Annotated in this window: 54 protein-coding genes and 1 other RNA gene (2 of these 55 running past the window's edge); 23 read left to right on the top strand and 32 right to left on the bottom strand. The window is 63.8% G+C overall.

The genetic code is table 11. The annotated features are described in order from the left end of the window. From ftsW to rsmI, 11 genes are all read right to left on the bottom strand, one after another. A protein-coding gene (ftsW, locus tag NJH59_RS07435) for a putative lipid II flippase FtsW (RefSeq protein WP_173925074.1) crosses the window boundary here: on the bottom strand, nt 1–281 show its beginning. 931 nt of this gene lie to the left of the window's left edge; only the first 281 of its 1,212 coding nucleotides appear in the window; the start codon lies at nt 279–281; its stop codon lies beyond the left edge, outside the window. Continuing rightward, nucleotides 281–1,627 carry a UDP-N-acetylmuramoyl-L-alanine--D-glutamate ligase gene (gene murD, locus NJH59_RS07430; RefSeq protein WP_253086591.1) on the bottom strand — a complete coding sequence of 449 codons (1,347 nt, stop codon included), beginning with the start codon at nt 1,625–1,627 and terminating at the stop codon, nt 281–283. Before murD ends, ftsW begins: the two co-directional genes overlap by 1 nt. A 6-nt stretch (nt 1,628–1,633) precedes the next feature. Beyond that, nucleotides 1,634–2,716 (bottom strand): phospho-N-acetylmuramoyl-pentapeptide-transferase, encoded by a 1,083-nt coding sequence (gene mraY / locus NJH59_RS07425; protein WP_043862064.1) that lies wholly within the window; start codon nt 2,714–2,716, stop codon nt 1,634–1,636. Further along, entirely contained in the window at nt 2,716–4,083 is a 1,368-nt protein-coding gene (gene murF, locus NJH59_RS07420) for a UDP-N-acetylmuramoyl-tripeptide--D-alanyl-D-alanine ligase (protein WP_058540877.1), read from the bottom strand. Before murF ends, mraY begins: the two co-directional genes overlap by 1 nt. Next, on the bottom strand, nt 4,076–5,542 hold the full coding sequence (locus tag NJH59_RS07415; protein ID WP_078479520.1) for a UDP-N-acetylmuramoyl-L-alanyl-D-glutamate--2,6-diaminopimelate ligase: 1,467 nt from the start codon (nt 5,540–5,542) through the stop codon (nt 4,076–4,078). Before NJH59_RS07415 ends, murF begins: the two co-directional genes overlap by 8 nt. Next, nucleotides 5,542–7,275: a penicillin-binding protein 2 gene (locus NJH59_RS07410; RefSeq protein WP_162484872.1), complete on the bottom strand. Its 1,734-nt coding sequence runs from the start codon at nt 7,273–7,275 to the stop codon at nt 5,542–5,544. The genes NJH59_RS07415 and NJH59_RS07410 overlap by 1 nt, the downstream gene beginning before the upstream one ends. Continuing rightward, entirely contained in the window at nt 7,275–7,568 is a 294-nt protein-coding gene (gene ftsL, locus NJH59_RS07405; protein ID WP_043862060.1) for a cell division protein FtsL, read from the bottom strand. The genes NJH59_RS07410 and ftsL overlap by 1 nt, the downstream gene beginning before the upstream one ends. Then, nucleotides 7,565–8,506: a 16S rRNA (cytosine(1402)-N(4))-methyltransferase RsmH gene (gene rsmH / locus NJH59_RS07400; protein WP_088515589.1), complete on the bottom strand. Its 942-nt coding sequence runs from the start codon at nt 8,504–8,506 to the stop codon at nt 7,565–7,567. The genes ftsL and rsmH overlap by 4 nt, the downstream gene beginning before the upstream one ends. Nucleotides 8,507–8,508: 2 nt before the next feature. Next, nucleotides 8,509–8,964, bottom strand: coding sequence for a division/cell wall cluster transcriptional repressor MraZ (gene mraZ / locus NJH59_RS07395; protein ID WP_043862058.1), 456 nt, complete (start codon nt 8,962–8,964; stop codon nt 8,509–8,511). 308 nt (nt 8,965–9,272) lie between these two features. Further along, nucleotides 9,273–9,632, bottom strand: an RNA gene (rnpB, locus tag NJH59_RS07390) — RNase P RNA component class A. Between the two features lie 67 nt (nt 9,633–9,699). Then, nucleotides 9,700–10,575, bottom strand: a complete 876-nt coding sequence (rsmI, locus tag NJH59_RS07385) for a 16S rRNA (cytidine(1402)-2'-O)-methyltransferase (protein ID WP_043862057.1) — start codon at nt 10,573–10,575, stop codon at nt 9,700–9,702. Nucleotides 10,576–10,763: 188 nt separating this feature from the next. Between rsmI and NJH59_RS07380 the strand changes: the two genes are divergently transcribed. The 5 genes from NJH59_RS07380 to NJH59_RS07360 all read left to right on the top strand — a co-directional run bounded on the left by NJH59_RS07380 (nt 10,764) and on the right by NJH59_RS07360 (nt 14,564). Beyond that, nucleotides 10,764–12,578, top strand: a complete 1,815-nt coding sequence (locus NJH59_RS07380; protein WP_058540875.1) for a penicillin-binding protein activator — start codon at nt 10,764–10,766, stop codon at nt 12,576–12,578. Continuing rightward, nucleotides 12,578–12,949: a YraN family protein gene (locus NJH59_RS07375; protein WP_043862055.1), complete on the top strand. Its 372-nt coding sequence runs from the start codon at nt 12,578–12,580 to the stop codon at nt 12,947–12,949. The genes NJH59_RS07380 and NJH59_RS07375 overlap by 1 nt, the downstream gene beginning before the upstream one ends. A 135-nt stretch (nt 12,950–13,084) precedes the next feature. Further along, complete coding sequence (locus NJH59_RS07370) at nt 13,085–13,678, top strand: phosphoheptose isomerase (RefSeq protein WP_043862054.1); 594 nt, start codon at nt 13,085–13,087, stop codon at nt 13,676–13,678. Further along, on the top strand, nt 13,675–14,253 hold the full coding sequence (locus NJH59_RS07365) for a BON domain-containing protein (protein ID WP_043862053.1): 579 nt from the start codon (nt 13,675–13,677) through the stop codon (nt 14,251–14,253). Before NJH59_RS07370 ends, NJH59_RS07365 begins: the two co-directional genes overlap by 4 nt. A 92-nt stretch (nt 14,254–14,345) precedes the next feature. Continuing rightward, complete coding sequence (locus NJH59_RS07360) at nt 14,346–14,564, top strand: YgdI/YgdR family lipoprotein (protein ID WP_043862052.1); 219 nt, start codon at nt 14,346–14,348, stop codon at nt 14,562–14,564. A gap of 45 nt (nt 14,565–14,609) precedes the next feature. Here the strand turns inward: NJH59_RS07360 and NJH59_RS07355 are convergent, their stop codons facing one another. The 7 genes from NJH59_RS07355 to rplM form a co-directional block, all read right to left on the bottom strand. Further along, nucleotides 14,610–15,038, bottom strand: coding sequence for a ClpXP protease specificity-enhancing factor (locus tag NJH59_RS07355; protein WP_043862051.1), 429 nt, complete (start codon nt 15,036–15,038; stop codon nt 14,610–14,612). Between the two features lie 17 nt (nt 15,039–15,055). Then, a complete protein-coding gene (locus tag NJH59_RS07350; protein WP_043862050.1) occupies nt 15,056–15,673 on the bottom strand; it encodes a glutathione S-transferase N-terminal domain-containing protein in 618 nt (205 codons plus the stop codon). Between the two features lie 118 nt (nt 15,674–15,791). Beyond that, a complete protein-coding gene (locus tag NJH59_RS07345) occupies nt 15,792–16,571 on the bottom strand; it encodes a cytochrome c1 (protein ID WP_043862049.1) in 780 nt (259 codons plus the stop codon). Then, a complete protein-coding gene (locus NJH59_RS07340) occupies nt 16,571–17,782 on the bottom strand; it encodes a cytochrome bc complex cytochrome b subunit (protein WP_043862048.1) in 1,212 nt (403 codons plus the stop codon). The genes NJH59_RS07345 and NJH59_RS07340 overlap by 1 nt, the downstream gene beginning before the upstream one ends. Further along, nucleotides 17,782–18,375, bottom strand: a complete 594-nt coding sequence (petA, locus tag NJH59_RS07335; RefSeq protein WP_043862047.1) for a ubiquinol-cytochrome c reductase iron-sulfur subunit — start codon at nt 18,373–18,375, stop codon at nt 17,782–17,784. The genes NJH59_RS07340 and petA overlap by 1 nt, the downstream gene beginning before the upstream one ends. A gap of 284 nt (nt 18,376–18,659) precedes the next feature. Continuing rightward, nucleotides 18,660–19,052: a 30S ribosomal protein S9 gene (gene rpsI / locus NJH59_RS07330; RefSeq protein WP_043862046.1), complete on the bottom strand. Its 393-nt coding sequence runs from the start codon at nt 19,050–19,052 to the stop codon at nt 18,660–18,662. Between the two features lie 14 nt (nt 19,053–19,066). Then, complete coding sequence (gene rplM / locus NJH59_RS07325; protein WP_043862045.1) at nt 19,067–19,495, bottom strand: 50S ribosomal protein L13; 429 nt, start codon at nt 19,493–19,495, stop codon at nt 19,067–19,069. Nucleotides 19,496–19,742: 247 nt separating this feature from the next. On the opposite strand from rplM, the gene NJH59_RS07320 reads away from it, so the two are divergent. Both NJH59_RS07320 and NJH59_RS07315 read left to right on the top strand, forming a co-directional pair. Further along, a complete protein-coding gene (locus NJH59_RS07320; protein WP_104571972.1) occupies nt 19,743–20,783 on the top strand; it encodes an NADP(H)-dependent aldo-keto reductase in 1,041 nt (346 codons plus the stop codon). A gap of 215 nt (nt 20,784–20,998) precedes the next feature. Continuing rightward, a complete protein-coding gene (locus NJH59_RS07315) occupies nt 20,999–21,895 on the top strand; it encodes a GlxA family transcriptional regulator (protein ID WP_167400212.1) in 897 nt (298 codons plus the stop codon). Nucleotides 21,896–21,982: 87 nt separating this feature from the next. On the opposite strand, the gene zapE is transcribed toward NJH59_RS07315, so the two are convergent. From zapE to NJH59_RS07300, 3 genes are all read right to left on the bottom strand, one after another. Next, nucleotides 21,983–23,077, bottom strand: coding sequence for a cell division protein ZapE (gene zapE / locus NJH59_RS07310; protein ID WP_043862043.1), 1,095 nt, complete (start codon nt 23,075–23,077; stop codon nt 21,983–21,985). A gap of 81 nt (nt 23,078–23,158) precedes the next feature. Next, nucleotides 23,159–24,508 carry a tryptophan--tRNA ligase gene (locus tag NJH59_RS07305; RefSeq protein WP_043862042.1) on the bottom strand — a complete coding sequence of 450 codons (1,350 nt, stop codon included), beginning with the start codon at nt 24,506–24,508 and terminating at the stop codon, nt 23,159–23,161. 24 nt (nt 24,509–24,532) lie between these two features. Beyond that, nucleotides 24,533–25,168: an alpha/beta fold hydrolase gene (locus NJH59_RS07300; RefSeq protein ID WP_043862041.1), complete on the bottom strand. Its 636-nt coding sequence runs from the start codon at nt 25,166–25,168 to the stop codon at nt 24,533–24,535. Nucleotides 25,169–25,305: 137 nt separating this feature from the next. On the opposite strand from NJH59_RS07300, the gene NJH59_RS07295 reads away from it, so the two are divergent. After that, entirely contained in the window at nt 25,306–25,737 is a 432-nt protein-coding gene (locus NJH59_RS07295; protein ID WP_043862040.1) for a DUF1043 family protein, read from the top strand. Between the two features lie 129 nt (nt 25,738–25,866). Here the strand turns inward: NJH59_RS07295 and mdeB are convergent, their stop codons facing one another. Beyond that, complete coding sequence (mdeB, locus tag NJH59_RS07290; protein ID WP_253086623.1) at nt 25,867–28,548, bottom strand: alpha-ketoglutarate dehydrogenase; 2,682 nt, start codon at nt 28,546–28,548, stop codon at nt 25,867–25,869. Between the two features lie 25 nt (nt 28,549–28,573). Further along, nucleotides 28,574–29,770, bottom strand: coding sequence for a methionine gamma-lyase (locus NJH59_RS07285; protein ID WP_253086590.1), 1,197 nt, complete (start codon nt 29,768–29,770; stop codon nt 28,574–28,576). Nucleotides 29,771–29,897: 127 nt separating this feature from the next. Between NJH59_RS07285 and NJH59_RS07280 the strand changes: the two genes are divergently transcribed. After that, entirely contained in the window at nt 29,898–30,377 is a 480-nt protein-coding gene (locus NJH59_RS07280; RefSeq protein ID WP_043861021.1) for an Lrp/AsnC family transcriptional regulator, read from the top strand. 155 nt (nt 30,378–30,532) lie between these two features. Here the strand turns inward: NJH59_RS07280 and cysN are convergent, their stop codons facing one another. From cysN to NJH59_RS07265, 3 genes are all read right to left on the bottom strand, one after another. Then, a complete protein-coding gene (cysN, locus tag NJH59_RS07275; RefSeq protein ID WP_253086589.1) occupies nt 30,533–32,434 on the bottom strand; it encodes a sulfate adenylyltransferase subunit CysN in 1,902 nt (633 codons plus the stop codon). 14 nt (nt 32,435–32,448) lie between these two features. Then, nucleotides 32,449–33,366 (bottom strand): sulfate adenylyltransferase subunit CysD, encoded by a 918-nt coding sequence (gene cysD, locus NJH59_RS07270; RefSeq protein WP_058540870.1) that lies wholly within the window; start codon nt 33,364–33,366, stop codon nt 32,449–32,451. Nucleotides 33,367–33,502: 136 nt separating this feature from the next. Further along, entirely contained in the window at nt 33,503–34,261 is a 759-nt protein-coding gene (locus tag NJH59_RS07265; RefSeq protein WP_043861018.1) for a Nif3-like dinuclear metal center hexameric protein, read from the bottom strand. 240 nt (nt 34,262–34,501) lie between these two features. Here NJH59_RS07265 and algW point away from each other — a divergent pair, with 240 nt between their 5' ends. From algW to NJH59_RS07240, 5 genes are all read left to right on the top strand, one after another. Then, the gene (gene algW, locus NJH59_RS07260) at nt 34,502–35,659 is read left to right on the top strand and encodes a Do family serine endopeptidase AlgW (RefSeq protein WP_043861017.1); all 1,158 of its coding nucleotides are present in this window, start codon (nt 34,502–34,504) and stop codon (nt 35,657–35,659) included. Between the two features lie 149 nt (nt 35,660–35,808). Continuing rightward, on the top strand, nt 35,809–36,468 hold the full coding sequence (locus NJH59_RS07255) for an alpha/beta fold hydrolase (RefSeq protein WP_043861016.1): 660 nt from the start codon (nt 35,809–35,811) through the stop codon (nt 36,466–36,468). Between the two features lie 102 nt (nt 36,469–36,570). Next, nucleotides 36,571–38,037, top strand: coding sequence for an ATP-dependent RNA helicase RhlB (gene rhlB, locus NJH59_RS07250; protein ID WP_078479565.1), 1,467 nt, complete (start codon nt 36,571–36,573; stop codon nt 38,035–38,037). 196 nt (nt 38,038–38,233) lie between these two features. Next, nucleotides 38,234–39,178: an ornithine cyclodeaminase family protein gene (locus NJH59_RS07245; RefSeq protein ID WP_043861015.1), complete on the top strand. Its 945-nt coding sequence runs from the start codon at nt 38,234–38,236 to the stop codon at nt 39,176–39,178. Between the two features lie 73 nt (nt 39,179–39,251). Continuing rightward, nucleotides 39,252–39,878 (top strand): PAS domain-containing protein, encoded by a 627-nt coding sequence (locus tag NJH59_RS07240; RefSeq protein ID WP_253086588.1) that lies wholly within the window; start codon nt 39,252–39,254, stop codon nt 39,876–39,878. Between the two features lie 28 nt (nt 39,879–39,906). Here NJH59_RS07240 and NJH59_RS07235 read toward each other — a convergent pair whose 3' ends face one another. From NJH59_RS07235 to NJH59_RS07210, 6 genes are all read right to left on the bottom strand, one after another. Continuing rightward, nucleotides 39,907–40,686 (bottom strand): ABC transporter substrate-binding protein, encoded by a 780-nt coding sequence (locus NJH59_RS07235; protein ID WP_054914847.1) that lies wholly within the window; start codon nt 40,684–40,686, stop codon nt 39,907–39,909. Between the two features lie 177 nt (nt 40,687–40,863). Continuing rightward, nucleotides 40,864–41,310: a molybdopterin synthase catalytic subunit MoaE gene (gene moaE / locus NJH59_RS07230; protein WP_043861012.1), complete on the bottom strand. Its 447-nt coding sequence runs from the start codon at nt 41,308–41,310 to the stop codon at nt 40,864–40,866. A 1-nt stretch (nt 41,311) separates the two neighbouring features. Next, nucleotides 41,312–41,557: a MoaD/ThiS family protein gene (locus tag NJH59_RS07225; protein WP_253086587.1), complete on the bottom strand. Its 246-nt coding sequence runs from the start codon at nt 41,555–41,557 to the stop codon at nt 41,312–41,314. After that, nucleotides 41,554–42,027 (bottom strand): cyclic pyranopterin monophosphate synthase MoaC, encoded by a 474-nt coding sequence (gene moaC / locus NJH59_RS07220; protein ID WP_043861010.1) that lies wholly within the window; start codon nt 42,025–42,027, stop codon nt 41,554–41,556. Before moaC ends, NJH59_RS07225 begins: the two co-directional genes overlap by 4 nt. 97 nt (nt 42,028–42,124) lie before the next feature. Continuing rightward, complete coding sequence (locus tag NJH59_RS07215; protein WP_043861009.1) at nt 42,125–43,519, bottom strand: PhoH family protein; 1,395 nt, start codon at nt 43,517–43,519, stop codon at nt 42,125–42,127. Nucleotides 43,520–43,855: 336 nt separating this feature from the next. After that, nucleotides 43,856–44,974: a polysaccharide deacetylase family protein gene (locus tag NJH59_RS07210; protein WP_253086586.1), complete on the bottom strand. Its 1,119-nt coding sequence runs from the start codon at nt 44,972–44,974 to the stop codon at nt 43,856–43,858. 132 nt (nt 44,975–45,106) lie between these two features. Here NJH59_RS07210 and yaaA point away from each other — a divergent pair, with 132 nt between their 5' ends. The 9 genes from yaaA to NJH59_RS07165 all read left to right on the top strand — a co-directional run. Beyond that, a complete protein-coding gene (yaaA, locus tag NJH59_RS07205; protein ID WP_100633490.1) occupies nt 45,107–45,886 on the top strand; it encodes a peroxide stress protein YaaA in 780 nt (259 codons plus the stop codon). A 796-nt stretch (nt 45,887–46,682) separates the two neighbouring features. Next, complete coding sequence (locus tag NJH59_RS07200) at nt 46,683–47,999, top strand: nucleotide sugar dehydrogenase (RefSeq protein WP_104571967.1); 1,317 nt, start codon at nt 46,683–46,685, stop codon at nt 47,997–47,999. A 71-nt stretch (nt 48,000–48,070) separates the two neighbouring features. Further along, the gene (gene alg8 / locus NJH59_RS07195; protein ID WP_043861006.1) at nt 48,071–49,552 is read left to right on the top strand and encodes a mannuronan synthase; all 1,482 of its coding nucleotides are present in this window, start codon (nt 48,071–48,073) and stop codon (nt 49,550–49,552) included. A gap of 36 nt (nt 49,553–49,588) precedes the next feature. After that, a complete protein-coding gene (locus NJH59_RS07190) occupies nt 49,589–50,755 on the top strand; it encodes an alginate biosynthesis protein Alg44 (RefSeq protein WP_043861005.1) in 1,167 nt (388 codons plus the stop codon). Nucleotides 50,756–50,858: 103 nt separating this feature from the next. After that, complete coding sequence (gene algK / locus NJH59_RS07185; RefSeq protein WP_253086585.1) at nt 50,859–52,247, top strand: alginate biosynthesis TPR repeat lipoprotein AlgK; 1,389 nt, start codon at nt 50,859–50,861, stop codon at nt 52,245–52,247. Next, nucleotides 52,244–53,728, top strand: coding sequence for an alginate export family protein (locus tag NJH59_RS07180; RefSeq protein ID WP_058540863.1), 1,485 nt, complete (start codon nt 52,244–52,246; stop codon nt 53,726–53,728). Before algK ends, NJH59_RS07180 begins: the two co-directional genes overlap by 4 nt. 18 nt (nt 53,729–53,746) lie before the next feature. After that, on the top strand, nt 53,747–55,306 hold the full coding sequence (algG, locus tag NJH59_RS07175) for a mannuronan 5-epimerase AlgG (protein ID WP_043861002.1): 1,560 nt from the start codon (nt 53,747–53,749) through the stop codon (nt 55,304–55,306). An 11-nt stretch (nt 55,307–55,317) separates the two neighbouring features. After that, nucleotides 55,318–56,760 carry an alginate O-acetyltransferase gene (locus tag NJH59_RS07170; protein WP_213606258.1) on the top strand — a complete coding sequence of 481 codons (1,443 nt, stop codon included), beginning with the start codon at nt 55,318–55,320 and terminating at the stop codon, nt 56,758–56,760. Between the two features lie 7 nt (nt 56,761–56,767). Then, nucleotides 56,768–57,173, top strand: the 5' portion of a protein-coding gene (locus NJH59_RS07165) for a mannuronate-specific alginate lyase (protein ID WP_058541092.1). 701 nt of this gene lie beyond the right edge of the window; the window shows 406 of its 1,107 coding nt (coding positions 1–406); it begins with the start codon at nt 56,768–56,770; its stop codon lies off the right edge, out of view.

The following is a 57,173-nucleotide window of genomic DNA, read 5'->3' as shown; positions in this document are numbered from 1 at the left end:
GCACCGACCAGCATCATGAAGCCCATGCGCTGCCAGGTGGCGATCGGCACCATCATGGTGACGACGCAGGCGACCAGGCCGATGGCCACGTACACCAGGTGACGGATCATGTGGTAAAGCGGGTTGCCCGACTGCAACGCGGCCACTTCCGAGGAGGCCGAGGTGATCATCACCAGGCCAAGGCCCAGCAGCGCCAGGCAGCCAGCGAGCATGGCGAAATCGAGGTCGATGCCGCGACCGGTGACCAGGGGGGACGGATAAGGCTTGATGATGCCGAAGATCATGCCAGCCCCTCCACGGCCTGGGCGAACAGGCGCCCACGCTCTTCGAAGTTCTTGAACATGTCCAGGCTTGCGCAGGCAGGCGACAGCAGCACGGCGTCGCCTGGCTGGGCGAGCGCGGCGCCCTGCTGCACGGCTTCGTCGAGGCTGCCGACGCGAATCAGCGGCACGCTGTCGCCCAACGCCTGGGCCATGCGCTCGGCATCACGGCCCAGCAGCACCACGGCGCGGCAGTGCGCCGCCACCGGGGCACGCAGCGCCGAGAAATCCGCGCCCTTGCCGTCGCCGCCGGCCACCAGCACCAGCTTGCCGTCGATATCCGCACCCAGGCCTTCGATGGCCGCCAGCGCGGCACCGACGTTGGTGGCCTTGGAGTCGTCGTACCAGCTCACGCCGTCACGCTCGCGCAGCCACTGGCAACGGTGGGCCAGGCCGGCAAAGGTGCGCAGGCTGGCCAGCATGGCGTCGAACGGCAGGCCTGCAGCATGCCCCAGGGCCAGCGCCGCGAGGGCGTTGGACTGGTTGTGCGCACCACGGATCCTCAGCTCGCGCACCGGCATCAGGGTCTGGAACTCGAACGCCAGGTACTTCTCGCCGTTCTCTTCGCGCAGCCCGAAGCCCTTGAAGTCGGGCACATTCAGGCCGAACGTCCAGCACGGCACGTTTTCCATCGGCAGCGGACGGCTCAGGGCATCCTGGCGGTTGACCACCACCTGCCGTGCGCCACGGAAGATCCGGTGCTTGGCCAGGTGATAGGCCGGCAGTCCGCTGTAGCGGTCCATGTGGTCTTCGCTGACGTTGAGCACGGTGGCCACTTCGGCATTCAGCTGATCGGTGGTCTCCAGCTGGAAGCTCGACAGCTCCATCACGTACAGCTCGATGGCGTCGTCCAGCAGGTCCAGTGCCGGTGTACCGAGGTTGCCGCCCACTGCCACACGTTTGCCTGCCGCAACGGCCATCTCCCCGACCAGGGTGGTGACGGTGCTCTTGGCATTGGAACCGCTGATGGCAATGATCGGCGCCTTGGCATTGCGCGCGAACAACTCGATGTCGCCCGACAGCTTCACGCCGCGCGCGGCCGCCTGCTGCAGGGCCGGGGTCGCCAGGGCCAGGCCGGGGCTGACGTACAGCTCGTCGGCACGGCACAGGAACTCCACATCCAGTTCGCCACAACGCACTTCCACCTGCGGGTAGTCGCGGCGCAAGGTCGCCAGCTCCGGCGGGTTCTCGCGGGTATCGGCCACCGCAAACGCAATGCCCCGGTTCGCCAGGAAGCGAACCAGGGACATGCCGCTCTTGCCGAGGCCGACAACGATGCGGAAGTGGTCAGACGCGATCAGGGACACTCGTTTCTACCTCAGTTTCAGGGTGGCAAGGCCGAACAGCACGAGAATCACGGTGATGATCCAGAAGCGGACGATCACCCGAGGCTCGGGCCAACCCTTGAGTTCAAAGTGGTGGTGGATCGGTGCCATGCGAAACACGCGCTTGCCGGTCAGCTTGAAGGAGGCCACCTGGATCACCACCGACAGGGTCTCCATCACGAACACGCCGCCCATGATGAACAGCACGATCTCCTGACGCACGATCACGGCAATGGTGCCCAACGCGGCACCCAGTGCCAGGGCACCGACGTCACCCATGAACACCTGCGCCGGGTAGGTGTTGAACCACAGAAAGCCCAGGCCCGCGCCGATCAGCGCGCCGCAGAACACGATCAGCTCGCCGGCGCCCGGCACGTAGGGGATCAGCAGGTATTCGGCGAACTTCACGTTGCCCGACAGGTAGCAGAAGATACCCAGCGCACCACCGACCATCACCGTCGGCATGATCGCCAGGCCGTCCAGGCCGTCGGTCAGGTTGACCGCGTTGCTCGAACCCACGATGACGAAATAGGTCAGCACCACGAAGCCGATGCCCAGCGGGATGGTGACATCCTTGAGCATCGGCACGATCAGGGTGGTTTCCACGCTGGTGGGCGCGGTCATGTACAGGAAGATCGCCGCGCCCAGGCCGAACACCGATTGCCAGAAGTACTTCCAGCGGCTTGGCAGGCCACGCGAGTTCTTCTCGATCACCTTGCGGTAGTCGTCGACCCAGCCGATGGCGCCGAACAGCAGGGTGACGATCAGCACCACCCACACATAGCGGTTGGTCAGGTCGGCCCACAGCAGCGTGCTCACGCCGATGGCAGACAGAATCAGCGCACCGCCCATGGTCGGGGTGCCGGACTTGGAGAGGTGCGATTGAGGGCCGTCATTGCGCACGGCTTGACCGATCTGGCGAATCTGCAGGGTACGAATCATCCAGGGGCCCAACCACAGGGCCAGCGACAACGCGGTCAGTACACCCAGAATCCCGCGCAGGGTCAGGTACTGAAAGACCGCGAAGCCTTTGTAGAACTGTTGCAGATACTCAGCCAGCAGCAGCAGCATTAATGTTTCTCCCCGCTGGAACCGCACAAGGCCGCCACGACGTTTTCCATCGCAGCGCTGCGCGAACCCTTGATCAAAATGGTGGTGTTGTTGGCCTGCTCGACGCGAACGGCGTCGATCAAGTCAGCTTGAGTGGCGAAATGATGGGCCCCGGTGCCAAATGCCTTGACCGCTTCGGCCATCATCGGGCCCACGGCATAAAGTGCTGCAACCTTGCCCCTGGCGTATGCGCCGACCTGCCGATGCCCTTCCTCGGCCCACTGGCCCAATTCGCCGATATCCCCGAGCACCAGGACGGTACGCCCGGAAAAGCCGGCGAGTATATCAACGGCAGCGCACATGGAGGTGGGGTTTGCGTTGTAACTGTCGTCGATCACGCGCACACCGGTGGGCGCCATGTGCACCACGGTGCGGCCCTTGACCGGCTGCACCGCGTCAAGACCCTCGACGATGCCTTCCAGTGTCACGCCGAAAGCCTGTGCGGCAGCCGCGGCGGCCAGGGCGTTGCTGACATTGTGAGTGCCCAGCAGGTTGAGCTGGACGCGGGCGTTGCCCAGCGGGCTGCGCAATTCGAAACCGGGGCAGCCGCGTTCGTCGTGACGAATGTCGGTGGCATGAAAATCTGCGTCGGCATTGGCCAGGGCGAAAGTGATCACAGGGTGATGGCCGGCGCGCTGTTTCCAGATGCCGAACGCCTTGTCATCCAGGTTCAATACCGCCACGCCATCCTGGCCCAGGCCTTCGAGGATCTCGCCCTTGGCTTCGACGATTTTCTCCGGCCCGCCGAACTCACCCACATGAGCGGTACCGGCGTTGTTGATGATCACCACCTGCGGCCGGGTCAGGCCGACGGTGTAGGCGATTTCGCCGATGCGCGAGGCGCCCAGCTCGATGACCGCGGCCGTATGGTGCGGGGCCAGTTCCAGCAGGGTCAGCGGTGCGCCGAAGTCGTTGTTGAGGTTGCCACGGGTGGCCAGTACCGGCCCGCGGGTGCGCAGGATGCTGGCCAGCATCTCCTTGACCGTGGTCTTGCCACTGGAGCCGGTGATTGCGGCAACCGGCTTGTCGAAGGCGGCGCGATTGAGCGCCCCCAACTGGCCCAGGCCCAGGCGGGTATCGGCAACCACCAGTTGCGGCAGGCTGCTGCCCGGCACTTCGTGCTGCACCAGCGCCGCAACGGCGCCCTTGGCAGCCACTTCGTCCAGGTAATCGTGACCGTCGAAACGCGGCCCGGCCAGGGCGACGAACAACTGGCCAGGGGTGATCGCGCGGCTGTCGATGCTGACGCCATCGAAGGTTGCATCCTGGCCATGCAGGCGGCCCTGCAGCGGCGCTACCAACTGGCTGAGGGACATTGACTCAAGCATTCGGGGCCTCCCAGGCTGCCAGGGCTCTTTCGGCCTCGACCAGGTCGGAGAAGTCATGGCGCTCGCCGTTGATCTCCTGGTAATCCTCGTGCCCCTTGCCCGCCAGCACGATGACGTCGTCGGCAGCGGCGGTGGCGATCAGGTGCGCAATCGCCGGGCCACGGCCGGCGATGAACTCGACGCTTTCACCCCGGGCAAAGCCTGGGCGGATATCGTCGAAAATCTGCTGGGGCGCCTCGCTGCGCGGGTTGTCGTCGGTGACCAGCACGCGGTCGGCCAGGCGCTCGGCCACTTCGGCCATCAGCGGGCGCTTGCCGCGATCGCGGTCGCCGCCGCAGCCGAACAGGCACAGCAGCTTGCCTTGCGCATGGGGACGCAGGGCTTCGAGGACCTTTTCCAGGGCATCGGGGGTGTGGGCGTAATCGACCACCACCAACGGCTTGCTGCCACCGCCCAGGCGCTGCATGCGCCCTACGGGGCCTTCGAGCTGCGGCGTGACCTTGAGAATTTCGTCCAGCGGATGATCCATCGCCATCAGCGTGCCGACCGCGGCCAGCATGTTGCTGAGGTTGAAGCGCCCGAGCAGGCGGCTGCGCAGCATATGCTCGCCCTGTGCCGTTACCAGCACCGCACGCACGCCATCGTCGTCGAACTTCGCTTCGCGGCAGTACAGCGAGGCGGCAGCGTCGACGAGGCTATAGCTGATCAGACGCGAATCACCCTTCTGCGCCGCCAGCTCACGCCCGAAGGCATCGTCCAGATTGACCACCCGCGAGCGCAGGTCGGGCCAGGCGAACAGGCGCGCCTTGGCGGCCTGGTAGGCCTCCATGCTGCCGTGGTAGTCAAGGTGATCGCGTGACAGGTTGGTCATTACCACGATGTCGAAGGCCAGTGCCGCTACCCGGCCCTGTTCCAGCGCATGGGAGGACACTTCCATGGCCACGGCCTTGGCGCCAGCCTTCTTCAGGTCGCCCAGGGTCGACTGCACGGCAATCGGATCTGGCGTGGTCAGCCGGCCACTTTGCAGCTGGCCGTAGAAACCGGTACCCAGGGTGCCGATCAGGCCGCAGTGCTGGCCCAGCAGGTCGAGCGCCTGGGCCACCAGCTGGGTGACGCTGGTCTTGCCGTTGGTGCCGGTCACGCCGATCAGCTCGAGCTGGCGGCTCGGCTCGCCATAGAAGCGCCCCGCGATATCCGACAGCTGGGCAATCAGGCCCTTGACCGGAATCATCGGCACATCGGTGATCGGCAGCACGGTGGTGTTCTGCACTTCATAGGCCACGGCTGCCGCGCCGCGCTTGAGCGCATCGGCAATATGCTCGCGGCCGTCGACACGCGCACCCGGCACCGCCAGGAACAAGTCCCCGGCGCGGACCTTGCGGCTGTCCAGGGTCAGTTCGCGGATCAACGGGTCGTTGTTGCCGCTCAGGGCAAACAGCTTACTCAATGGCATCGACATCAACCGCGCCCTCCCTTGGCGGGCGCAGCACCGGCCTGCTGCTGTGGAGTAGGAGCCGGCAGGTTGTCTGGCGGCACGTTCATCAGTCGCAGGGTGCCGGACATGACCTTGCTGAATACCGGCGCCGATACCAGGCCGCCGAAGTAGCCACCCTTGCTCGGCTCGTCGATCACCACCACGATGGCATAGCGCGGATCGCTCATCGGGCCGAAGCCGGTGAACAGCGAGCGGTAGGCGTTCTCGGTGTAGCCCTTGGAACCGACGGTGGCCTTACGGGCCGTACCCGACTTGCCGCCCACGTGATAGGAAGGCACCTGCGCACGGAACACGCCACGTGGCGCTTCGATGACCTGCTGCAGCATGCCCTGGATGGTCTTGGCGGTATCCTCGGGCACCACCTGGGTGGCTTCCGGGGTCTTGTCCACCTTGAGAATGCTCAGCGGTACCATCTTGCCGTTGTTGGCCAGCGCGGCGTAGGCATGCACCAGCTGCAACGCGGTCACCGACAGGCCGTAGCCGTAGGACAGGGTTGCGGTCTCGGCCTTGCGCCACTCGCGGTGGTTGGGCAGGTTGCCGACACGCTCGCCCGGGAAGCCCAGGCCGGTGTACTGGCCCAGGCCCAGTTGCGACATCACGCGGTAGATGGACTCGCCACCGATATCGAAGGCGATCTTGCTCATGCCCACGTTACTGGAGTTGATCAGGATGCCAGTCAGGTCGAGGATCGGGCCTTCGCTCCTGGACACGTCACGAATGGTGTAGCGGCCCAGCTGCAGGGTGCCCGGATAGACCTCGACCTTGTCGGTCGGCTTCCAGCGCCCACTTTGCAGGGCGGCGCTCATGGAGAAAGGCTTGACCGTGGAGCCCGGCTCGAACACGTCGATGATGGCACGGTTGCGCATCGCCGCCGGGAACATGCTGCGGCGGTTGTTGGGGTTGTAGGTGGGCTGGTTGACCATGGCCAGCACTTCGCCGGTCTTCACATCCATGATCACCAGGCTACCGGCCTTGGCTTCCTGTTCGGCAATCGCGTTACGCAGTTCGCGGGTGGCCAGGTACTGCAGACGCAGGTCGATGGACAACGCCAAGGTCTTGCCGGCCTTGGCGTTCTTGGTGACCTGTACGTCCTTGATCAGCCGGCCGCGCCGGTCCTTGATCACCTGCCGCTTGCCGGGCACCCCGGCCAGCCACTCGTCGTAGGCGAGCTCCACCCCCTCGCGACCGTGATCGTCGAGGTCGGTGAACCCGACCATGTGCGCAGCGACATCGCCGGCGGGATAGAAGCGGCGGAACTCTTCGATGCCATACACGCCGGGCACCTTGAGGTCGAGCACCACCTGGCCCTGCTCCGGGGTAAGGCCGCGGACCAGGTAGATAAATTCCTTGTTGGCCTGCTGTTCGAGGCGCTCGGCCAGTTGCTGCGGGTTCTGCTTGAGCGCGGCGGCAAGCGCCGGCCAGCGGTCCTTGGCAGCCTGCATCTCCTTGGGGTTGGCCCACAGGGTGGTAACCGGCGTACTCACGGCCAGCGGCTCGCCGTTGCGGTCGGTGATCAGCCCGCGGTGCGCAGGAATCGGAATGTGACGCAGGCTGCGGGCATCGCCCTGCCCCTTGAGGAAGTCGCGGTCGACCACCTGCAGGTCGACGATACGCCAGGCAATGGCCCCCACCATGATCACCAGCAGGCCGACCACAACGCGGAACCGCCACGGGTAGAGTGCGCCTTCAAGTTTCATCATGGCGCCACCATCCGTACTTCGTCAGCGGCGGGAATGCGCATGTGCAGCTGTTCGCTGGCCAGATTCTCGATGCGGCTGTGGGCGGTCCAGGTGCTCTGTTCCAGAATCAACCGGCCCCACTCGGCCTGCGCCTTGTCGCGTTCGTTGAGCTCGCCGTACAGGGTATTGAGCAACTGGCGGTTCCAGTGCGCACTGTAGGACACCGCCACCGACGAAACGAGCACGCCAATGAACAGCAGCAGCATCAGGAAGCTGCCGCCTGGCAAAGGCTTGGCAAAAAGCCTGCTCAACGCAGCTTCTCCGCCACACGCATGACCGCGCTACGCGAGCGCGGGTTGGCCTTGAGCTCGGCCTCGGAGGCGAACTGCGCCTTGCCATGGACCTTGATCTTGGGCTCGAAGGGCTTGTGTTGTACCGGCAGGTTGCGTGGCAGGTTGTCGGCCTCTCCCTTGGCCAGCTTGCGCATGAACAGCTTGACGATGCGGTCTTCCAGCGAATGGAAGCTGATGACCACCAGACGGCCACCGATCTCGAGCGTGTCGAGGGCAGCCTCGAGCCCGGCTTCGAGGTCGCCCAGCTCGTTGTTGACGTGAATGCGCAGCCCCTGGAAAGCACGGGTGGCGGGGTTCTTGCCCTTTTCCCACGCGGGGTTGGCGACCTTGAGCACTTCGGCGAGGTCGGCGGTACGGGTAAAGGGTTGCTGCTCGCGACGGGCGACCACGGCGTTGGCCATGCGCTTGGCGAAACGCTCTTCGCCGTACTCCTTGAACACGCGGGCGATTTCTTCGGCCGGCGCGGTGGCGATGAATTCGGCGGCGCTGACGCCACGGCTCGGGTCCATGCGCATGTCCAGCGGGCCGTCGTTCATGAAACTGAAGCCGCGCTCGGGGTCATCGAGCTGCGGCGAGGACACGCCCAGGTCGAGCAGGATGCCATTGACCTTGCCGGACAGGCCCCGCTCGGCGACTTCGGCGCCCAGCTCGGCGAAACTGCGCTGCACAATGACAAAGCGGCCGTCTTCGGCCGCCAGCGCTTGCCCGGTGGCAATCGCTTGTGGGTCCTTGTCGAACCCCAGCAGCCGACCCTGCGGCCCCAGGTGCTGGAGAATCAGCCGGCTGTGCCCGCCACGCCCGAAGGTGCCATCCAGATAGCAGCCATCGGCGCGTACGGCGAGAGCCTCGACGGCTTCGTCAAGCAGTACGGTGATGTGTTTGAAGCCACTATCTATAGTCACAGGATCAGATCACGCAGTTCATCAGGCATCGCGCCCGGTTGTTGAATGGCCACCAGGTCAGCTGCAGCAACAGCGTTCCAGGCGTCCTCGTCCCACAGTTGGAATTTGTTCAGTTGCCCCACCAGCATCGCCCGCTTGTCCAGCTTGGCGTACTCGCGCAGACGCGGTGGCACCAGGAAACGCCCACTGCCGTCGAGCTCCAGATCCACCGCATTGCCGATCAGCAGACGCTGCAGGCGACGGTTCTCTTCGCGTAACGACGGCAAGGCACGCAGCTTGGCTTCGATCAGTTCCCACTCATCCAGCGGATACACGCACAAGCAGGGATCAACCGCGTCGATCGTCACGATCAACTGCCCGGAACTGCGCGAATCGAGCTCGTCACGGTACCGGCTCGGCATTGCGAGACGGCCTTTTGCGTCGAGGTTGATTGCGTTGGCTCCGCGAAACACGGCTGCACTTCCCTAAATGTTAGCTTTTTTGTGTCTGAAAACCCACTTCATGCCACTTTCCGCCACTTGCGCACACTATAGGAATCCGCCCACCACACCGTCAAGGCGCGCTTATAAGGAAAACCCTTACAGATCGGCGATTTAGAGCAACAAGGCGATACAAAGAGGAGAATCGAGAGGGGTTTTGACGGGGAAAGGCAAATTCACTCAAACGGATAGAGTGCAAAGTTAAAGTGATTTATGAAGAGTAAGATTTTTTTGGTATTACCAGAACACATCTGCTATCGAATCAAGCAGGAAGGGAAAAGGTGGAGAGTCGATCTGTAAGCCGGGTTCTGTCGAGGACAGTCATTCCTCTACGACGGCCATCACTGGACGCCTTTAGCAACCTACCCGGTTCCAACGCGGGCCGCGCCATATGGAACCCTATTTGGTCTTGCTCCGAGTGGGGTTTACCTAGCCACGGACTGTTGCCAGCCGTGCGGTGCGCTCTTACCGCACCTTTTCACCCTTACCGGCACCGAAGTGCTTAGGCGGTTATTTTCTGTGGCACTTTCCGTAGGCTCACGCCCCCCAGGCATTACCTGGCACTCCGCCCTATGGAGCCCGGACTTTCCTCCCCCCTCTTTTGCGGAACAAAAGAAGGCAGCGACTGTCCAATCGACTCTCCGCCGCAAAGGTTAACGGCAGCGGGCCCCGAGAACAAGCGATAAAACAAATAATATCACTATGACATTAGTGGTCTTTCTGTTTTTCCAACGCTATTTGATACAAAACATTCTTCCGCACCCCGGTAATTTCCGCCGCCAGGGCTGCTGCACGCTTGAGCGGCATCTCTGCCAGCAGAAGATCAAGCACGCGCATCACTTCGCTGCTCACGGCCTCTTCGTTCTCCGGGGCGGTCCAGCCCGCCACCAGCACCACGCACTCCCCACGCTGCTGATTGCTGTCGTTTTCGACAAACGCGCGCAGCTCGGCCAGGGGCAGCCCCTTCAGGGTCTCGAAGGTCTTGGTCAGCTCACGAGCCAGCAACGCCGGCCGTTCGCCGCCAAACACCGCCTCCATATCCTGCAGACACTCCAGAATGCGGTGTGGCGCCTCATAGAAAATCAGCGTACGGGGTTCTTCCTTGACCTGGCTCAGGCGCGCGCGGCGACCTACCGCCTTGGCCGGCAGAAAACCCTCGAAGATGAACCGGTCGGACGGCAGGCCCGCCGCCGACAACGCCGCGATCAGTGCGCAGGCGCCCGGTACCGGCACCACATCGATGCCCGCCGCTCGCGCCTGGCGCACCAGATGGTAGCCCGGGTCAGAGATCAGCGGCGTACCGGCATCGGAGATCAACGCCACATCGTCGCCGGCCAGCAGGCGCGTGATGAAGCGGCTGCCCTCGTCGCGCTCGTTGTGCTCGTGACAGGCGGCCAGCGGCGTGTTGATGCCGAAGTGCTGCAGCAAGCGGACCGAGTGGCGCGTGTCCTCGGCCGCGATCAGCGCCGCCTCGCGCAGTACCTTCAAGGCCCGGGCGCTCATGTCATCCAGGTTGCCAATGGGCGTAGCCACCACGAAAAGCTTGCCGGCAGTGGAATTGGAAGCACCTGGAGCATCGGTCACAGCACACACCTGTAAATAGAGAACAAAGCGCCATTGTAGCCCGTAAGGCGGCAACAATGCGTTACCCACAGCGGCGGCACGCCTGCGCAGGGCGACCTATATTGAAGGATTAACGCCAGCAAGATCGCGCCCCGGCCAGCGCTTGGGTACAATTGCAGGTTAATTTGATCGAGTAACAGGATTTTTACATGATCGCTTGCCTGCGGCTGCTCTCAGCCCTCTGCCTCGCTGCCCTGCTGGCAGCCTGCGCCAGTTCGCCCTCGTCCAGCCTGGGTGAGCTGCCGCGCACTCCGGATGCCAGCATCGAGCAACTGCTCGACCAGGCCGCCACCAGCAAGACACCTGAAAAGGCTGCACTGCTGCGCCTGAGCGCCGCTGACCTGGCCTACCACCAGAAAGACTTCGCACGGGCCTCGCGGATCCTCGAGCAGGTGCCACTCGACACCCTCAAGCCGGCCCAGCAAGTGTTCGCCAGCACCCTTGGCGCCGAGCTGGCGATGAGCCGCAACCAGCCCAAGGCCGCCCTCACCGCCCTGAGCCACCCGAGCCTGGCCCGGTTGGACGAACTGCCGCCCGAGCTTCAGGTGCGCACCCGCAGCGTGCATGCCGCCGCCCTGGAAGCCGATGGCCAGACCCTGGCTGCCGCGCAACAGCGCGTCGCCATGGCTCCCCTGCTCAGCGGCGCCGCCGCCAGTGCCAACCACGAGGCCATCTGGAACCTGGTTGCCGCCCTGCCCACCGAACAACTGCAAGGCACCGGCACCGACGTGATGGCCGGCTGGACCAGCCTGGCCCTGGCCGTCAAGAGCGCCGGCACCCTCGAACAGCAGCAGGCCGCCATCGAAAGCTGGCGCAACCAGCACGCCGGCCACCCTGCCGCCGTGCAACTGCCACAGCCCCTGCTCAAACTCAAGGAACTGGCCAGCCAGCCGCTGACCAAGATCGCCCTGCTGCTGCCCCAGGAAGGCCCGCTGGCAGGTGTCGCCCGCGCCCTGCGCGACGGCTTCATGGCGGCGCACTTCCAGGCCCAGCAGGCCGGCCAGAAGCCGCCTTCGGTCGAAGTCTTCGACAGCTCGCGCCTGACCTCCCTCGATGACTTCTACCGCAAGGCCCAGGCCAGCGGCGTCCAGCTGGTGGTAGGCCCGCTCGAGAAGAACCTGGTCAAGCAGTTGAGCGCCTACCCGCAACTGCCGATCACCACCCTGGCACTGAACTACAGCGACGCCGGCCAGACCGGCCCGGCGCAACTGTTCCAGTTCGGCCTGGCCGCCGAAGACGAAGCCCGCGAAGTCTCGCGCCGCGCCCAGGCCGACGGCATGCGTCGTGCCGTGGCCCTGGTGCCGAGCGGCGAATGGGGCGATCGCGTACTCAAGGCCTTCCGCCAGGACTGGGAAGCCAAGGGCGGCACCCTGATTGCCGCTGCCCACGTGTCGCAGCCGGTAGCCCTGGCCCAGCAGATCGCCGACCTGTTCCAGCTGCGCCAGAGCGAAGGCCGCGCCAAGAGCCTGCAGAGCACCGTGGGCGGCAGTGTCTCGGCACAGCCATCGCGTCGCCAGGACATCGATTTCATCTTCCTGGCCGCAACCCCGACCCAGGCCCAGCAGATCAAGCCGACACTGAACTTCCAGTACGCCGGTGACGTACCGGTGTATGCCACCTCCAACGTGTACAGCGCCAGCGGCAACGTCAACGAGTACAACGACATGAACGGCATTCGCTTCTGCGAAACGCCGTGGCTGCTCGACACCGGCAACAGCCTGCGCCAGCAGGTGGTACGCCAGTGGCCGCAAGCGGCTGGCAGCATCGGTCGCCTGTACGCGATGGGTGCCGATGCCTACAGCCTCGCGCCGCGCCTGGGCCAGCTCAAGGCACTGCCGGACAACCGTATCGAAGGCCTGTCCGGCAGCCTGAGCATGAACGCCAACCAGCGCATCGAACGCCAGTTGCCATGGGCCGAGTTCACCGGCGGTCAGGTCAAGCGCCTGCCGGACACCCCGCGCTGATGCCCGACGGTTCTCGCCAGGCCGCGGGTATCGCGGCCGAACAGCAGGCCCTGCATTACCTTCAGGCGCAGGGCCTGCAGTTGCTGGCGCAGAACTGGCGATGCAAACGCGGCGAGCTTGATCTGGTCATGCTTGACGGCGATACAGTAGTATTCGTCGAAGTCCGCTACCGGCTGCACGCGGGCTTTGGCGGAGCACTGGCCAGCGTCGATACCCGCAAACAGCAAAAACTGGTGCTAGCGGCCCAGTATTTTCTGCAGCAGGAGGCGCGCTGGGCCAACCAGCCCTGTCGTTTCGACGTGATTGCCCTGCAGGGCCGCGGCCACTCGGGCACACCGCTCGACTGGCTGAAGAACGCTTTCGACAGTTGAACCCGCCCCGCTTGATGCATCCGTTACCCACTCAACTTTTTTGCTCTTTGTTTCGCGGGCTGCACAGTCATGTGCCGCAGGGTCTTCAAGACGTTGCGACACGCCCGACCAGCCGCCCCACTTAAGGTCACACAGATGGACATGCAATCCCGAATTCGCCAGCTATTCCAGGCCAGCATCAACACCAAGCAACAGGCGATGGAAGTCCTTGCACCACACATCGAGCAAGCCAGTCAGGTGATGGTCAACGCGCTGCTCAACGAGGGCAAGATGCTCGCCTGCGGCAACGGCGGCTCGGCGGGCGATGCCCAGCACTTCTCGTCCGAACTGCTCAACCGCTTCGAGCGCGAGCGCCCGAGCCTGCCGGCCATCGCGCTGACCACCGACAGCTCGACCATTACCTCGATCGCCAACGACTACAGCTACAACGAGATCTTCTCCAAGCAGATCCGCGCCCTGGGCCAACCGGGCGACGTGCTGCTGGCGATTTCCACCAGCGGCAACTCGGCGAACATCATTCAGGCGATCCAGGCCGCACATGATCGCGAAATGATTGTCGTAGCTCTGACCGGACGCGATGGCGGCGGCATGGCCTCGCTGCTACTGCCCGAAGATGTGGAGATTCGCGTACCGGCCACCGTCACCGCACGCATCCAGGAAGTCCACCTGCTGGCGATCCACTGCCTTTGCGACTTGATCGACAGCCAATTGTTCGGGAGTGAAGAATGACCCCTAATCGCCTTGGCCTGATGGCCCTGACCCTGTGCCTGAGCATCACCGGCTGCAGTTCGGTGATTACTGCCAGCCGCGAAAACCCGATCGAGGACGATCGCGGCACCCGCACCTTCGGCAGCAAGATCGACGACTCGCTGATCGAAACCAAGGTAGCGGTGAACGTGGCCAAGGCCAGCCCGGACCTGGACAAGAACTCGCACATCGTCGTCACCAGCTTCAACGGCATCGTGCTGCTGGCCGGGCAGACCCCGCGCGCCGACCTCAAGAGCCTGGCCGAGCAGACCGCCGGTCAGGTGCAGCGGGTCAAGAAGGTGCACAACGAACTTCAGGTGCTGCCGCCCTCCTCGCTGCTGGCGCGCAACAATGACGCCTGGCTGACCACCAAGATCAAGGCCCAGATGCTGACCGACAGCAACATCCCCGGTTCGCGCATCAAGGTGGTGACCGAGAACGGCATCGTCTACCTGCTGGGCCTGCTGACCCAGCAGGAAGCCAATCAGGCCACCAACCTGGTGCAAGGCGTGTCGGGTGTGCAGAAGATCGTCAAGCTGTTCGAATACATTGACTGACCGCGGCTTCACGCCCTTCACCGGCCTCGCCGGTGAAGGGCGTGAAGCCGCCGGCGCACCGCAACCCCCACCGACACCCCACAGGAATACCCATGAAGAACGGCCTGTTCGCCACCCTGCTGATCGCTACCTTCGCCACCCTGGCCGGCTGCTCCACCCCAAGCCTGATCACCCTCAATGATGGCCGTGAGTTCCAGGCGGTCGACGCGCCGAAACTCGAACGCAGCTCCGGCTTCTACGAGTTCCAGCAGCTCGACGGCAAACGCACCCGTGTGAACAAGGATCAGGTGCGCACCATCACCGACCTGTAAGCACACAGGCCCAAAAAAAAGGCGACCCCGCAAGGTCGCCTTTTTTCATTTCACCACTTTCAGGCTCGGACGCCCACTTGGCCGCGGCGGCTGCCCGCCACTCGGCGGGCCGTCATCATCCGGCTCGACGCCCTCGTCCTCGAGGTCGTCATCCTCCATCAGTGGCGGCTCGAGTTCGAACACCATGCCCTGGCCATTCTCACGGGCATAGATACCCAGGATGGCGCCGGCAGGCACATACAGCGTGTGGGCAACCCCACCGAAACGCCCCTCGAAGCTCACGGCTTCGTTATCCATGTGCAAGTGACGCACAGCATTGGGCGACACGTTCAAAACGATCTGGCCATCGCTGGCGAAGCCCTGAGGCACCTGCACCGCAGGGTACTCGGCATTGACCAGCATGTGCGGCGTGCAATCGTTGTCCACGATCCACTCATACAAGGCTCGCACCAGATACGGACGACTGGAGTTCATCAACGGCTCCTTAAAACCTAACGCATATCGCGTTCAGCGGCGGACAGGCTGGCCTTGAAGGCTTCCCGCGCAAACTGACGCTCCATGTAATCGAGCAGCGGCTTGGCTGGCCGCGGCAGTTCGATACCCAATACCGGCAAACGCCACAGTATGGGCAATAGACAACAATCCACCAGGCTTTGCTCCTCACTCAGGAAACAAGGCTTGTCGGCGAACAACGGCGAAACGCCGGTAAGGCTCTCGCGCAGCTCCTTGCGCGCCTGCACGCGGGCAGGCTCCTTGCTGCGCGGGTCGAGAATCAGGTCCACCAGCGAACACCAGTCACGCTGGATACGGTGGATCAGCAGGCGGCTGTTGGCACGCGCCACCGGGTAGACCGGCAACAGCGGCGGGTGCGGGTAGCGCTCGTCGAGGTATTCCATCACCACGGTCGACTCATACAACGCCAGGTCACGATCAACCAGGGTCGGTACGCTGCCATACGGGTTGGCTTCCAGCAGCTTGGGCGGCTGGCGCCCGGCTTCGACACTGATGATCTCGACGCCGACACCTTTCTCGGCGAGAACGATGCGCACCCGATGAGAATAATGATCAGCGGGGTCGGAGTAGCAGGCTAACCGATTGGTCACGCCCATGGGGGTCCTCCTCGCGTGTTGAACTTATGAAATTACAAATGCAAACGCGCCCTGGGGGCCCTCCATACTGCAGAGGGACCCCAGGGCGCGCGTTAAACTAACAGATTTTACCCTGTGATCAGTGCACGTCCTTCCAGTATTCGCGCTTGAGCAGGTAGGCGAACACGAAGAAGAAGGCCAGGTACAGCAGCACGTAGGTGCCGATGCGCTGGCTCTGCAGCTTGACCGGGTTGGCCGAGTAGGCCAGGAAGGTCACCAGGTTCTTGACCTTCTCGTCGAACTGCTCGTCGGTCAGGGTACCGGATTTCGGCACGATGGTCAGCTGATCGCACGCTTCGTGGGTCAGCGGGGCACCGGTGAGCGGGTCAAACTGCTTCTTGCCCTCGACCACGGTCTGGATCTGCTTGCAACCGACCACCTGACGCCCCTGCAGGCCCACCAGCACGTTTGGCATGCCAACGTTGGGGAAGACCTTGTTGTTCACACCCCAAGGGCGTGACGGGTCCTCGTAGAAGGCCCGCAGGTAGCTGTACAGCCAATCGGTGCCGCGTACCCGCGCCACCAGGGTCAGGTCGGGCGGCGCCGCACCGAACCAGGCCTTGGCGTCGGCCGGCTGCATGCCGATGTTCATGTGGTCGCCGATCTTGGCGCCGGTGAACACCAGCTTCTCGAGCATCAGCTCGTGCGGGATGCCCAGGTCATCGGCGACACGCTCGTAACGCTGGAACTTGGCGCTGTGGCAACCCATGCAATAGTTGGCAAAGGTCCGTGCGCCGTCCTGCATGGCGGCCTTGTCGGTCAGGTCGATGTCGACCTTGTCCAGTTCCACGCCGTGTTCGGCGGCGAAGGTCAGCGAAGGCATCACTGCCAGGAGCAATACTGCAAATAGCTTTTTCATCAGCCAGTCACCCTTTCCGGAACCGGTTTGGTCTTCTCGAGCCTGGTGTAGAACGGCATCAGAATGAAGTAGGCGAAATACAGGAAGGTACATACCTGCGACAGCAAGGTGCGACCCGGGGTTGGCGCCAGCACGCCGAGCACGCCCAGGATCACGAAGGAGATGCAGAACACCCACAGCCAGGCCTTGCTCATCCAGCCCTTGTAGCGCATCGACTTGACCGGGCTACGGTCCAGCCATGGCAGCACGAACAGCACCGCGATCGCAGCACCCATGGCGATCACGCCCAGCAGCTTGTCGGGTACCGCACGCAGGATCGCGTAGAACGGCGTGAAGTACCACACAGGGGCGATGTGCTCCGGGGTCTTGAACGCGTTGGCTTGTTCGAAGTTGGGTTTCTCCAGGAAGTAGCCGCCCATTTCCGGGAAGAAGAACACGATCATGCAGAAGACGAACAGGAACACCACCACGCCGACGATATCCTTGACGGTGTAGTACGGGTGGAACGGGATGCCGTCCAGCGGAATGCCGTTCTCGTCCTTTTTCTTCTTGATGTCCACGCCATCCGGGTTGTTCGAACCCACTTCGTGCAGCGCCAGGATGTGCAGCACCACCAGGCCGAGAATCACGATCGGCAGGGCCACCACGTGCAGGGCGAAGAAGCGGTTCAGGGTAATGCCGGAGATCAGGTAGTCGCCACGGATCCACTGGGTCAGGTCGCCGCCGATGACCGGGATGGCGCCGAACAGCGAGATGATCACCTGGGCACCCCAGTACGACATCTGGCCCCAGGGCAGCAGGTAGCCCATGAAGGCCTCTGCCATCAGCGCCAGGTAGATCAGCATGCCGAACAGCCATACCAGCTCGCGTGGCTTCTGGTACGAGCCGTAGAGCAGGCCACGGAACATGTGCAGGTAGACCACGATGAAGAACGCCGACGCACCCGTGGAGTGCAGGTAGCGCAGGATCCAGCCGTATTCGACGTCACGCATGATGTATTCGACCGAGGCGAACGCCTCTTCGGCCGAAGGGGTGAAGCTCATGGTCAGCCACACGCCGGTCACGATCTGGTTGACCAGGACCAGCAGGGCCAGGGAGCCGAAGAAATAGAAGAAGTTGAAGTTCTTCGGTGCGTAGTACTTGCTCAGGTGATCTTCCCACATCTTGGTGGCGGGGAAGCGGGCGTCAACCCAGTCCATGAACTTACTCATCACGCGTTCTCCTGATCGACGCCGACGACGATGATGTCATCCGACTCGTACGAGTGCGGTGGCACTGGCAGATTGAGCGGCGCTGGCTGGGACTTGTAGACGCGGCCGGCGAGGTCGTAGTGGGAGCCGTGGCATGGGCAGAAATAGCCACCCACCCACTTGGGACCCAGGTCGACAGGCGCCACTTCGGGACGGAAGGTCGGCGAGCAGCCCAGGTGGGTGCACAGGCCGACGAGCACGAGGATTTCCGGCTTGATCGAGCGGTTCGACGGGTCGACGTAGGCCGGCTGCTCCGACGCCTTGGACTCGGGGTCGGAGAGCTCACCGGTGATCTTCTTCAGGTTGCCCAGGATCTCCTCGGTGCGGCGGACGATGAACACGGGTTGGCCGCGCCATTCAGCAATCATCTGCTGGCCGGGCTCCACCTTGGCGATGTTGACCTTGACCGGTGCACCGGCAGCTTTCGCCTTGGCACTGGGAAACCATGACCCTACGAACGGGACCGCAGCCCCCACCGCTCCTGCAGCACCCACCACGGACGTGGCTGCTACCAGGAAGCGACGCCGGCCTGCATTGACGCCGTCATTGCTCATTCAGTCCTCTCCCATCAGCTTTGTGGCCTGTTGCAACAGGCATCTACTAAGTAAATTTCGAACTGCTAAAAATAAATTTCGAACTGCTAAAAATTTGCCGCATGGTAATGAAAAGACCCATCGAAGACAAGGTTATTACCCGGCATAAAGGCTGTATCCCTTATAGCACTTGACCTGCGTCTATGCGGCAAGTTGTCACACAGGGTCGGCAGCCCCTTTTATTCAAGACATAAAAAAAGCCCGGTTCCACCAGGAACCGGGCTTTTTTTGAACGCCGAAGCGAATTAACGCTTGGAGTACTGAGGACGCTTACGTGCTTTACGCAGACCCACTTTCTTACGCTCGACTTCACGAGCGTCACGGGTAACGAAGCCAGCTTTGCGCAGAGCGCCACGCAGGGTTTCGTCGTAGTCCATCAGTGCACGGGTGATACCGTGACGGATAGCGCCCGCTTGACCGCTGACACCACCACCGATGACGGTGACGTAGATGTCGAACTTCTCGGTGGTTTCGGTGAGTTCCAGCGGCTGGCGAACTACCATGCGCGCGGTTTCACGACCGAAGAAGGTCTCGAGGGAGCGGTTGTTGATGGAGATGCTGCCAGTACCCGGACGCAGGAAAACGCGTGCGGTTGCAGTCTTGCGACGGCCAGTGCCGTAATTTTGAGTCGCCGACATAATGAACTATTCCGTTAAATCTTCAGTTCTTGGGGCTGCTGAGCAGTATGAGGGTGTACAGCGCCCGCATAGACTTTCAGCTTACGGTACATGTCGCGACCCAGCGGGTTTTTAGGCAGCATGCCCTTTACCGCGGTCTCGATCACGCGCTCAGGCGCTTTGGCGATCAACTTCTCGAAGTTGATTTCCTTGATGCCGCCCGGGAAACCGGAGTGGGAGTAGTACATTTTGTCCGAAGTCTTGGCACCAGTAACACGTACCTGCTCGGCATTGATCACGACGATGTAGTCGCCGGTGTCAACGTGAGGGGTGTATTCTGGCTTGTGCTTGCCACGCAGACGGCTCGCGATCTCAGTGGCCAGACGACCCAGGGTCTTGCCAGCAGCGTCAACGACGAACCAGTCGCGTTTTACTGTTTCCGGTTTAGCAGTAAAAGTTTTCATTCTTTATAGCCTCAGGGGCCGTCCCGCAATTTTAAGACGGCAGATCTTACTGAATAGTGCGTACTTTGACAAGGTCAAAGGCAGCCGGATACGGACGCTATCGGGGGCTCGGGTCAGCACGTCCAATACTCGGCAAGATTCTTCGGCGGCGGGGCATCACTTCCACTGCTGAGAGAGGTGCAGAATTATCCAGATTGCAGAAAAAATATCAACCTGCTTTTATGCTTCTTTTGCCGTGGAGATCGTCATGGAGTATCGCCAGCTGGGTCGCACCGACCTCAACGTGAGTGCATTGTGCCTGGGCAGCATGACCTGGGGCGAGCAGAACGACCAGGCCGAGGGCTTCGCCCAGATCGAACGGGCCAAGGCGGCCGGGATCAATTTCATCGATACCGCGGAGATGTACCCGGTGCCGCCGCGCCCGGAAACCTACTCGGCCACCGAGCAGATCATCGGCAACTGGTTCAGCCAGCGCGGCGATCGCGCCGGCTGGATCCTGGCCAGCAAGGTGGCCGGCCCCGGCAACGGCATCAGCCACATTCGCGACGGCCAGCTCAAGCACAACCGCCAGCACATCGTGGCAGCCCTGGACGCCAGCCTCAAGCGCCTGCAGACCGACTGGATCGACCTGTACCAGCTGCACTGGCCCGAGCGCAGCACCAACTTCTTCGGCAAGCTGGGCTACCAGCACCTGCCCCAGGACCACTTCACGCCGCTGGAGGAAACCCTCGAAGTGCTCGACGAACAGGTCAAGGCAGGCAAGATCCGCCACATCGGCCTGTCCAACGAAACCCCGTGGGGCACCATGAAGTTCCTGCAACTGGCCGAAAGCCGCGGCTGGCCCCGTGCGGTCTCGATCCAGAACCCGTACAACCTGCTCAACCGCAGCTTCGAAGTGGGCCTGGCGGAAATCGCCATCCGCGAGCAGTGCGGCCTGCTGGCCTACTCGCCGCTGGCCTTCGGCATGCTGTCGGGCAAGTACGAGAACGGCGCGCGCCCGGAAAACGGCCGCCTGACCCTGTTCAACCGCTTCTCGCGCTATTCCAACCCGCAGACCGTCGCCGCGTGCAGCCGTTATGTGGCCCTGGCCCGCGAGCACGGCCTGGACCCGGCGCAGATGGCCCTGGCCTTCGTGACCCAGCAGCCGTTCGTGACCAGCAACATCATCGGCGCCACCTCGCTGGCACAACTGGACAGCAACCTGGCAAGCGCCAGCCTGAAGCTCGGTGACGAGCTGCTGGCCGCCATCGATGCGATCCACCAGGACCAGCCCAACCCCGCCCCGTAAAGCGCTGCAACGGTTCCCGCAGCCCGCTGCGGGAACCGAGGGTAGACACAATCGCCAAAAAATAAGACGATCCAGCCGGTGATTGACCACTCTACCCTATAAGAATAACGACAATGATGTTTACCCAACCTACCGCATCGCTGCGGCGCGTCAGCATCCTGGCCATCGACAAGGTATTCGCATCAACCCTGATGCAGGCCAAGGATTTCTTCCACCTGGCCAGCCTGCGCTATGGCAAGCAACTGGGCCTGGGCCTGCAACCGATGTTCGAAACCCGCCTCGTTAGCCCCGACGGGCTGCCCGTGCAGAGCTTCAGCGGCGTGCAGCTACCGGTGGACAGCGGCCTCGAGCAGGCCGACGTGATCATCCTGCCGGCGTTCTGGGACGACTTCGATGCCCTGTGCCAGCGCTACCCCCAGGTCCTGCCCTGGCTGCGCGAGCAGCATGCCCGTGGCGCTGTGCTGTGCGGCGAGGCCAGCGGCGTGTTCTGGCTGGCCGAGGCCGGCCTGCTCGATGGCAAGGAGGCCACCACCTACTGGCGCTTCTTCGGCCAGTTCGCCGAACGCTTCCCGAAGGTGTCGCTGAACCAGGACAAGCACCTCACCGATGCCGACAACCTCTATTGCGCCGGCGGCGCCACCTCGGCCTGCGACCTGTACATCTACCTGATCGAGCGCTTCTGCGGGGCCAACGTGGCCCAGGCCGTGGCCCGCGACATCCTCTACGAGGTGCAACGCAACTACACCCCGGGGCGCATGGGCTTTGGCGGACAGAAGCTGCACCAGGACCTGATCATCCTGCAGATCCAGCAGTGGCTGGAGGAACACTTCGCCGACAAGTTCCGTTTCGAGGACGTGGCACGCAACCATGGCATGAGCATCCGCAACTTCATGCGCAGGTTCCAGAGTGCGACGGGGGACAAGCCGCTGCATTATCTGCAACGGCTGCGGATCGAGACGGCGAAGGGCTTGCTGTCAGGGACGCGCAAGAGCATCAAGACCATCAGCTACGAGGTGGGCTATGACGACGCCAGCTTTTTTGCGCGATTGTTCAGGCAGCACACGGAGCTGTCGCCTAACCAGTATCGGCAGCAATTCATGCAGGAGGCCTGAGGGCCTATCGCGGGTCACGCCCGCCCCCACAGGTTCGCTGCAAACCTCTGTGGGAACGGGCGTGAGCCGCGACAGCAGTGACGCGATTTAAGGCTTGTGTGCCCGCGACAGGAACTCGTGGGACTGCATCTCCAGCAAGCGGCTCAGGGTACGCTGGAACTCGAAGCTCAGGCGCCCGCCGGTGTACAGGTCCTTGAGCTCCACTTCAGCCGAGATGATCAGCTTGACGTTGCGGTCGTAGAACTCGTCGACCATGTTGATGAAGCGACGCGCCAGATCGTCGGTGGCCACGCCCATCTGCTCCACGCCGCTGAGCAGCACCGCATGGAAGATCTTGCCCAGTTCGATGTAGTCGTTCTGGCTGCGCGGGCCGTCGCACAGTTCGCGGAAGTCGAACCAGGCCACGTCGTCGCAGGTACGCAGCGCACGGATCTCGCGGTTCTCGATCATCAGCACGTCGTTTTCCACCGCCTGGGTGCATTCCGGCGTCAATGCGCGAAAGCTCTTGCGCAGGCTTTCGTGGGCTGCTTCATTCAGCGGGAAGTGGAACAGCTCGGCCTGCTCCAGGTGACGCAGGCGATAGTCCACGCCGCTGTCGACGTTGACGATGTCGGTGTTCTGCTTGATCAGGGCAATTGCCGGCAGGAAGCGCGCACGCTGCAGGCCGTCCTTGTACAGGCCGTCCGGCACGATGTTGGAGGTGGCCACCAGGGTCACGCCGTTCTTGAACAGCTCCTCCATCAGGGTGCCAAGAATCATCGCGTCGGTGATATCGGACACGAAGAACTCGTCGAAGCAGATCACCCGCGCCTCGTCGGAGAACCGCTTGGCAATGATGGTCAGCGGGTTCTTCTCGCCCTTGAGGGTCTTCATTTCCTCGTGCACGCGCTTCATGAAGCGGTGGAAGTGCGTACGCACCTTCTGCGGGAAAGGCAGCGCCTCATAGAACGTATCGACCAGGTAGGTCTTGCCGCGCCCTACCCCACCCCAGAAATACAGGCCCTTGACGGGCGCCTGCTCTTTCCTGCCGAACAGCTTGCCGAACACACCCGGCTTGCTGTTGTGCGCCGCGACCAGGTCGTCGTACAGGCGCTGCAAGTGACGCACCGCTGTTTCCTGCGCCGCGTCATGGAAGAATTCGGGACGTTTCAGATCTGCTTGATATCGTTCTAGGGGCGTCATAATTCGTTAGCAAGGCAACAAAAGCGGGCCGTCACTGTAGCGACGGCCCCGGGTAATGGCAATCAGACTTGCGATTGACGGTCAGTCCTGCTGGGGCTGCAAGGCAGCGCGCAGGCTCTCGATGGCGGCATCGCGCGCCGTGGCATCGGCGAACTGCGGGCCGTCGGCCACGCACTCGCCTTCCAGCCACAGGCTGAAGCCCAGGCCTTCGTCACGTACATCCAGCGGCTGGCCCAGTTGCAACTGCTTGCTCACCGCGCCGGCCGCCTTGCCATCGGCAAAGCTGCGCGACAGCAGCAACTGCTCGCCGTCGGCTGCCAGGAGGCGGAAACGGAAGCTGCCGTCCTCTTCACGGAAGCTCACGAAGCGTGCCGCCTTGACCGCCTTCTTCCTGGTTTCACCGCTGACCTGAACCGTGCTGCGGAACGAGCGCAGGCCCACTGCTTCGCGCAGTTGCTCAAGAAACGGCGTGGCGATCCTGCGGGCCTTCTGCGCGCCGGCCAGAAGAATATCCTCCAGGTCCGCCGGGCGGGAAATCAGCTGGTGGTAATGCTCGCGCGGCGCGCTCAACTGGCCGTCGACCAGCTGGAACAGGCGCTGCTTGGCTTCGCCCCAACCCAGCCCCTGCAGCAGTTCGCTGCGGAAGGCTTCGGCTTGCTCGGCGGTGGCAAAGGCCTGGAACAGGGTGAACAGGTGCGAGTTGTCCGGGTCCTTGGCCTCGCCCGGCGCGCGCGAGTCGGTGACGATGCGCGAGATCGCGTCCTTCATCTCCTTGGCACTGGTGAACAGCGGGATGGTGTTGTCGTAGCTCTTGGACATCTTGCGACCGTCCAGGCCCGGCAAGGTGGCCACGCTTTCCTCGATCAGCGCCTCGGGCATGGCGAAGAAGTCCTTGCCCTGGCCGAACAGGTGGTTGAAGCGCTGCCCGATATCACGGGCCATTTCCACGTGCTGGATCTGGTCGCGCCCCACCGGCACCTTGTTGGCATTGAACATCAGGATGTCCGCCGCCATCAGCACCGGATAGCTGTACAGGCCCATGCTCACGCCCGCATCCGGGTCTTCGCCGCTTTCCAGGTTCTTGTCCACCGAGGCCTTGTAGGCATGCGCGCGATTGAGCAGGCCCTTGGCCGCCACGCAGGTCAGCAGCCAGGTCAGCTCGGGGATCTCGGGAATGTCGGACTGGCGGTAGAAGGTCACGCGTTCCGGGTCCAGGCCGCCGGCCAGCCAGGTGGCGGCGATTTCCAGACGCGAGCGCTGGATGCGCTGCGGGTCGTCGCACTTGATCAGCGCATGGTAGTCGGCCAGGAAGTAGAACGAGTCGACGCCCGGCTGCTGGCTGGCGAGGACCGCCGGGCGGATGGCACCGGCATAGTTGCCAAGGTGCGGCGTGCCCGTGGTGGTGATACCGGTAAGGATACGAGTGGTCATGGGTAATCGCTTATCAGGCTTGTATCAGTTCGAAAGGCGTGGCAACACCAGATCCTTGAGGTCGGTCAGCTTGCCGTGAAAAAAGTGACCGCATTCTGCCACTTTCAGCAGCTCATGGGGGCGCGCCAGTGCATCGGACCAGGCGTAGACGATCTGCGGATCGATCACCTCGTCGGTTTCGGGCTGGATCACGCTCAAGGCACCTGCCTGCGGCAGGCCGTCGGTACCGCCAAGGCGCATCACCGCCGGGGCTACCATGAACAGGTGCTTGAGCGTGACGCCCTGGGCTTCGAGCCGGCCGCCGAGGCTGGCCGCGACGAAGCCGCCGAAGGAGAAGCCCATCAGCGTCAAAGGTAATTCGGGATGTTTTTCGCGCAGCCAGGTTGCAGCGGCCTGTGCATCGTCGACTTCGCCGCTGCCCATGTCATGGCTGCCAGCGCTCTGGCCTACACCGCGGTAGTTGAAGCGCAGGGTGATGTAGCCGGCATCGCGTGCGGTGCGCTGCAGCATCGACACCACCTTGTTGGTCATGGTGCCGCCCTGCACGGGGTTGGGGTGGCACAGCAGGACGATGCCGCGAGGGTCTGCCACGTCCAGGTACAGGGCTTCCAGCTGGCCAACCGGGCCATCGATGAATACGGGGGTTTCGCGGATAAGCAAGGGTGAACTCCGTGACCTCTGGAGGGGTCGACTCGTCTAGCTGATGATTCTGTCTGAGATATTTGCGATCGCTCGCGGTATACAGCGCAGGTCCGAGCCGTTAACGTAAAGCAAAGCCGTTTATAGAGGAAGGACTCGTGGAACTCTCGCTCTTAGTTTGGTTGTTGCCGACCCTGGCCCTGGTAGTGGGTGTAGTCGTTGGTTTCCTGGTCGCCCGCCTCTTGCCCAATGCCGCCCCGAGCAGCACCCAGCGGCAGCTGGACGATATCCAGGAACGTTTTGACAGTTATCAGAGTGAAGTGGTGACCCATTTCAACAGCACCGCGGCGCTGGTCAAGAAGCTGACCCAGAGCTACCAGGAAGTGCAGGACCACCTGGCCGAAGGCGCCAACCGTCTGGCCCTGGACGAACAGACCCGTCAGCGCCTGCTGGCCGCACTGCACTCCGAGGCGCAGGGCCCGCGTGACCGTCTGACCCCGCCCAAGGACACCGAAGTGCCACGCGACTACGCGCCCAAAGCACCGAACACCCCGGGCATGCTGGATGAGCATTACGGGCTCAAGCGCTGAGCGCAGCGGCCCCGTCACTGGCATGGCGCGCTCCTGCTGGAGCCGGCCTTGCCGGCGAATGCCACACCCAACCATCTGACACAAAGAAAAAAGGGGCCGATCACCGGCCCCTTTTTTCATCCCCTCACATCAACGATACCAGGGGCCCGCCGCATCCAGCGCCGGATACCTGGCCCGTGCCTGCGCCATCACATCGACCTCCAGCAGCCCGTCATCCACCAGCGCCTGCAAGCTGGCCAGCACCACACTGAAGCGGTCCACCTCGAAGAACTGGCGCAACCGCTGGCGCGTATCGCTGCGCCCGAAGCCGTCGGTGCCCAGCGTCACGTATGGCGCCGGCACGTACTCGGCAATCAATTGCGGCCAGGCACGTACATAGTCAGTCGCGGCAATCACCGGCGCATCTCCCACCAGGCATTGCGCCAGATGGCTGCTGCCACCCAGCCCCAGACGCTGCCCGCGCTGCACATCCCGTGCATCACGCGCCAGTTCGCTGAAGCTGGTCACACTGAACACCTCGCTGGCGATGCCCCAGTCCGCCGCCAGCAGCTCGCTCGCGGCGATCACCTCGCGCAGGATCGCCCCGGAGCCCAGCAGGCGAACCCGCCCCAGGGCATGCTCCACCTGCTGTTCGGCAAACCGGTACATCCCGCGCAACACTGCCGCATGTGCCTCAGGTGGCAGGGAGGGGTGTGGATAACTTTCATTCATCACCGCCACATAGTGAAACTCGTCGCACTGCTCCACCAGCATGCGCCGCGCCGCGTGTTCCAGAATCACCGCCAGTTCGCCGGCAAAGCACGGCTCCCAGGCGCGGCAGTTGGGCACCATGGCCGCCATCACCAGGCTCGAGCCATCCTGGTGCTGCAAGCCTTCGCCGCCCAGGGTGGTGCGCCCTGCCGTGGCCCCCAGCAGCAGGCCACGTGCACGCTGGTCGGCCGCCGCCCATATCAGGTCGCCGACCCGCTGGAAGCCGAACATCGAGTAATAGATGTACACCGGCAACATCGGCTCGCCATGCACCGCATAGGAGGTGGCCGCCGCTACCCAGGACGACAGGGCCCCGGCCTCGGTGATGCCCTCCTCCAGCAACTGACCATCGCGCGACTCCCTGTAGGAGAGCAGCGAACTGGCATCTTCGGGTTCGTAGCGCTGCCCATGGGGCGAGTAGATGCCGATCTGCCGGAACAGGCTGGCCATGCCGAAGGTGCGCGCTTCATCGGCGACGATCGGCACCACCCGCGGCCCCAGCTCCGGGGCCTTGAGCCAGGCACCGAGCATGCGCACCGCAGCCATGGTGGTGGACATCTCCTTGCCCTCGGCGTGCAGCGCAAAACCGCCCATCACCTCCAGCGCCGGTACTGGCAGCGTGCGCGCCTGGGGCCGCCGCGACGGCAGGCTGCCGCCCAGGGCATTGCGCCGCTCGCGCAGGTAGCGCATCTCCCGGCTGTTTTCGTCCGGCCGGTAGAACTGCAACTGCTCAACCTGCGCATCGCTCAAGGGCAGGTGGAAGCGGTCACGGAAGGCCAGCAGCGCCTGCACATCGAGCTTCTTGGCCTGGTGCGCGGTCATGCGCGACTCGCCGGCCGCACTCATGCCGTAGCCCTTCTTGGTCTTGGCCAGGATCACCGTGGGCCGGCCCTTGCACGCCTTGGCGGCGGCAAAGGCGGCATACAGCTTGCGAAAATCATGGCCACCGCGCTTGAGCGCGTTGATCTCGGCCGAGCTCATGTGCTCGACCAGGCGCTGCAAGGCCGGGTGCTGGTTGAAGAAGTGTTCGAGGTTGTAGGCGCCGTCATTGGCCCCCAGGGTCTGGAACTGGCCGTCGGGGGTTGCCGCCAGCTGGCGCAGCAGCACGTGCTCGCTGTCGCGGGCAAACAGCGCATCCCATTCCGAGCCCCACAACACCTTGATCACGTTCCAGCCGGCGCCGCTGAACAGCGACTCCAGCTCCTGGATGATCTGGCCATTGCCACGCACCGGACCATCCAGGCGCTGCAGGTTGCAGTTGACGATGAAGGTCAGGTTGTCGAGTTGCTCACGGGCCGCCAGCGTCAGCCCGGCGATGGATTCGGGCTCGTCCATCTCGCCATCGCCGAACACGCCCCACACATGGCGCTGCGCGGTATCAGCCAGGCCGCGGTGCTGCAGGTAGCGCATGAAGCGCGCCTGGTACACGGCGTTGAGCGGGCCGATGCCCATCGACCCGGTGGGAAACTGCCAGAAGTCGGGCATCAGCCACGGGTGCGGGTAGGAGCACAGGCCATCGCCTGCGACCTCCTGCCGATAGCTGGCCAGCTGAGCCTCGCTCAGGCGCCCTTCAAGAAAGGCCCGGGCATAAATGCCGGGCGCCGAGTGCGGCTGGAAGAACACCAGGTCGGCCGTGCGCTGCTCGCCGCCCTCCTCGCCGCGAAAAAAATGCTGAAACCCCACCTCGAAGATCTCTGCGGCCGAAGCGTAACTGGCGATGTGACCGCCCAGGTCACCGTAAGCATGGTTGGCACGCACCACCATCGCCAGGGCATTCCAGCGCAGGATGCTGGTGATGCGCTCGTCCAGTTCCAGGTCGCCCGGGTAGGCGCCCTGATGTTCGAGCGACAGGGTGTTGCGGTACGCCGAGTACGGCTGGGCACCACGCTCCAGGCCCAGTTCGCGGGCATGCGCCTCCAACTGTTCGAGCAGAAACCGCGCGCGGGCCGGGCCGCAGTGCGCCAGGGTCGACTCCAGCGCCTCCAGCCACTCTGCAGTTTCGCCAGGGTCGCTGTCACCGGGCACGCCGTCGCCAGGCACAAGGTTCATCATTGCCACCATTGCATTGACCTCATCCGTGACGGGTTCAGGCACTCGCCTTGAGTGCCTGTTGCACATCGGCCAGCAGGTCGTCGATGTCTTCCAGCCCCACCGACAACCGCACCAGCCCCTCGGAGATGCCGTAATGCGCACGCTCCTCTGGGGTATAGCTGGAATGAGTCATGCTTGCCGGGTGCTGCGCCAGCGACTCGGCATCGCCCAGGCTCACCGCGCGGCTGAACAGTTGCAGGGCGTTCATGAACCGCCGCCCGGCACCGATGCCGCCCTTGAGTTCGAAGGCGATCATGCCGCCCGGCTGGCTCATCTGCTGGCGGGCCAGGGTGTACTGCGGGAAGCTCGCCAGGCCCGGGTAATGGATCAGCTCCACCTGCGGCTGCCCGGCGAGGAACTCGGCCAGCACCTGAGCGTTGGCGCAGTGGCGGTCCATGCGCAGGTTGAGGGTCTTGATGCCGCGCATCAGCAGTGCGGCGTCATTGGGCGAGAGCACCGCACCGGTCATGTCCTTGAGGCCCTGCAGACGTATACGGTCCACCAGTGCCTGGCTGCCCACCACAATGCCAGCAGTGATGTCGCCATGGCCGCTCAGGTACTTGGTGGCCGAATGCACCACCAGGTCGGCGCCCAGCTCCAGTGGCCGTTGCAGGTACGGCGTGCAGTAGGTGTTGTCGACCACCACGGTCGCGCCGTGCTTGCGTGCAATCTTCGCCACGCCGGCGATATCGGCCATGTGCATGTTGGGGTTGGCCGGCGACTCGAAATAGATCACCCGGGTGGCCGGCGTCATGGCCGCCTCCAATGCCTGCAGGTCGGCCATGTCCACATGGCGCAGCTTGACCCCGAACTCGCCGATGCCGTGGTGCAAGAAGGCAAAGGTGCAGCCGTACAGGGTATTGCCCAGCAGCACCTCGTCACCGGGGCGCAGCAGCGTCCATAGCGTGGACGTGATCGCCCCCATGCCCGAGGCCAGCGCCAGCCCGGCCTCGCCGCCTTCCAGCGAGGCCATGCGTGCTTCCAGCAGGTTGAGGGTGGGGTTGGAGATGCGGCTGTAGAAATGCCCGGCCTGCTCGCCGGCAAAGCACGCAGCGCCGTATTCCACGGTGGGGAAGGTGAACGTCGCGGTCTGGTAGACCGGTGGCACCAGTGCGCCGCCGTGGTCCTGGGGGTCGTAGCCATGGTGAATGGCGCGGGTGGCAAATCCTGGGAGCTTGTTGGAGCCGTGCATGGCAACCGCCTCTTGTGGTTTGTTATAAGCTTATTCCACAGACCGGCTTAAATTTTTCCAAATACGCCTACGAAAAGCGCCGTTCACTGACATAAAAACAACAAGAACAGGCTATGGAGGGCAAGACATGCCTAGCGCCATCGACCGTACCGACCGCGCACTGCTGGCCGCGCTGCAAGACAACGCCCGACTGACCGTGGCCGAGCTCGCCGACAGCGTCGCCCTGACCACCTCGCCGTGCTGGCGGCGGGTCAAGCTGCTGGAGGAGTCGGGCTACATCACCGGCTATCAGGCCATCCTGTCACCCAAGGCACTGGGCTTCGGAGTGACCGCCTTCGTCAGCATCATGATGGATTCGCACAGCAAGGAGATGGCCCGGGCATTCGAGCAGCGGCTGATGGATATCCCCGAAATCGTGGCGTGCCACAACATCTCCGGGCGCTATGACTTCCTGCTGGAGATTCTGGCGCGGGATCTGGAGTCGTTCGGCGAGTTCACCCGCGAGGTACTGCAGCGGCTGCCGGGGGTGAAGGAGATCTATTCGAGCTTCTCGTTCAAGGCGGTGAAGGAGAAGCGGGTGATTCCGGTGGCACAGAAGCATATTTGAAGCGGCGTGTCCGCTGAGCACTTCCCCGGCAAGGCCTGCTCCTGCATGGCCTTGCGCTCACCGTAGGACCCGGCCTTGCCGGCGAAGCGGCCAGCCGCCACAAAAAAGCCCGCGATGGCCTTCACCATCGCGGGCTTTTCATTCAGCAGCAGCGCTTAGATCGCGCCACGCTTGCGCAGCAGTTCCAGTACCTGCTTGACGCCCTCTTCCACGCCAACGCTCTGGGTGTCGATCACCAGGTCCGCATCCTGCGGCACGTCATACGGGAAGCTCTCGCCCGGGATGTTGTCGCCACCGGCCGCGTACAGCCCCTGCGGATCACGCTCACGGCACGCCAACGGCGAAGCCTGGACGTAAACGGTCAGCAAGCGCTCCTTGCCGATCAGCGCCTTGGCCTGTTCACGGCCTTCGGCATCCGGTGCCACGAACGCGGCCAGGGTCAGCAAGCCCGCTTCGTTGAACTGACGCGCCACATGCGCAGCACGACGCCAGTTCTCGGTACGCCCGGCACGGTCCTGCGGCAGGCCTTTGTTCAGGTCATGGCGCAGGTTCTGCCCATCGAGCACGTACACCGCACGGCCCATGTCGAACAGCTTGCGCTCAACGGCATACGCCAGGGTGCTCTTGCCCGCGCCCGACAGGCCGCTGAACAGCACGGTGGCCGGCTGCTGGCCGAAGCGCAAGGCACGCTCCTCGGTGGTCACGTGGGCCTGGCTGCCATGCTGGCCGGTGCTGCCGTGAGGCAGTACAGGTGGCGCGATGATCATGCCCGCGCCCACGGTGCCGTTGGTCAGGCGGTCGATGATGATGAACGCGCCGGTGGTGCGGTTGCTGTCGTAGCCGTCCAGCGCGATCGGAGCGTCCAGGCTCACCTTGACCTTGCCGATCTCGTTGAGCTGCAACGAACTCGCAGCGCCCTGTTCCAGGGTGTTCACATCGACCTTGTGGGCGATGCTGGCAATCGAGCCCGGCACGTAGCTGGTGGCGCGCTTGATGTCGTATTTCTTGCCCGGCAGCATCGGCTCTTCGGCCATCCACACCAGCATGGCGTCGAACTGGTCGGTCACCGGCGGGACGTTGTCGGCATGCACCAGCAGGTCGCCACGGGAGATGTCGATCTCGTCTTCCATGGTCAGGGTCACGGCCTGGCCCGGGCCGGCCTGCTCCAGCTCACCTTCGTAGGTGACGATGGACTTCACGCGGCTGCTCTTGCCCGACGGCAGCACCACGATCTCGTCGCCCTTGTGTACCACGCCGCTGGCCAGGGTGCCGGCAAAGCCACGGAAGTTCAGGTTGGGACGGTTGACGTACTGCACCGGAAAACGCAGGTCGGTGAAGTTGCGGTCGGCCGCCACTTCCACGGTTTCGAGGATTTCCATCAGCGCAGGGCCGGTGTACCACGGCGAACGCTCGCTGCGGTTGACCACGTTGTCGCCCTTGAGCGCCGACATCGGCACGAAGTGCAGGCTGCTGGGGGTCATGTTGATGGCTTCGGCAAACTTCAGGTAGTCAGCCTTGATGCCTTCGAACACGTCCTGGTCGAAGCCCTTGAGGTCCATCTTGTTCACGGCCACGACGATGTGCTTGATGCCCAGCAGCGAAGCGATGTAGCTGTGCCGGCGGGTCTGGGTCTGCACGCCGTAGCGCGCGTCCACCAGGATGATCGCCAGGTCGCAGGTGGACGCACCGGTGGCCATGTTGCGGGTGTACTGCTCGTGGCCCGGGGTATCGGCGATGATGAACTTGCGCTTGGCCGTGGAGAAATAGCGGTAGGCCACATCGATGGTGATGCCCTGCTCGCGCTCGGCCTGCAGGCCGTCGACCAGCAATGCCAGGTCGATGTCGTCACCGGTGGTGCCGACTTTCTTCGAATCGCGGGTAATGGCTTCCAGATGGTCTTCGTAGATCATCTTGGAATCGTGCAGCAGGCGCCCGATCAGGGTGCTCTTGCCGTCGTCGACGTTACCGCAGGTCAAGAAGCGCAGCAGTTCCTTGCGTTCGTGCTGGGCCAGGTAGGCGAGGATGTCCTCGCTGATCAATTCGGATTGGTGCGACATGGTCTGACCCTAACTTAGAAATAGCCCTGACGTTTCTTGTCTTCCATGGAACCTGCGCCATCGTGGTCGATGACGCGGCCCTGGCGCTCGGAAGTGCGCGTCAGGAGCATTTCCTGAATGATGTCGGTCAGGCTCTCGGCCTCCGACTCCACCGCGCCCGTCAACGGGTAGCAGCCAAGGGTACGGAAACGCACTTTCTTCTTGACGATGCGAGCCTTCTCTTCATCCGAGAGGTGCTCCAGGATGCGCTCGTCATCGATCATGATCAGGGTGCCGTTCTTCTCGATCACTTCGCGCTCGGCTGCAAAGTACAGCGGCACGATCGGGATGCCTTCGAGGTAGATGTACTGCCAGATATCCAGCTCGGTCCAGTTCGACAGCGGGAACACGCGAATCGACTCGCCCTTGTTGACCTTGCCGTTGTACACGTTCCACAGCTCTGGGCGCTGGTTCTTCGGGTCCCAGCGGTGCTTGCTGTCACGGAACGAGTACACGCGCTCCTTGGCCCGCGACTTCTCTTCGTCGCGGCGCGCGCCACCGAAGGCGGCGTCGAAGCCGTGCTTGTCGAGCGCCTGCTTGAGGCCCTCGGTCTTCATGATGTCGGTGTGCTTGGCACTGCCGTGGGTGAACGGATTGATGCCCTGGGCAACGCCATCGGGGTTGACGTGGGTGATCAGCTCCAGGCCCATTTCCTCGACCATCTTGTCGCGGAAGCTGTACATCTCCTGGAATTTCCACTGGGTGTCGACGTGCATCACCGGAAACGGCAGCTTGCCCGGGAAGAAGGCCTTGCGTGCCAGGTGCAGCATCACGGCCGAATCCTTGCCGATCGAGTACAGCATCACCGGGTTGTCGAACTCGGCGGCCACCTCACGAATGATGTGGATGCTCTCCGCCTCCAACTGTTTCAAATGCGTCAGCTTGTCGACCATGGCTACTCACGGAAAATCAATCTTATGGACGGCCAGCGGGCCGTGTTCGAGCGGGCCACTTTATCACAGCACCCGATTCTATTTAGGCAGGCTACTAGAACGAAACAGTATAAGAATATGCCTTGGCGTTTTAGCCTCAGATCGGGTTCGGGCAGTCGATGAACAGGTGTTCCAGAGCGAATCGACGTGCCAGGTAATCGCCCAGCGCCTGCACCCCGTAACGCTCGGTGGCGTGGTGGCCGGCGGCGATGAAGCTGATGCCGTTCTCGCGAGCACTGTGGAAAGTCTGTTCCGACGCCTCGCCGCTCAAGTACAGGTCGACCCCTGCGGCAATCGCCTGGTCGATGTAGCCCTGGCCGCCGCCGGTGCACCAGCCCACCCGGCGAATGACCTCGTCGCCTTCGATCAGCAGCGGCTCGCGGCCCATCACGTCGCTGACCTTGCGCGCGAAATCCCGCGCCGACATCGGTTCGGCCAGTGAGCCCACCAGGCCCACCACCCGCGGGTTGGCCGGGTCCAGCGGGCCCTCGACGGTGATGTCCAGCTGGCGCGCCAGCTGCACGTTGTTGCCCACCTCGGGGTGCAGGTCCAGCGGCAGGTGGTAGGCCAGCAGGCTCAGGTCGTGTTTGAGCAGGGTCTTGAGGCGGCGCTGCTTCATGCCGGTGATGCAGGGGTTCTCGCCCTTCCAGAAGTAGCCGTGGTGCACCAGCACCAGGTCGGCGCCCGCCTCGACCGCAGCGTCCAGCAATGCCTGGCTGGCGGTGACGCCGGTGACGATGCGCGACACCTGCGGGTTGCCCTCGACCTGCAGGCCGTTGGGGCAGTAGTCCTGGATTTTTGCGCTGCCAAGGTAGCGATCGGCTTCCTCGACCAGGGTGCTCAGGGCAACAGCCATGCAAAGACTCCTCAATTCAGCGGTTCAGCGTGGCACAAGGCCTCGTATAATGGCCGCCATTATGAGCCGTCGACCGTTTTTGGGGAAACCGACGGCAACTGCCCGGGGGCGCGGCGCCATGACCGTCATGGCTCGACGTGATTTAGCAGTTCCTGCACGGGCCTTGCCGCAGTATGATCGCGCGCGTTCATCTACTCCCCACTGCGGCATCGGCTCTGGCCACCTCCCAGGATCCATCTCATGTTCAAGGCTCTGCGTTACTTTGCCTGGCCACTGGTCACCGGCGTACTGATCGCCCTGCTGGTCATCCAGCAATTTCCCCAATGGGTCGGCCTGCCCAGCCAGGACGTCAACCTGCAGCAGGCGCCGCAGACCACGCGGCTGATGCAGGGCCCCGTGTCGTATGCCGATGCGGTGAGCAATGCGGCCCCCGCAGTGGCCAACCTGTACACCACCAAGGTGGTCAACAAGACCGCGCACCCGCTGTTCGAAGACCCACAGTTCCGCCGCTTCTTCGGTGACAACCTGCCCAAGCAGCGGCGCTGGGAATCGAGCCTGGGCTCGGCGGTGATCATGAGCCCGGAGGGCTACCTGCTGACCAACAACCACGTGACCTCCGGCGCCGACCAGATCGTGGTGGCGCTCAAGGACGGCCGCGAGACCCTGGCACGGGTGATCGGCAGCGACCCGGAAACCGACCTGGCCGTGCTCAAGATCGACCTCAAGAACCTGCCCTCGATCACCATCGGGCGCTCGGACAACATCCACATCGGTGATGTGGCGCTGGCCATCGGCAACCCGTTCGGCGTCGGCCAGACCGTGACCATGGGCATCATCAGCGCCACCGGGCGCAACCAGCTGGGCCTGAACAACTACGAAGACTTCATCCAGACCGACGCGGCCATCAACCCGGGCAACTCCGGTGGCGCGCTGGTAGATGCCAATGGCAACCTGACCGGCATCAACACCGCGATCTTCTCCAAGTCCGGCGGCTCGCAGGGCATCGGCTTCGCCATCCCCACCAAGCTGGCGCTGGAGGTGATGAAGTCGATCATCGAGCATGGCCAGGTGATTCGCGGCTGGCTGGGCATCGAGGTGCAACCGCTGAGCCAGGAGCTGGCCGAGTCGTTCGGCATGCAGGGCCGGCCAGGCATCGTGGTGGCGGGCATCTTCCGCGACGGGCCGGCGCAGAAGGCCGGCCTGCAGCTGGGTGACGTGATTCTGAGCATCAATGGCGAACCGGCCGGCGATGGCCGGCGCTCGATGAACCAGGTGGCGCGGATCAAGCCCAACGACAAGGTGGCCATCGAAGTGGTGCGCAACGGCAAGCCGCTGAAGCTGATCGCCGAGATCGGCCTGCGTCCACCGCCTGCACCCGCGCCCAAGGAAGAGGACTGACCGCGCCGGCCTGACGCCGCATCGGCGCAGCACTGCGTGCGGCGGGTGATTGGCACAACCGACTGTTCTGTGACAGCCTTGCACGCAACGCCAGCGATGCCTTTTTTCAAGCACGCACCCCGGCCTGCGTGCACTTTTTCGGAGCAGTCATGACCAATCCCCTGATTCTCGAACCCCAGAAAACCGCCGACGCCTGTGTCATCTGGCTGCATGGCCTGGGCGCCGACCGCTACGACTTCATGCCGGTGGCCGAAGCCCTGCAGGAAGTGCTGCTGAGCACGCGCTTCGTGATGCCGCAGGCACCCACCCAGCCGGTCACCATCAACAATGGCTACGCCATGCCCAGCTGGTACGACATCAAGGCGCTGACGCCCGGTGCACGCGCCATCGACGAAGCGCAACTCGACGCCTCGGCACAGGCAGTCATCGACCTGATCAAGCAGGAACAGGCCAAGGGCGTCGCCCTGTCGCGCATCATCCTGGCCGGCTTCTCCCAGGGCGGTGCAGTGGTTCTGCACACCGCCTATGTAAAGTGGCAGGAGACGCTGGGCGGGGTAATGGCCCTTTCCACCTACGCCCCGACCTTCACCGACAGCACCGTGCTCAGCGCCAGCCAGCAGCGCATTCCGGCGCTGTGCCTGCACGGCGTGTACGACCCGGTGGTCATCCCGTCCATGGGGCGTGCCGCCTTCGAGTACCTGAACAGCTGGGGCGTCACCGTGCAGTGGAAGGAATACCCGATGGAACACGCCGTGCTGCCCGAGGAAATCCAGGACATCGGCGCCTGGCTGATCGAGCGGCTGCGCTAAAAAACGCCTTGTCTGTAGTTGTCGGAGCAATCCACTACGCCGCGCCCGAATCTTGCATTACACTGGCCGGCGTACATTCCTTAACCAATTGATGAGATGACCGTGCTCAAAGCACTCAAGAAGATGTTCGGAAAGAGCGAGGTTGAGCAACTCGCCACCGAAAGCGTTGCTACCGTGCAGCCGCCCGCAGCACCCAAGGCCCCGGCTCCCGCCGCGCCGCTCAAGGCTCAGACCGAAGCCGCCGCGCCAGCGCGCGCCGAAAAGCCGGCGGAAAAACCCCTGGAGCAACCGGCGAGCAAACCGGTCGAGGCCAAGCCGCGCCGCGAGCGCAAGCCAAAACCCCAGGCCAGCACCTGGAAACTGGAAGACTTTGTGGTGGAACCGCAAGAGGGCAAGACCCGCTTCCACGACTTCAAGCTCTCGCCCGAGCTGATGCATGCCATCCACGACCTGGGCTTCCCGTACTGCACGCCGATCCAGGCCGAAGTACTGGGCTTCACCCTGCGTGGCAAGGATGCGATCGGCCGGGCCCAGACCGGCACCGGCAAGACCGCCGCGTTCCTGATCTCGATCATCAGCCAGCTGCAACAGACCCCGCCGCCCAAAGAGCGCTACATGGGCGAGCCGCGGGCGCTGATCATCGCCCCTACCCGCGAGCTGGTGGTGCAAATCGCCAAGGACGCCGCCGAGCTGACCAAGTACACCGGCCTGAACGTGATGACGTTCGTCGGTGGCATGGACTTCGACAAGCAGCTCAAGGCCCTTGAGGCACGCCACTGCGACATCCTGGTGGCCACCCCGGGTCGCCTGCTGGACTTCAACCAGCGCGGCGAAGCGCACCTGGACATGGTCGAGGTGCTGGTGCTGGACGAAGCCGACCGCATGCTCGACATGGGCTTCATCCCGCAGGTTCGCCAGATCATCCGCCAGACCCCGCCCAAGAGCGAGCGCCAGACGCTGCTGTTCTCGGCCACCTTCACCGAAGACGTGATGAACCTGGCGCAACAGTGGACCACCGACCCGGCCATCGTCGAGATCGAGCCGGAGAACGTTGCCAGCGAAACCGTCGAGCAGCATGTGTATGCGGTAGCCGGTGCCGACAAGTACAAGCTGCTGTACAACCTGGTGACCGAGAACAAGTGGGAGCGGGTCATCGTGTTCGCCAACCGCAAGGACGAGGTGCGCCGTATCGAAGAGCGCCTGGTGCGTGACGGCGTGAATGCCGCGCAATTGTCGGGCGATGTGCCGCAGCACAAGCGCATCAAGACCCTGGAGAATTTCCGCGAAGGCCGGGTCACCGTGCTGGTGGCCACCGATGTGGCCGGTCGCGGGATCCACATCGACGGCATCAGCCACGTGATCAACTTCACCCTGCCCGAAGACCCGGACGACTACGTGCACCGTATCGGCCGTACCGGCCGTGCCGGTACCAGTGGCGTGTCGATCAGCTTCGCCGGTGAGGATGATTCGTACCAGCTGCCGGGTATCGAGGCATTGCTGGGGCGCAAGATCAGTTGCGAGACCCCGCCGACCGAGCTGCTCAAGCCGGTGGCGCGCAAGCATCACTGAGTCGATTGATGGACAGAAAACGCAGCCCTCGCCGGCTGCGTTTTTTTTTGCGCTGACCGGGCTGGCTCATCGCGGGTCAAGCCCGCTCCCACAGAGACCACAGTAATGATTGTGGGGGCGGGCTCGACCCGCGATAGGGTTGGCGCAATTAAACTATTTGTCCATAATAGACAAAATAGTTCAAATGGAGCGCCGCATGTCTACCCCACGCGTGATCGACCAGCCCCTGGCCCGCCAACTGCTCGCGCAGGTGGACGTGCCGCAGATCCTGCGCAAGCTGTTCCGTGACCTGGCCGCCGGCCAGGCCGTGCAGCCGCCGCAACAGCTGGTGGAGTTCCCGGCCGGCAGGGGCGACTTCATCAACTACGGCGGGGTGCTCGCCGAAGACCGCGTCTACGGCGTCAAGACCTCGCCCTACATCGTGCGCGAAGGCGCGCCGCTGATCACCGCCTGGACATTGCTGATGTCCATGGACAGCGGCCAGCCACTGCTATTGTGCGACGCCGGCGAACTGACCACCGCACGCACCGCTGCCACCACCGCCGTCGCGGTCGACGCCCTGGCCCCCACCAGCGCCAGGCGCCTGACCGTGATCGGCAGCGGCCCCATCGCCCAGGCCCACCTGCACTATGTGCGCGGCGTGCGCGACTGGCAGGACATCCGCCTGCACTCGCCAGGCCTCAAGGATAAAAGCGCCGAGCAGCGCGAAGCCCTCGGTGCACTCGACCCGCGCCTGAGCCTGGTGGACGACCTGCAATCAGCACTGCACGACGCCGACGTGATCATGCTGTGCACCTCGTCGGCAAAGCCTGTGATCGACCCGCGCCAGCTGAGCAAGCCGGCCCTGATCACCTCGATCAGCACCAACGCGGTACGCGCCCACGAAGTGCCGCCCGAGTGCCTGACCGACATGGACGTGTACTGCGACTATCGCCTGACCACCCCCGGCTCGGCCGGCGAGATGCGCATCGCCAGCGAGCAGCACGGCTGGCAGGCCGACGCCATCATCGGCGACCTGGCCCAGTTGCTCAGCGAGCAGGCGCCGCGCCCGACCTACCAGCGCCATGCCTTCTTCCGCTCCATCGGCCTGGGCCTGGAAGACATCGCCCTGGCCAACGCCCTGTACCGCCTGCACGGGTGACGCCCGCCCGCGTTTGCGGCACACTCCCAGCGCCCTTCGCCTAGGGCGCTGACACCGCCTGGAGCCCGCCTGCATGCCGATACCGCCCCACGACCCCGCCCTGAGCAACTTTCGCGCGATTGCCGACGCCATCGCCACGCTGTTCTTCCCCCACGCCGAGGTGGTGCTGCACGACCTGCGCAGCCAGAAGATCGGCTACATCGCCAACAACCTGTCCAAGCGCGAGATCGGCGACGATGCGGCCCTGGAAGACATGTTCGAGGCAGGTACCGACGAAACCAACATCGGCCCCTACGAAAAGCTCAATTGGGACGGGCAGAAGATCCGCTCGCTCAGCACCGTGCTGCGCGACGCCCAGGGCAAGCCGCAGGCCGTGCTGTGCATCAACCTGAACATCTCGATGTTCGAAAACGCCAAGGCGGCGCTGGATCTGTTTCTCTCGCCCACCCGGCTGATCGCCCAGCCCGACGCGCTGTTTCGCGATGACTGGCAGGAGCGCATCAACACGTTTCTCAACAGCTGGCTGCGCGAGCGCCAGCTGGCACTGAGCAACCTGAATCGCGACCACAAGCGCGAACTGGTGCTGGCCCTGCACGCCGAGGGTGCGTTTCGCGGCAAGAGCGCCGCCAACTACGTGGCCAACGTGCTGAACATGGGCCGGGCCACGGTGTACAAGCACCTCAAGGAGCTCAAGGCCTGAACGAACTCAGGCCTCGGGCAGGCGACGGTCAGTCGCCGTAGATGTCGGACTTGAAGTACTTGGCCTGGATCTTCTGGTACTCGCCATTGGCGCGAATGGCGTCGATGGCCGCGTTCAGCTGGGCCACCAGTTCGGCGTTGCCCTTGCGCACCGCGATCCCGGCGCCCTCACCCACGTACTTGGGGTCTTTCAGCTCTGGCCCGACAAACCCGTAACCCTTGCCCTTGGGCGTCTCCAGGAAGCCCTGTTCAAGCGGGATGGTGTCGGCGAACACACCGTCCAGGCGACCGGCCACCAGGTCCATGAAGATTTCCTCGTTGCTGGTGTAGCGCACGATCTCGATGCCCTTGGGCACCAGTTCCGCAGTCACATAGCGGTCGGTGGTGGTCGCGCGCTGCACGCCGATGCGCTTGCCCTTGAGGTTGGCGAAGTCGTCATCGACCTGGCTGCCGTCCTTCATGGCCAGGCGTGCGGAGGTGAAGTAGTACTTGTGGGTGAAGTCCACCGACTTCTTGCGGTCTTCGGTGATGGTGATCGACGACAGGGCAGCGTCGATCTTCTTGACCTTGAGCGACGGGATCAGGCCGTCGTACTCCTGTTCGGTCCACTGGCACTTGACCTGCATCTGCGCGCACAGGGCGTTGCCGATGTCGTAGTCGAAGCCACTGATAGCGCCGTCGGCGGTCTTGAACGCGAACGGTGGGTAGGCGGCTTCGATACCGATGCGCAGGGTCTTTTCAGCGGCGAACGACGGGGCGGCGGCAAACAGGCTCAACGCCAGCGCAGCCAACAGGGATGGGGTTTTCATCAGCGGTCTCTCTCGCTCGTTGTTGGGGTGTGTTGCAAGACAGAGGAAAAAGCGGCGGGCACAAGGCAGCCTGGAACTATTTTGTACTTATAATTCCATACTGGACTTTTGTGTATTAATTTTCAACCGATTCGCGGCACCGCACCGTTGCAGGAGCCAGCCTTGCCGGCGGGGCGTCTACCAACGCCCCGCCGCGTCCGCATCACTCTGGCGCCCCTCGACCCAGCGCGGCCCCTCGCCGGTCTGCTCCTTCTTCCAGAACGGCGCGCGGGTCTTGAGATAGTCCATCACGAAGTCGCACGCCTGGAACGCCGCCTGCCGGTGCGCACTGGCTACACCCACGAACACGATCGGCTCGCCCGGCTGCAATGCGCCGATACGGTGCAGCACTTCGACCTTGAGCAAAGGCCAGCGCTGCTCGGCCTCCAGCACGATCTTGGCCAGGGCCTTTTCGGTCATGCCCGGGTAATGCTCCAGGAACATCCCCGCCACCTCGCGACCGTCGTTGAAGTCGCGCACATAGCCGACAAACGACACCACCGCGCCCACCCCGACGTTGGCCGCGTGCATCGCATTGGTCTCGGCGCCGGGGTCGAACGCGCCGGCCTGCACTCGAACGCCCACCTCAGCCCCCGGTCACGGGCGGAAAGAACGCCACTTCGTCGCCGTCGGCCACCGGCTCCTCGAGCCTGCACAACTCCTGGTTGCGCGCGCACATCAGGTTCTGCTCGCCCAGCATCGCGTACCCCTCCCCGCGTGCCAGCAGGGCCTTGCGCACATCGTCGACGCTGTCGAACGGCCCGTCGAGGCGTTCGCCGTCGCTGTCCAGCGCCTCGCGATACCGCGCGAAATACACCACGTCGATGTTCATGGCGCCTCCACCTGGTAGTGCCCGCTCTTGCCGCCCAGTTTTTCCAGCACACGCACGCTGTGGATGGTCATGCCCCGGTCCACCGCCTTGCACATGTCGTAGATAGTCAGCGCCGCCACACTGGCGGCCGTCAGGGCCTCCATCTCGACGCCGGTCTGCCCGGCCAGCTTGCAGCGCGCCACGATATGCACCGTGTCGTCGCCTTCGCCAACCAGCTCGAGCTTGACGCTGGTGAGCATCAACGGGTGGCACAGCGGGATCAGATCGCTGGTCTTCTTTGCCGCCTGGATGCCGGCAATGCGCGCCACGGCAAACACGTCGCCCTTGGGGTGGCCGCCAGCCACGATCATCTGCAAGGTTTGCGGGAGCATGCGCACCCGCGCTTCGGCCACCGCCTCGCGCGAGGTGACGGCTTTGTCGGTGACGTCGACCATGTTGGCCCGACCTTGGGAATCGAGATGAGTCAGCACAGGGTTACTCCTGATCAGGAGCACCGATTGTAAACCCAGGGGTCAACATTAGGCAGCGGAAAAAACCGGGCGGCGCAAGGCCGCCCGGTGGCAGGGGTTACAGGTGGGATTCGGCGTATTCGGCCAGGACCGAACGCGGCACGCCCTGCAGGGTGATGTGCACGCCGTTGGGGAAGTCCTTGAAGCGCTCGGTCAGGTAGGTCAGGCCCGAGCTGGTGGCGGACAGGTAAGGGGTGTCGATCTGCGCCAGGTTGCCCAGGCAGATCACCTTGGAACCGGCCCCGGCACGGGTGATGATGGTCTTCATCTGGTGCGGGGTGAGGTTCTGGCATTCGTCGATCAGGATCAGGCTCTGCTGGAAGCTGCGACCGCGAATGTAGTTGAGCGACTTGAACTGCAACGGCACGCGCTCGAGGATGTACTCGACGCTGCCATGGGTGTTTTCGTCGTCCATGTGCAAGGCTTCGAGGTTGTCGGTGATCGCCCCCAGCCAGGGCTCCATTTTTTCCGCTTCGGTGCCCGGCAGGAAGCCGATTTCCTGGTCCAGCCCCTGCACGCTGCGGGTGGCGATGATGCGCCGATAGCGCTTGCTGACCATCGTCTGCTCGATGGCTGCGGCCAGTGCCAGGATGGTCTTGCCCGAACCTGCGGCACCGGTGAGGTTGACCAGGTGGATGTCGGGGTCGAGCAGGGCGAACAGCGCCAGGCCCTGATGGATGTCACGCGGTTTCAGGCCCCAAGCTTCCTGGTGCAGCAGTGGCTCCTGATGCAGGTCGAGCAGCAGCAACTCGCTGTCACGGATGCCCTTGACCCAGCCGACGAAGCCCTGCTCGTCGATGATGAACTCGTTGATGTGAACCGCCGGCAGGTTGTCGGCCAGCTGCACGCGGTGCCAGGTGCGCCCGCGCTCCTGGCGGGTCTCGACCTTGTTGACGCGGTCCCAGAACGAGCCGCTGACCGAATGGTAGCCCTTGGGCAGCAACGAAACGTCGTCGACCAGCTGATCGGTACTGTAGTCCTCGGCGGCGATACCGCAGGCGCGGGCCTTGAGGCGCATGTTGATGTCTTTGGTCACCAGCACCACGTCCAGTTCCTTGCGCCGGCTACGCAGCTCGAGCAACTGGTTGATGATGATGTTGTCGTTGAGGTGTTCTGGCAGCAGCCGGTTGGGTTCGGCGCGTGGGGTCATCAGGATCGACAGGAAGCCCTTGGGGCCGCTCTTGCCGCGCTGGATCGGTACGCCCTGCTCGACATCCTCGGGCGTGGCATCGCCCAGGGTCTGGTCGATCAGACGAATGGCCTGGCGGCATTCGGCGGCGATCGTGTGTTTGCCGGTCTTGAGTTTGTCGAGCTCCTCGAGCACGGTCATCGGCAGCGCGACGTGGTGTTCCTCGAAATTCAGCAAGGCGTTCGGATCGTGAATCAGAACATTGGTATCGAGCACGTAAAGGATTGGCTGGTTGGAAGAAACGTTACGTCCTTGATCATCCATACTCGGTCACCTTTGTAGGGGCCAGACGACGCAATACCTGGGCGGTGCTGCGCCGCGAAGTGACCGCCGGTCTCCCCCTGGCCGCGTCGTTACGGTAGGGAAGCTGCGAACAAAGGAGGGGCCATTAGTACGCCACCTGTGCTGCAGGGTTCGGCGGTCTGACTTCTTGATACCGCAAAACCCGTGACGATAAAAAGCGTTTTTACGTTTTTTTGAAGTTTATTTTTCGTTGTGCGGTCAAGCCCTTGGCGTGAGCCGCAAGCACCACTACAGTTAATGATCAAACCCCGATGAACGCCTGGCGATTTTTCCGCCGGGTGCCGCCGCGCCCAGCGATTACGGGGTTTCGGCAAATTCCCTGCAGTTGCCCCAGCCAATCCCGCTCTGGGCCGTGTGCTGCAGCAACCAGTCGATCGCCGCCTGGGCCCTGGGCTGGCCGTCATGAAACTGGATCACCCCGCGGCGCCACAGCAGCATCAGGCTCAGCACCCGCTGCGCCGACTGCTCGGCATTCAACCCGGCCTGGTCCTGGGCGTCGATATCCCACAACATCACCTGCAGCTGCTGGCCGGCAAAAAACGCCGCACTGTCGGCGCGGCGCTGCCCGTAGGGCGGGCGAAACAGCGGCACGAATGCCTCGGGCAGGCTGCTCTGCACCAGTGCCCGGCTGGAGACCACCGAGTCCTGCCAGCCGGTCCACTGCGCATGCGAGCTGTACTGCCAGCCCTGCAGCCCCACGCACTGCCCGGCATACAGTTGCTGCAGCGCCGCGGCCGAGGTCTGGTCGCGGCGCGCCTGCAGGTTCTTGCCCACCACGAAGAACAGTCCGCCAAGCTTCTGCCGACGCAGGTAGTCGGTCAGCGCCTCGGTAGCCGGCCCCGGGCCGCCATCGAAGCTGAGCACGAACAGCCGGTCGTTGAGTGCCTGGCCATCGCGCTCCTGGTCGGAAAACCGCTCCACCTCGCTGGAGGTCTGGGTAAACAGCGCCGCCTTGCGCAATTGCTCGTTCAGGTAGTACTCGTGAAAACGCCGGCTTGGCTGCGCCCAACCGGCGTAGAACGAATCGTCTGCAACACTGAACTTGCCCGCCTGCTGGCGCAGGTCCGGCAGGCTGTCGATGGCGTAGCAGAACGAGGCGTCCTGCTCGCAGCTCTGCTGGGCCAGGTCATAGTTGCGCCACAGCCGCTGCCACAGGCGCTGACGCAAGGCATTCAGCGTCACCAGGTTGACCTGGCGAAGGTTCAGGCGCTCGGCCAGCTGCGCCTCGCTCAGGGCCTCGCTGTCATACAGCACGCGGGCAAAGCTGAGGATTTCGGCACGCGAGGCCACATCGAACAGGGCCGGGGTGTCGAGTTGTTCGGGCCACACGCTGCGGTCGAACCGGGCCAGCTCGACCGGGGCAGCGTGCACCAGCGTGCTCAGCAGGCCGGCCAGTAAAAGAAGGGCTATGCGCACGATCACACTCTCCATTTTCTCGCCGCGCACTATAGCGCCAAGCGCCGCCAGGGTCTTGGCTATTGGCGCGATAGCTGGAGATCGGCGCCCCCCGCCCGTAGAATCGACGCCACGATTCAAGGAGCCGACCTCATGCTGACGGTGATCTCACCCGCCAAGACCCTCGATTACGACACCCCGCCCGTTACCCAGCGGCACACCCTGCCGCAATACCTGGACGACTCCCAGGAACTGATCCTGCAACTGCGCGAACTTTCGCCGCAGCAGATCAGCGACCTGATGCACCTCTCGGACAAGCTGGCCGGCCTCAATGCCGCGCGCTTCGGCAGCTGGACCCCGAACTTCACCCCGGCCAACGCCAAGCAGGCGCTGCTGGCGTTCAAGGGCGACGTGTACACCGGCCTGGATGCACAGAGCCTGAGCGAAGACGACTTCACCTATGCCCAGCAGCACCTGCGCATGCTGTCGGGGCTGTACGGCCTGCTGCGTCCGCTGGACCTGATGCAGCCCTACCGGCTGGAGATGGGCACCAAGCTGGCCAACGCCCGCGGCAAGGACCTCTACGCCTTCTGGGGCACGCGCATCAGCGAGTGGCTGAACCAGGCGCTGGCCGAACAAGGCGACGACCTGCTGCTGAACCTGGCCAGCAACGAGTACTTCTCGGCGGTCAAGCGCAGCGCGTTGAAGGCGCGGGTGATCAACACCGAGTTTCGCGACTTCAAGAATGGCCAGTACAAGATCATCAGCTTCTATGCCAAGAAGGCGCGGGGCATGATGACCCGGTTCGTGACCCAGGAGCGCATCAACGACCCCGAGCGGCTCAAGCAGTTCGACGTGCAGGGCTACTACTACAGTGCCGAGCAGTCCAAACCGGACAACCTGGTGTTCCTGCGCGACCACCCGGCCGAGTAGAAAGCATCGCGGGTCACCCCGCTCCCCCCGGGATCACCTGAATCCTTGCGGGCGCGGGCTTGACTCGCGATGGCGTCCTCACAGCCCGCCAGTCGCCAATCCCGTGGCGCCAAAAAACCACCCCCTCTAGCCCTATCGCCAAACGTCATAAGACCGTTCGTAGTTTTCTGACGAAATATCCTGAAATTTTTTTTCATGCTGGCATAAAAACATCCCCTTGCAAGTTTGCCCTACAGACACGGGACGAAACTGCCGTGTGCTATCAAAGTGAAAGTATCGTCAACTGTTGAAATATTAAAAAATCCTTCACGGCGACTCGGGCGAGCCTGGAACTTATCCCCTTGAGGCTCGCTCATACCACCGGTACGGATTATCTCGTGATGGGTGTGAGAGATGACGTACATGACAAATGGACAGTATCAGGAAGTTTTGAAAGCACTTTTTTGTCCGCGCAATTGTTCGACAAGATTACGCGTCCAAGCCAGGAGAGAGCACCCTTAAAAATCGTCCTAGTGGTTGATTTCAAAGGATTTAATCCACTTGAAATAACAAGCACAGCAGTACGCGCAGTGGGTACTGCAATAAAGACGGATACCGTCCAGGGCTCACCCCCTAATGTAAATGGCCATTAGCCGCCAACTTGAGTGCCTTTTATTTTTCGCACTCCAATTTAATTTGCCTGCCGGCAGTTAGCGGTTTAACCGTGACACTTCCGTGCACCCTGAATTTGCTGGTCAACCAACCCGGTCTGGCGCTTAGTTGTGCGCCGACATGATAAACACATGAGGTGAATGCGATGCGTATTAGCATCTTTGGTTTGGGTTATGTAGGTGCGGTCTGTGCGGGCTGCCTGTCCGCCCGGGGCCATGAAGTGATCGGCGTGGATGTATCGGCGACCAAGATCGACCTGATCAACCAGGGCAAATCCCCCATCGTGGAACCGGGCCTCGAAGCCCTGTTGCAGCAAGGCATTGCCAACCAGCGCCTGCGGGGCACCACCGATTTTGCCCAGGCCATTCGCGACAGCGACGTGTCGATGATCTGCGTCGGTACGCCGAGCAAGAAGAACGGCGACCTGGGCCTGGAATACATCGAGTCGGTGTGCCGCGAAATCGGTCTGGTACTGCGCGACAAGAGCAGCCGCCACACCATCGTGGTGCGCAGCACCGTACTGCCGGGCACCGTCAAGAACGTGGTGATCCCGATTCTCGAAGACTGCTCGGGCAAGAAGGCCGGCGTCGACTTCGGCGTGGCGGTCAACCCCGAGTTCCTGCGAGAAAGCACCGCGATCAAGGACTACGACCAGCCGCCCATGACTGTCATCGGCGAACTCGACCGCGCCAGCGGCGACGTGCTGCAGGCCCTCTACGAAGAGCTCGACGCCCCGATCATCCGCAAGGACATCGAAGTGGCCGAGATGATCAAGTACACCTGCAACGTGTGGCACGCCACCAAGGTCACCTTCGCCAACGAGATCGGCAACATCGCCAAGGCCTGCGGCGTCGATGGCCGCGAAGTGATGGAAGTGGTGTGCCAGGACAAGGCCCTGAACCTGTCGCAGTACTACATGCGCCCAGGCTTCGCCTTCGGCGGCTCGTGCCTGCCCAAGGACGTGCGCGCCCTCACCTACCGCGCCGGCAGCCTGGACGTGAAGGCGCCGCTGCTCAACTCGCTGATGACCAGCAACGAGTCCCAGGTGCAGAACGCCTTCGACATCATCGAAAGCCACGACAAGCGCAAGGTTGCCCTGCTGGGCCTGAGCTTCAAGGCCGGCACCGACGACCTGCGCGAGAGCCCGCTGGTGGAACTGGCCGAACGCCTGATCGGCAAGGGCTACGAGCTCAACATCTACGACAGCAACGTCGAGTACGCCCGCGTGCACGGCGCCAACAAGGACTACATCGAGTCGAAGATCCCCCACGTCTCGTCTCTGCTCAACGCCGACTTCGAGCAGGTGGTCAACCACGCCGACGTGATCGTGCTGGGTAACCGCGACGAGAAGTTCCGTGCGCTGGCGCAACAGGCCCCGGCCGGCAAGCAGGTCATCGACCTGGTCGGCTTCATGGGCAAGCCGACCTGCCCCACCAGCCGCACCGAAGGCATCTGCTGGTAACAGCAGCCACTGCACGGGGTCGCCCCAGCCCCGTGCAGTTCCTTCCCATTCATTCGCTACGGATGCACACCATGCAAAGGCTCAAGCACGGCCTGCTACAGGTCGCCGGATGGCTGTTCTACGTGAGCCTGCTCATGCTGATCGCCCTGGCCTTGCCCAAGACCGTTTTCGACCCCGACTCCAAGGACTTCATCTTCCTCATCGGCGCTGTCGGAATCTGGCGTTATTCCATGGGTGCCACGCACTTCGTGCGGGGCATGCTGTTCCTCTACATCGTCTACCCGATGCTGCGACGCAAGGTGCGCAAACTGGGCAGCGCGGCCGACCCGTCGCACGTGTACCTGATGGTCACCAGCTTTCGCATCGACGCCCTGACCACCGCGCAGGTGTACAGCTCGGTGATCCGCGAGGCAATCGACTGCGGCTACCCCACCACCGTGGTCTGCTCGCTGGTGGAAATGAGCGACGAACTGCTGGTGAAAAGCCTGTGGGCCAAGTTCAACCCGCCCGACCGCGTGGCCCTGGACTTCGTGCGCATCGCCGGCACCGGCAAGCGTGACGGCCTGGCCTACGGCTTTCGCGCCATCTCGCGCCACCTGCCCGACGAGAACGCAGTGGTCGCGGTGATCGACGGCGACACCGTGCTCGGCGAAGGCGTGGTAGCCAAGACCGTGCCCTGGTTCAAGCTCTACCCGAATGTCGGTGGCCTGACCACCAACGAATTCTGCGAAGTGCGCGGCGGCTACATCATGAGCGAGTGGCACAAGCTGCGCTTTGCCCAGCGCCACATCAACATGTGCTCGATGGCCCTGTCCAAGCGCGTGCTGACCATGACCGGGCGCATGTCGGTGTTCCGCGCCGCCGTGGTGACCAACCCCGAGTTCATCAAGGACGTCGAGAACGACTCGCTGCAGCACTGGCGCCTGGGCCGCTTCAAGTTCCTCACCGGCGACGACAAGTCCAGCTGGTTCAGCCTCATGCGCCTGGGCTACGACACGTTCTACGTGCCGGATGCGGCGATCAACACGGTCGAGCACCCGCCGGAAAAGAGCTTCATCAAGGCCAGCCGCAAGCTGATGTACCGCTGGTACGGCAACAACCTGCGCCAGAACTCCCGAGCCCTGGGCCTGGGCGTTCGCCGCCTCGGCCTGTTCACCAGCGTGGTGCTGTTCGACCAGCGCGTGTCGATGTGGACCAGCCTGCTCGGGCTCACCGTGGCGCTGATCGCCAGCCTCAAGTTCGGCCCTGCCTTCCTGCTGGTGTACCTGCTGTGGATCGGCATCACCCGCCTGATCCTGACCCTGATGCTGATGTGCTCGGGGCATGCCATCGGCCCGGCCTACCCGCTGATTCTCTATTACAACCAGATCGTCGGCGCAATCATGAAGATCTACGTGTTCTTCCGCCTCGACAAGCAGTCCTGGACCCGCCAGCCCACTGCGCTCAAACGCGACCTCGCGAGCTTTCAACAATGGTTCAACACCTGGTCTTCGCGGACCATGACCTTCTCGGCAGCCAGCATCTTCGTCGCTGTGCTGTTCATGGTCGTGTGAGCCGCCGCCCTACGGAATAAACAGGAACATATCGCCATGAATACCGCCGTGAATGCCAATGTCGTGCATGAGTCCGAAGCCCAGCGTCAGCACGCCCGGGTAAAGATCCCCGCCAAGCTGCGCTACCTGGGGGCCAACCGCGAGACCCTCGAAGTCAAGGTCGAGGACCTCTCGGCCGGTGGCCTGAGCTTCTACACCCGCCACCCGCTGAAGGTCGGCGAAGTGGTGCGCGGCCGCCTGCAGTTCGTGGTCGACAACCTGGGCCTGGCCATCGACATCGAGTTCCAGGTGCGCTCGCACAACGTCGCCGACGGTCGTACCGGCGTGCAGTTCCAGAACCTGGAACAGCGCGACATCGCCACCCTGCGCCACATCATCACCTCGCACCTGTCGGGCGAGCTGATCAGCATCGGCGACGTGCTCAGCACCCTGCAACGCGACAACTTCACCAAGGCGCGCAAGCAGAAGGACACCGGCGGCGGCCTGAGCGCCTTCGGCCGCCTGCGTGCGGTCACCTTCAGCCTCGGCGTGTTCGTGGTTGGCGTGGCCGCGTTCGGCTTCATCGCCAAGTCGGTGTACGGCCTGTACTTCGTCAGCCATGCCGAGGCCGGGGTGGTCAGCGTCCCCACCACCAACGTCACCATGCCGCGCGACGGCACCGTGCAGAGCCTGGTGAAGGCGGACGGCCCGGTGGTCAAGGGCGCGCCGCTGGCCTCGTTCAACACCAGCATGCTCGACCTGCTCAAGGGCCACCTGGACGACCAGCAACTGGAGCCGGCGCGGGTCGAGGAACTGTTCGGCAAGCAGCTCAGCGGCACCCTCACCAGCCCGTGCGACTGCGTGGTGGCCAGGCAACTGGTGGATGACGGGCAATACGCGAGCAAGGGCGCAGTGATCTTCCAGCTGATCCCGCGCACCACCAACCCGATCATCGAGGCCCGTTTCAGCTACCGCCAGTTCGACGAAGTGCAGCCCGGCACCCGCGTCAACTTCCAGGTGGCCGGCGAAGACGACGTGCGCCAGGGTCGCATCGTCAGCAGCACCAGCCAGAACAGCGACGACCTGTCTTCGGACATTCGCGTGCAGATCAAGCCGGATGCGCCGATGCCCAGCGAGCTGGCCGGGCGCCCGGTGTCGGTCAACAGCGACCGGGGCCCGTCGATGGACTGGCTGATCGACAAGGCCGTGGCCCGTGGGCTTTGAAGAGGACATGCCGGTGACTACCCAACACACCGCGATCCCTGTAGGAGCCGGCCTTGCCGGCGAATCGTGCAGCCCCCTTCGCCGGCAAGGCCGGCTCCTACCGATGGGTGCACTGGCCCTGGCCGTCAGCCTGGCCGGTTGCGCCGGCCTGCCCGACCAGCGCCTGGCCAACGAAGCCCTCAAGCGCGGCGACACCGCCCTGGCCGAGCGCAACTACCAGCAACTCGCCGACCTGGGCTACAGCGAGGCCCAGGTAGGCCTGGCCGATATCCAGGTCGAAACCGGTGACCCGGCCAAGCTCAGGCAGGCCGAGGCCACCTACCGCGCCGCCGCCCGCACCTCGCCCCGCGCCCAGGCCCGCCTCGGCCGTCTGCTGGTGGCCAAGCCCGACAGCAGCGAGGCCGAGCGCCACGAGGCCCAGGGCCTGCTCAAGCAGGCCTTCGCCGCCGGCGAAAGCAACACCCTGATCCCGCTGGCCATGCTCTACCTGCAATACCCGCAGAGTTTCCCCGACGTCGATGCCCAGCAGCAGATCGACCAATGGCGCGCCGCCGGCTACCCCGAGGCGGGCCTGGCCCAGGTGCTGCTGTACCGTACCCAGAACACCTACGACCAGCACCTGGACGAGGTGGAACGTATCTGCAAGGCCGCACTGGCCAGCACCGACATCTGCTATGTGGAACTGGCCAGCGTGTACCAGAAGCGTGCCCAGCCCGAACAACAGGCCGCGCTGATCGACCAGCTCAAGGCCGCCTATGCCCGCGGTGCGGTACCGGCCAGCCGGGTCGACAGCGTGGCCCGCGTACTGGCCGACCCCAGCCTGGGCCAGACCGACGAGAAAACCGCCCAGGCCCTGCTCGAACAGGTCGCACCGAGCAACCCCGCGTCCTGGGTCAGCCTGGCGCAACTGCTCTACAGCTTCCCCGAGCTGGGCGACAGCGACCAGTTGCTGGCCTACATCGACAAGGGCCGCGAGGCCGCACAACCGCGCGCCGAGCTGCTGCTGGGCCGCCTCTACTACGAAGGCAAGGCCGTGCCGGCCGACGCGAAAAAAGCCGAGACGCACCTGCAGTCCGCCGCCGATGCCGGCGAAATCAGCGCCCACTACTACCTCGGCCAGCTCTACCGCCGTGGCTATCTGGGCCAGGTCGAACCGCAGAAAGCCGTCGATCACCTGCTGCGCGCCGCCCGTGGCGGCCAGCTCAGCGCCGACTACGCGCTGGCCCAGCTGTTCAGCGAAGGTCGCGGCATTCGCCAGGACCTGGTCAACGCCTGGGTGTTCGCGCAACTGGCGCAGGCCAACCCCAGCGAGCAATCGACGGCAATGGCCGGCGAGCTCGACCAGCAGCTATCCGCCCCGCAGAAGGCCCAGGCCCAGCGCCTGTTGCAACAGGAGCGCCAGGCCCGTGGCGCCATGGGTCAGGGCCCCGGCGCCCAGGCCATGCAGGCCCTGCAGGACACCACCGAACAAGACGGCGAGGAATCCCTATGACACTCAACCCGTGGATGAAGGCCGGCCTGGGCCTGGGCTGTGCCCTGCTCTGGTCGTGCCCGACCCTGGCCGCGATGACCGCCGAGAAGAACTTCGGCCTGGAAGTGAAAGTCACCGGCCAGTCCGAGGATGACCGCGACCTGGGCACCCGCTCCGGCGGCGACGTCAACGGCCTGGGCCTGGACCTGCGCCCCTGGGTGTATGGCGAGCGCGGCAACTGGAGCGCCTACGCCATGGGCCAGGCGGTCACCGCCACCGACACCATCGACACCGACACCCTGCGCCAGGCCGACGACGACAGCCAGGTCGAAACCCGCCGCGCCAGCGGCCGCGAGCAGGACAAGAGCTACCTGGCCATGCGCGAGTTCTGGGTCGGCTACAGCGGCCTGACCGCCTACCCCGGCGAGCAACTGCGCCTGGGCCGCCAGCGCCTGCGCAGCGACGACGGCATGTGGCGCGACACCAACATCGAGGCGCTGAACTGGACCTTCGACACCACCCTGCTGCGCGCCAACGCCGGCGTGGCCCAGCGTTTCAGCGAGTACCGCACCGACCTCACCGACCTGGCCCCCGAAGACAAGGACCGCCTGCACGTCTACGGCGACGTGGCCGCGCAATGGACCCCCGGCCACTGGGTCGGCCTGCGCGCGCACCACACCCACGACGACGGCAAGCTGAAGAACCCGGGCGAGACCCTCGACCCGCTGGACAAGACCCGCAACGGCGACCTCACCTGGCTGGGCCTTGAGGCCAACAGCGACGCCTACAACTGGCGCAACCAGAACACCGTCAACTACTGGGGCAGCGTCACCTGGCTCACCGGCGACCGTGATCGCCTGAGCGCCACCACCCTGGCCAACGGCGACCAGCTGGCCACGCAAAAGCAGAGCGGCGATGTCAACGCCTGGGCCACCGACCTGGGCATCCGCCTGCGCCTGGACCCCAACTGGCAGGTCGGCGCGGCCTATGCCCGCGGCAGCGGCGGCGGTGGCAGCGACGGCTCGGGCAACTTCGAACAGACGGGCCTTGAGAGCAACCGCTCCAACTTCACCGGCACCCGCTCGCGTGTACACCGCTTCGGCGAGGCCTTCCGTGGCGAGCTGGGCAACCTGCAGGCCGCCACCCTGTTCACCTCCTGGCAACTGCGCGACGACTACGACGCAAGCCTGGTGTACCACAAGTTCTGGCGCGTCGACGGCAAGCAGAACATCGGCAGCAGCGGCATCAACGCCGTGGTCGATGATGACGGCATCAACCGCCCGCTGATCCAGGGCGAAAAAGACCTCGGCCAGGAGATGGACCTGGTGGTCACCAAGTACTTCAAGCAGGGCCTGCTGCCGGCCGCGCTGAGCCAGTCGATCGACGAACCGTCGGCACTGGTGCGCTTTCGCGGTGGGGTGTTCAAGCCAGGCGACGCCTATGGCAAGGAAGCGGACTCGTACATGCACCGCGCCTTCATCGACGTGATCTGGCGTTTCTGATGCCTGGAGTGCATTGACATGAACCTTTACCCGCTCAACACGCTGATCGCCGGCAGCCTGCTGCTGGCCAGCAGCATCGCCCTGGCCAACGGCCTGCCCGTGGCCAGCCCGGCCAAAGAGCTGCAGCACGCCAAGACCTACACCGTCAGCAGCGCGCCGATCGAGCCGTTGCAGATCCCGGCGCCGACCCTGCCCGACCTCAGCGGCTACACCGCCGAAGCGGTGCAGGCCAAGATCCAGCGTGCACGCAAGGGCAAGGTCACGGTACGCCGCATGCTGCAGGAAGACGCCCTCAAGGAGTTCATCGGCGGCGACAACAAGATGGCCGAATGGGTAGCCCGCCAGCACGGCATCCCGCAGGCGATCTTCGTCGATGACGGGCATGTCGACTTCACCGAGCTGAGCAAGCACGTGCCGGCCCAGTACCTGCGTGAAACCGCGCCGGGGGTATACCTGTCGCGCCTGCCGATCGTGGTGGGGCAAAAGGGCGTGCTCGAGATCGATGCCAAGGTCAAGGAACTGCGCCTGTCCCAGGAAGGCGGTGCGTTCATCGTCAACGACGGCAAGCTGTTCGTCAGCGACACCCGCGTCACCGGCTGGCGCGAAAAGGACAACGGCCCGGCGACCTTCCGCACACCCAAGGAATTTCGCCCGTTCCTGCTCTCGTGGGGCGGCACCGAGACCTACATCGTCAACACCCGCATGGCCAGCTTCGGCTATGCCCAGAGCAAGTCCTACGGCGTGAGCATTTCGCAGTACACGCCCAACATGGCCAAGCAGATGGGCCGCCCCGAACCCACCGGCTGGATCATCGGCTCCGAGTTCAGCGACATGTGGTACGGCTTCTACTGCTACGAGACCAGCGACTTCGTGGTCAAGGACAACACCTACCGCGACAACATCGTGTACGGCATCGACCCCCACGACCGTTCGCACCGCCTGATCATCGCCGGCAACACCGTGCATGGCACCAAGAAGAAGCACGGCATCATCGTCTCGCGCGAGGTCAACGACAGCTGGATCATCAACAACAAGAGCTACGACAACAAGCTCTCGGGCGTGGTGATCGACCGCAACAGCGTCAACAACCTGATCGCCTACAACGAGATCTACCGCAACCACACCGACGGCATCACCCTGTACGAAAGCGGCGACAACCTGATCTGGGGCAACAAGGTCATCAGCAACCGTCGCCACGGCATCCGCGTGCGCAACAGCGTGAACATCCGCCTGTACGAAAACCTCGCCATGGCCAACGGCCTGGTGGGTGTGTACGGGCACATCAAGGACCTGTCCGATACCGACCGCGACATCGACCTGGACCCGTTCGACACCAAGGTGTCGCTGATCGTGGTGGGCGGTGAGCTGGCGGCCAACGGCAGCGGCCCGCTGTCGATCGACTCGCCCCTGAGCGTGGAGCTGTACCGGGTGTCGATGCTGGCCCCGAGCAAGTCCAGCGGCATCAGTTTCTCCGGGGTGCTGGGCGATCGCCAGGACGAGATTCTCGACCTGATGGTACGCCAGGGCAAAGCCGTACTGATCGACCCGGTCGAACGCCAGACCGACATGGCGGATTGAGGAAACCTGACATGACCCCACACCTGATGAAACTGCTTGGCCTGAGTGCGGCGCTGCTGGCGATCAGCAACGGCGTGCGTGCCGACGAGGTGCAGGCGCCCAGCTTCACCGCCCAGCCGTGCTGCCAACTGTGCCCCGAAGCCCACGATGCCAGCCGCTACACCACCCGCTACCAGCAGAACTTCACCACCCTGGTGCAAGCCCAGGGCGACTGGCTGTTCCGTACCCGCGAAGACCTGCGCACCGAATTCAGCACCACCCCGGCCGGCTACAAACGCCTGCAGCAGGTGCACGATGCGTTCAAGGCGCGCGGCGTGGAACTGGTGGTGGTGTACCAGCCCACCCGTGGCCTGGTGAACCGCAACATGCTCAACCCGGCCGACAAGGCCGCGTTCAACTACGAGAAGGCCCTGCGCAACTACCAGGCCATGCTCAAGCGCTTCGCCCAAATGGGCTACAACGTGCCCGACCTGTCGCCGCTGACCAACGAACAGTTGCCGGCCGCGCAGCAGGGCAAGGACTTCTACTTCCGCGGCGACCAGCACTGGACGCCCTATGGCGCCGAGCGTGCGGCAAAAATCGTGGCCGACACCGTGCACAGCATGCCGGCCTTCGCCGACATCCCGCGGCGTGAATTCGAAAGCCACACGTCCGGCCGCATGGGCAAGACCGGCACCCTGCACAACGTCGCCGGCCAACTGTGCGGCACCAGCTACGCGGTGCAGTACATGGACCAGTTCGTCACCGAGCCCAAGGGCGAGAGTGGCGGCGACGACCTGTTCGGCGACTCGGGCAACCCGCAGATCACCCTGGTGGGCACCAGCCACAGCGGCAAGAACTACAACTTCTCGGGTTTTCTGCAGCAGTACATCGGCGCCGACGTGCTCAACGTCGCGTTCCCCGGTGGCGGCCTGGAAGGTTCGATGATCCAGTACCTGGGCAGCGAGGAGTTCCAGAACAACCCGCCCAAGATCCTGGTGTGGGAGTTCTCGCCGCTGTACCGCCTGGACCAGGAAACCATCTGGCGCCAGATGCTCGCCCTGCTCGACAACGGCTGCGAAGGCAAGCCTGCGCAGATGAGCGTCAGCACCTCGCTCAAGCCGGGCACCAACGAGCTGCTGGTCAATGGCAAGAACGGCGTGATCAAGAACCTGGTCAACGGCCGTCATCAACTGGACATCCAGTTCGAAGACAAGTCGGTCAAGACCTTGCAGGCCACCCTGTGGTACCTCAATGGTCGTCACGAGGACCTGAAGATCGAAAAACCCGAAACCTCCGACACCGACGGACGCTTCGCCTTCCAACTGCGCGAGGACGAGGACTGGGCCAACCAGACCTTGCTCGCGGTGGAAGTGCAGGGTCCCGAAAGCGGCAGCCAGAAGGTCCAGGCCAGGCTGTGTACACGCAACCCGATCGCCGGCGCCGGGCAGCATGCTGCCCAGGCCGGCCTGTGAGGCGCACATGACATCCATCCGCACCCTTGCCACCCCCGCCCTGCTCGCCCTGGCCCTGTTCGGCCCGGCGGTGCAGGCCGGCGGGCTGGTCCCGCCGCAGGGCTACTACGCCGGCATCGAGAAACCCAAGACCAGCCCCAACGACTTCACCTGTGAGGCCGTGCCCAAGCCCTACACCGGCGCGCTGCAGTTTCGCAGCAAGTACGAAGGCTCGGACAAGGCCCGCGCGACGCTGAACAAGGCATCCGAACAGGCCTTTCGCGATTCCACCGCCAGCATCACCACGCTGGAGCGCGGGGTCAGCAAGCAGGTGATGCAGTACATGCGCGACGGCCGCCCGCAGCAGCTGGACTGCACCCTGCAGTGGCTGGGCACCTGGGCGCAGGCCGATGCGCTGATGTCCACCGACTACA

Origin of the sequence: Pseudomonas sp. VE 267-6A (assembly GCF_024126555.1) — a bacterium.
GTDB lineage: Bacteria > Pseudomonadota > Gammaproteobacteria > Pseudomonadales > Pseudomonadaceae > Aquipseudomonas > Aquipseudomonas palmensis.
This window is presented reverse-complemented; position numbering and strand designations above follow the sequence as displayed.

Bases quoted from the DNA above. Each gene is read 5' to 3' on its own strand.
- rpsI (WP_043862046.1), bottom strand. From the start codon at position 19,052: ATGTCGGCGACTCAAAATTACGGCACTGGCCGTCGCAAGACTGCAACC.
- mdeB (WP_253086623.1), bottom strand. From the start codon at position 28,548: ATGGTGGCAATGATGAACCTTGTGCCTGGCGACGGCGTGCCCGGTGAC.
- NJH59_RS07245 (WP_043861015.1), top strand. From the start codon at position 38,234: ATGTCTACCCCACGCGTGATCGACCAGCCCCTGGCCCGCCAACTGCTC.
- NJH59_RS07265 (WP_043861018.1), bottom strand. From the start codon at position 34,261: ATGGCTGTTGCCCTGAGCACCCTGGTCGAGGAAGCCGATCGCTACCTT.
- zapE (WP_043862043.1), bottom strand. From the start codon at position 23,077: ATGACGCCCCTAGAACGATATCAAGCAGATCTGAAACGTCCCGAATTC.
- NJH59_RS07225 (WP_253086587.1), bottom strand. From the start codon at position 41,557: ATGAACATCGACGTGGTGTATTTCGCGCGGTATCGCGAGGCGCTGGAC.
- NJH59_RS07200 (WP_104571967.1), top strand. From the start codon at position 46,683: ATGCGTATTAGCATCTTTGGTTTGGGTTATGTAGGTGCGGTCTGTGCG.
- NJH59_RS07380 (WP_058540875.1), top strand. From the start codon at position 10,764: ATGATCGCTTGCCTGCGGCTGCTCTCAGCCCTCTGCCTCGCTGCCCTG.
- NJH59_RS07365 (WP_043862053.1), top strand. From the start codon at position 13,675: ATGACCCCTAATCGCCTTGGCCTGATGGCCCTGACCCTGTGCCTGAGC.
- NJH59_RS07360 (WP_043862052.1), top strand. From the start codon at position 14,346: ATGAAGAACGGCCTGTTCGCCACCCTGCTGATCGCTACCTTCGCCACC.
- NJH59_RS07235 (WP_054914847.1), bottom strand. From the start codon at position 40,686: ATGAAAACCCCATCCCTGTTGGCTGCGCTGGCGTTGAGCCTGTTTGCC.
- algG (WP_043861002.1), top strand. From the start codon at position 53,747: ATGAACCTTTACCCGCTCAACACGCTGATCGCCGGCAGCCTGCTGCTG.
- cysN (WP_253086589.1), bottom strand. From the start codon at position 32,434: ATGTCGCACCAATCCGAATTGATCAGCGAGGACATCCTCGCCTACCTG.
- NJH59_RS07345 (WP_043862049.1), bottom strand. From the start codon at position 16,571: ATGAAAAAGCTATTTGCAGTATTGCTCCTGGCAGTGATGCCTTCGCTG.
- algW (WP_043861017.1), top strand. From the start codon at position 34,502: ATGTTCAAGGCTCTGCGTTACTTTGCCTGGCCACTGGTCACCGGCGTA.
- NJH59_RS07340 (WP_043862048.1), bottom strand. From the start codon at position 17,782: ATGAGTAAGTTCATGGACTGGGTTGACGCCCGCTTCCCCGCCACCAAG.
- NJH59_RS07240 (WP_253086588.1), top strand. From the start codon at position 39,252: ATGCCGATACCGCCCCACGACCCCGCCCTGAGCAACTTTCGCGCGATT.
- petA (WP_043862047.1), bottom strand. From the start codon at position 18,375: ATGAGCAATGACGGCGTCAATGCAGGCCGGCGTCGCTTCCTGGTAGCA.
- algK (WP_253086585.1), top strand. From the start codon at position 50,859: ATGGGTGCACTGGCCCTGGCCGTCAGCCTGGCCGGTTGCGCCGGCCTG.
- NJH59_RS07190 (WP_043861005.1), top strand. From the start codon at position 49,589: ATGAATACCGCCGTGAATGCCAATGTCGTGCATGAGTCCGAAGCCCAG.
- NJH59_RS07410 (WP_162484872.1), bottom strand. From the start codon at position 7,275: ATGAAACTTGAAGGCGCACTCTACCCGTGGCGGTTCCGCGTTGTGGTC.
- NJH59_RS07320 (WP_104571972.1), top strand. From the start codon at position 19,743: ATGGAGTATCGCCAGCTGGGTCGCACCGACCTCAACGTGAGTGCATTG.
- yaaA (WP_100633490.1), top strand. From the start codon at position 45,107: ATGCTGACGGTGATCTCACCCGCCAAGACCCTCGATTACGACACCCCG.
- NJH59_RS07370 (WP_043862054.1), top strand. From the start codon at position 13,085: ATGGACATGCAATCCCGAATTCGCCAGCTATTCCAGGCCAGCATCAAC.
- NJH59_RS07215 (WP_043861009.1), bottom strand. From the start codon at position 43,519: ATGGATGATCAAGGACGTAACGTTTCTTCCAACCAGCCAATCCTTTAC.
- NJH59_RS07170 (WP_213606258.1), top strand. From the start codon at position 55,318: ATGACCCCACACCTGATGAAACTGCTTGGCCTGAGTGCGGCGCTGCTG.
- murF (WP_058540877.1), bottom strand. From the start codon at position 4,083: ATGCTTGAGTCAATGTCCCTCAGCCAGTTGGTAGCGCCGCTGCAGGGC.
- NJH59_RS07305 (WP_043862042.1), bottom strand. From the start codon at position 24,508: ATGACCACTCGTATCCTTACCGGTATCACCACCACGGGCACGCCGCAC.
- NJH59_RS07180 (WP_058540863.1), top strand. From the start codon at position 52,244: ATGACACTCAACCCGTGGATGAAGGCCGGCCTGGGCCTGGGCTGTGCC.
- NJH59_RS07375 (WP_043862055.1), top strand. From the start codon at position 12,578: ATGCCCGACGGTTCTCGCCAGGCCGCGGGTATCGCGGCCGAACAGCAG.
- NJH59_RS07355 (WP_043862051.1), bottom strand. From the start codon at position 15,038: ATGAACTCCAGTCGTCCGTATCTGGTGCGAGCCTTGTATGAGTGGATC.
- NJH59_RS07350 (WP_043862050.1), bottom strand. From the start codon at position 15,673: ATGGGCGTGACCAATCGGTTAGCCTGCTACTCCGACCCCGCTGATCAT.
- rplM (WP_043862045.1), bottom strand. From the start codon at position 19,495: ATGAAAACTTTTACTGCTAAACCGGAAACAGTAAAACGCGACTGGTTC.
- mraY (WP_043862064.1), bottom strand. From the start codon at position 2,716: ATGCTGCTGCTGCTGGCTGAGTATCTGCAACAGTTCTACAAAGGCTTC.
- NJH59_RS07285 (WP_253086590.1), bottom strand. From the start codon at position 29,770: ATGCACGGCTCCAACAAGCTCCCAGGATTTGCCACCCGCGCCATTCAC.
- NJH59_RS07280 (WP_043861021.1), top strand. From the start codon at position 29,898: ATGCCTAGCGCCATCGACCGTACCGACCGCGCACTGCTGGCCGCGCTG.
- NJH59_RS07415 (WP_078479520.1), bottom strand. From the start codon at position 5,542: ATGTCGATGCCATTGAGTAAGCTGTTTGCCCTGAGCGGCAACAACGAC.
- cysD (WP_058540870.1), bottom strand. From the start codon at position 33,366: ATGGTCGACAAGCTGACGCATTTGAAACAGTTGGAGGCGGAGAGCATC.
- NJH59_RS07255 (WP_043861016.1), top strand. From the start codon at position 35,809: ATGACCAATCCCCTGATTCTCGAACCCCAGAAAACCGCCGACGCCTGT.
- alg8 (WP_043861006.1), top strand. From the start codon at position 48,071: ATGCAAAGGCTCAAGCACGGCCTGCTACAGGTCGCCGGATGGCTGTTC.